Annotated in this window: 37 protein-coding genes and 2 pseudogenes; 25 read left to right on the plus strand and 14 right to left on the minus strand. The window is 41.7% G+C overall.

Features of this window, described 5'->3' with window-relative positions:
- The first annotated feature begins 47 nt into the window (after positions 1 to 47).
- Positions 48 to 722, plus strand: a complete 675-nt coding sequence (locus RM049_RS18855; RefSeq protein ID WP_322686180.1) for a response regulator transcription factor — start codon at positions 48 to 50, stop codon at positions 720 to 722.
- 81 nt (positions 723 to 803) lie between these two features.
- On the opposite strand, the gene RM049_RS18860 is transcribed toward RM049_RS18855, so the two are convergent.
- The 5 genes from RM049_RS18860 to lepB all read right to left on the minus strand — a co-directional run bounded on the left by RM049_RS18860 (position 804) and on the right by lepB (position 10443).
- The gene (locus tag RM049_RS18860) at positions 804 to 2261 is read right to left on the minus strand and encodes a response regulator (RefSeq protein ID WP_322705246.1); all 1458 of its coding nucleotides are present in this window, start codon (positions 2259 to 2261) and stop codon (positions 804 to 806) included.
- 266 nt (positions 2262 to 2527) lie between these two features.
- Entirely contained in the window at positions 2528 to 4363 is a 1836-nt protein-coding gene (locus tag RM049_RS18865; protein WP_322686182.1) for an EAL domain-containing protein, read from the minus strand.
- Positions 4360 to 8046: an ATP-binding protein gene (locus RM049_RS18870; RefSeq protein ID WP_322705247.1), complete on the minus strand. Its 3687-nt coding sequence runs from the start codon at positions 8044 to 8046 to the stop codon at positions 4360 to 4362. The genes RM049_RS18865 and RM049_RS18870 overlap by 4 nt, the downstream gene beginning before the upstream one ends.
- A 534-nt stretch (positions 8047 to 8580) precedes the next feature.
- A complete protein-coding gene (locus tag RM049_RS18875; RefSeq protein WP_322705248.1) occupies positions 8581 to 9366 on the minus strand; it encodes an MOSC domain-containing protein in 786 nt (261 codons plus the stop codon).
- A gap of 435 nt (positions 9367 to 9801) precedes the next feature.
- Positions 9802 to 10443: a signal peptidase I gene (gene lepB, locus RM049_RS18880; protein ID WP_322671642.1), complete on the minus strand. Its 642-nt coding sequence runs from the start codon at positions 10441 to 10443 to the stop codon at positions 9802 to 9804.
- A 417-nt stretch (positions 10444 to 10860) separates the two neighbouring features.
- On the opposite strand from lepB, the pseudogene RM049_RS18885 reads away from it, so the two are divergent.
- The 3 genes and pseudogenes from RM049_RS18885 to RM049_RS18895 all read left to right on the plus strand — a co-directional run bounded on the left by RM049_RS18885 (position 10861) and on the right by RM049_RS18895 (position 14361).
- A pseudogene (locus RM049_RS18885) lies at positions 10861 to 11596 on the plus strand (amidohydrolase family protein).
- Between the two features lie 551 nt (positions 11597 to 12147).
- Complete coding sequence (locus RM049_RS18890; protein ID WP_322705249.1) at positions 12148 to 13323, plus strand: patatin-like phospholipase family protein; 1176 nt, start codon at positions 12148 to 12150, stop codon at positions 13321 to 13323.
- A gap of 477 nt (positions 13324 to 13800) precedes the next feature.
- A complete protein-coding gene (locus RM049_RS18895; RefSeq protein WP_322705250.1) occupies positions 13801 to 14361 on the plus strand; it encodes a nitrate transporter in 561 nt (186 codons plus the stop codon).
- A gap of 389 nt (positions 14362 to 14750) precedes the next feature.
- On the opposite strand, the gene RM049_RS18900 is transcribed toward RM049_RS18895, so the two are convergent.
- Together RM049_RS18900 and RM049_RS18905 are read right to left on the minus strand one after the other, a co-directional pair.
- Positions 14751 to 16157: a collagen-like protein gene (locus tag RM049_RS18900; RefSeq protein ID WP_322705251.1), complete on the minus strand. Its 1407-nt coding sequence runs from the start codon at positions 16155 to 16157 to the stop codon at positions 14751 to 14753.
- 335 nt (positions 16158 to 16492) lie between these two features.
- Positions 16493 to 17380 (minus strand): pirin family protein, encoded by an 888-nt coding sequence (locus RM049_RS18905; RefSeq protein ID WP_322705252.1) that lies wholly within the window; start codon positions 17378 to 17380, stop codon positions 16493 to 16495.
- A gap of 169 nt (positions 17381 to 17549) precedes the next feature.
- Between RM049_RS18905 and RM049_RS18910 the strand changes: the two genes are divergently transcribed.
- Entirely contained in the window at positions 17550 to 18041 is a 492-nt protein-coding gene (locus RM049_RS18910) for a rhodanese-like domain-containing protein (protein WP_322705253.1), read from the plus strand.
- 264 nt (positions 18042 to 18305) lie between these two features.
- Positions 18306 to 19061, plus strand: coding sequence for a TIGR04283 family arsenosugar biosynthesis glycosyltransferase (locus tag RM049_RS18915; RefSeq protein ID WP_322705254.1), 756 nt, complete (start codon positions 18306 to 18308; stop codon positions 19059 to 19061).
- Here RM049_RS18915 and RM049_RS18920 read toward each other — a convergent pair.
- Positions 19046 to 19747, minus strand: coding sequence for a DUF547 domain-containing protein (locus tag RM049_RS18920; protein ID WP_322671634.1), 702 nt, complete (start codon positions 19745 to 19747; stop codon positions 19046 to 19048). The two genes, RM049_RS18915 and RM049_RS18920, sit on opposite strands and share 16 nt — an antisense overlap.
- A 166-nt stretch (positions 19748 to 19913) precedes the next feature.
- Here RM049_RS18920 and RM049_RS18925 point away from each other — a divergent pair, with 166 nt between their 5' ends.
- Together RM049_RS18925 and RM049_RS18930 are read left to right on the plus strand one after the other, a co-directional pair.
- Positions 19914 to 20303, plus strand: coding sequence for a hypothetical protein (locus RM049_RS18925; RefSeq protein ID WP_322671633.1), 390 nt, complete (start codon positions 19914 to 19916; stop codon positions 20301 to 20303).
- A gap of 282 nt (positions 20304 to 20585) precedes the next feature.
- Entirely contained in the window at positions 20586 to 21695 is a 1110-nt protein-coding gene (locus tag RM049_RS18930) for a DNA-methyltransferase (protein ID WP_322705255.1), read from the plus strand.
- An 11-nt stretch (positions 21696 to 21706) separates the two neighbouring features.
- Here the strand turns inward: RM049_RS18930 and RM049_RS18935 are convergent, their stop codons facing one another.
- Entirely contained in the window at positions 21707 to 22396 is a 690-nt protein-coding gene (locus RM049_RS18935) for a BglII/BstYI family type II restriction endonuclease (protein ID WP_416212649.1), read from the minus strand.
- Positions 22378 to 22626 carry a helix-turn-helix domain-containing protein gene (locus RM049_RS18940; protein ID WP_099103407.1) on the minus strand — a complete coding sequence of 83 codons (249 nt, stop codon included), beginning with the start codon at positions 22624 to 22626 and terminating at the stop codon, positions 22378 to 22380. Before RM049_RS18940 ends, RM049_RS18935 begins: the two co-directional genes overlap by 19 nt.
- Positions 22627 to 22894: 268 nt before the next feature.
- Here RM049_RS18940 and RM049_RS18945 point away from each other — a divergent pair, with 268 nt between their 5' ends.
- A complete protein-coding gene (locus RM049_RS18945; RefSeq protein ID WP_094351377.1) occupies positions 22895 to 23116 on the plus strand; it encodes a type II toxin-antitoxin system HicB family antitoxin in 222 nt (73 codons plus the stop codon).
- On the opposite strand, the gene RM049_RS18950 is transcribed toward RM049_RS18945, so the two are convergent.
- Positions 23113 to 23574 (minus strand): PH domain-containing protein, encoded by a 462-nt coding sequence (locus RM049_RS18950; RefSeq protein ID WP_322671631.1) that lies wholly within the window; start codon positions 23572 to 23574, stop codon positions 23113 to 23115. The two genes, RM049_RS18945 and RM049_RS18950, sit on opposite strands and share 4 nt — an antisense overlap.
- Before the next feature lie 73 nt (positions 23575 to 23647).
- Here RM049_RS18950 and cobJ point away from each other — a divergent pair, with 73 nt between their 5' ends.
- From cobJ to RM049_RS18970, 4 genes and pseudogenes are all read left to right on the plus strand, one after another.
- Positions 23648 to 25366, plus strand: coding sequence for a precorrin-3B C(17)-methyltransferase (gene cobJ / locus RM049_RS18955; protein ID WP_322705257.1), 1719 nt, complete (start codon positions 23648 to 23650; stop codon positions 25364 to 25366).
- A gap of 99 nt (positions 25367 to 25465) precedes the next feature.
- Positions 25466 to 25771, plus strand: coding sequence for a hypothetical protein (locus RM049_RS18960; protein WP_322705258.1), 306 nt, complete (start codon positions 25466 to 25468; stop codon positions 25769 to 25771).
- Between the two features lie 406 nt (positions 25772 to 26177).
- The gene (locus tag RM049_RS18965) at positions 26178 to 27224 is read left to right on the plus strand and encodes a glycosyltransferase family 2 protein (protein ID WP_322671629.1); all 1047 of its coding nucleotides are present in this window, start codon (positions 26178 to 26180) and stop codon (positions 27222 to 27224) included.
- 129 nt (positions 27225 to 27353) lie between these two features.
- Positions 27354 to 27459: pseudogene (locus tag RM049_RS18970) on the plus strand (ISKra4 family transposase); the annotation flags it as partial.
- A 61-nt stretch (positions 27460 to 27520) separates the two neighbouring features.
- On the opposite strand, the gene RM049_RS18975 reads toward RM049_RS18970, so the two are convergent.
- Positions 27521 to 27883, minus strand: a complete 363-nt coding sequence (locus RM049_RS18975; protein ID WP_322671628.1) for a DUF2809 domain-containing protein — start codon at positions 27881 to 27883, stop codon at positions 27521 to 27523.
- Between the two features lie 541 nt (positions 27884 to 28424).
- Here RM049_RS18975 and RM049_RS18985 point away from each other — a divergent pair.
- Together RM049_RS18985 and RM049_RS18990 are read left to right on the plus strand one after the other, a co-directional pair.
- On the plus strand, positions 28425 to 29222 hold the full coding sequence (locus tag RM049_RS18985) for a peroxiredoxin-like family protein (protein ID WP_322705259.1): 798 nt from the start codon (positions 28425 to 28427) through the stop codon (positions 29220 to 29222).
- A gap of 764 nt (positions 29223 to 29986) precedes the next feature.
- On the plus strand, positions 29987 to 30403 hold the full coding sequence (locus RM049_RS18990) for a response regulator (protein ID WP_322671626.1): 417 nt from the start codon (positions 29987 to 29989) through the stop codon (positions 30401 to 30403).
- Here the strand turns inward: RM049_RS18990 and RM049_RS18995 are convergent, their stop codons facing one another.
- Entirely contained in the window at positions 30404 to 30802 is a 399-nt protein-coding gene (locus RM049_RS18995) for a DUF6335 family protein (RefSeq protein WP_322671625.1), read from the minus strand. It lies immediately after the preceding gene.
- A gap of 476 nt (positions 30803 to 31278) precedes the next feature.
- On the opposite strand from RM049_RS18995, the gene RM049_RS19000 reads away from it, so the two are divergent.
- The 10 genes from RM049_RS19000 to RM049_RS19045 all read left to right on the plus strand — a co-directional run bounded on the left by RM049_RS19000 (position 31279) and on the right by RM049_RS19045 (position 42038).
- Positions 31279 to 32376: a DJ-1/PfpI/YhbO family deglycase/protease gene (locus RM049_RS19000; protein WP_322705260.1), complete on the plus strand. Its 1098-nt coding sequence runs from the start codon at positions 31279 to 31281 to the stop codon at positions 32374 to 32376.
- 105 nt (positions 32377 to 32481) lie between these two features.
- Positions 32482 to 33180 carry an SRPBCC family protein gene (locus RM049_RS19005; protein WP_322705261.1) on the plus strand — a complete coding sequence of 233 codons (699 nt, stop codon included), beginning with the start codon at positions 32482 to 32484 and terminating at the stop codon, positions 33178 to 33180.
- Between the two features lie 52 nt (positions 33181 to 33232).
- Complete coding sequence (locus RM049_RS19010; RefSeq protein WP_322671622.1) at positions 33233 to 34402, plus strand: zinc-dependent alcohol dehydrogenase; 1170 nt, start codon at positions 33233 to 33235, stop codon at positions 34400 to 34402.
- Positions 34403 to 34465: 63 nt separating this feature from the next.
- On the plus strand, positions 34466 to 34855 hold the full coding sequence (locus RM049_RS19015; RefSeq protein WP_322705262.1) for a hypothetical protein: 390 nt from the start codon (positions 34466 to 34468) through the stop codon (positions 34853 to 34855).
- Positions 34856 to 35019: 164 nt separating this feature from the next.
- On the plus strand, positions 35020 to 36189 hold the full coding sequence (locus RM049_RS19020) for a zinc-dependent alcohol dehydrogenase (protein WP_322705263.1): 1170 nt from the start codon (positions 35020 to 35022) through the stop codon (positions 36187 to 36189).
- Positions 36190 to 36355: 166 nt separating this feature from the next.
- Positions 36356 to 36697, plus strand: coding sequence for a cupin domain-containing protein (locus tag RM049_RS19025; RefSeq protein ID WP_322705264.1), 342 nt, complete (start codon positions 36356 to 36358; stop codon positions 36695 to 36697).
- Between the two features lie 441 nt (positions 36698 to 37138).
- The gene (locus RM049_RS19030; protein ID WP_322671617.1) at positions 37139 to 37762 is read left to right on the plus strand and encodes a (2Fe-2S)-binding protein; all 624 of its coding nucleotides are present in this window, start codon (positions 37139 to 37141) and stop codon (positions 37760 to 37762) included.
- Positions 37749 to 38732, plus strand: coding sequence for a xanthine dehydrogenase family protein subunit M (locus tag RM049_RS19035; protein ID WP_322705265.1), 984 nt, complete (start codon positions 37749 to 37751; stop codon positions 38730 to 38732). Before RM049_RS19030 ends, RM049_RS19035 begins: the two co-directional genes overlap by 14 nt.
- On the plus strand, positions 38729 to 40942 hold the full coding sequence (locus RM049_RS19040; protein ID WP_322705266.1) for a xanthine dehydrogenase family protein molybdopterin-binding subunit: 2214 nt from the start codon (positions 38729 to 38731) through the stop codon (positions 40940 to 40942). Before RM049_RS19035 ends, RM049_RS19040 begins: the two co-directional genes overlap by 4 nt.
- A gap of 157 nt (positions 40943 to 41099) precedes the next feature.
- Complete coding sequence (locus tag RM049_RS19045; RefSeq protein ID WP_322705267.1) at positions 41100 to 42038, plus strand: cation diffusion facilitator family transporter; 939 nt, start codon at positions 41100 to 41102, stop codon at positions 42036 to 42038.
- A gap of 48 nt (positions 42039 to 42086) precedes the next feature.
- On the opposite strand, the gene RM049_RS19050 is transcribed toward RM049_RS19045, so the two are convergent.
- Positions 42087 to 42458: a hypothetical protein gene (locus RM049_RS19050; protein WP_322671613.1), complete on the minus strand. Its 372-nt coding sequence runs from the start codon at positions 42456 to 42458 to the stop codon at positions 42087 to 42089.
- Between the last annotated feature and the right edge of the window lie 224 nt (positions 42459 to 42682).

A 42682-nucleotide genomic window follows, 5' to 3' on the forward strand; every position in this document is an offset into this window, starting at 1 on the left:
GACAAATGACAAATGACAAATGACAAATGACAAATGACAAATGACAAATGACAAAAATCTTACTAGTTGAAGATGATGAATTATTTCGCCTTGGTTTGCGGATGCGGTTGCAACAAGAAACCAGTTTGGAGATTGTCGCAGAAGCAGAAGATGGGGAACAAGCTGTAGAATTAGCCAATCACTATCCTCTGGATTTGGTCTTGCTGGATATAGGTTTACCAGGGATTGGCGGGATTGAGGCTTGTCGCCAAATCAAGCAGAAGCACCCAAATTTACCAATTCTCGTTTTAACGTCTCGTTCTGAAAAACCCCTGATTTCGCGGTTAATTGCCGCCGGAGCGCAAGGTTACTGCCTTAAAGGTATTCCGGCTGAGTCTTTGATATTAGCAGTGCGCTCGGTTGCTGCGGGCGCTTCTTGGTGGGATCAAACGGCAACAACTGAAATTAGAGCCGCTTTTGAGGGCAATTCGATAGCGGTGCAGTCTGCAAAAACTGAGGAATCTTTAGAAAATCCTTTAACGAAGCGGGAGCAAGAAATTTTGGCACTGGTAGCAGCTGGCAAAAGCAATCAAGAAATTGCTGAAATTCTCTACATTGCCCCTGGTACAGTGCGGGTTCATGTCCATGCTATTTTACAAAAACTAGAAGTACGCGATCGCACTCAAGCCGCAGTCTTAGCTATTCAAAAAGGATTGGTAGCACCAGAATTGTTGATTAATTAGATTTATTGGGCATTTGTCATTTGTCATTGGTCATTGGGCATTGGGCATTGGGCATTGGGCATTGGTATTAATTAATCTCCCCTACCTCCCCTGCTCCCCCTGCTTCCCCTGCTTCCCCTGCTTCCCCTGCTCCCCTGCTCCCCTGCTCCCTAATCCCTTTTCCGATTTTGAAAATTGCGATGAGATATCAGGTTGCTGCTCTATGGGAATTTCGATTGCAAACTCCGCTCCTTTGCCCACAGATGAGTTACAGCTTATATTTCCTCGATGTTTTTGGACGATAATTTGATAGCTAATGGATAATCCTAGTCCACTACCTTTGCCCACAGGTTTTGTGGTAAAAAATGGATCAAATAAACGCGATCGCAACGACTCTTCAATACCAAGACCATTATCAGCGATCGCAATTTTGACTAGGTTCAAGTCTGTTACCTCTGTATGAATCCAAATTTGGGGAGGAGAAGATTGATTCCCTATTCCCCATGCTTCATTTCCCATTGCTTCATCTGGAAATTGATTACCTGCTCCCCACTTTCCGTTCTCTACTCCCTCCTCTATTGCATCAATAGCATTATTCAACAAATGCATAAATACTTGATTTAGTTCACTTGCATAACAAGTGACTAGGGGCAAGTTACCATAATCTTTCACTACAACAATTGCCGGACGATTGGCTGTTTCCCTGAGCCGATGTTGTAACATCACTAAAGTGTTTTCGATGTCTTCATGGATATTGACTCGTTTCATCTCTGCTTCATCATGCCGAGAAAAATGTTGTAGCGCCAGTACAATTTCCTGAATGCGATCGGAGCCTCTATACATTGCACCTATCAGATTTTGCAGATCCTTAATGATAAAATTCAAGTCTATATCTTTGGCTATCTGCTGAATTTTTGGTGTGGGTTTGGGATATTCTTGCTGATAGACTTCAATCATTTTCACTAGGTCTTCCACATATTGACCAGCATATTGGAGATTTCCATAAATAAAACTGATCGGGTTATTAATCTCATGAGCTAGTCCAGCTACTAACTGTCCCAGCGCCACCATCTTTTCGTTCTGAATTTGTTGAACTTGAGAGGCTTTCAAGTTGTCAAGAGCCTGTTGGAGTAAAAAGTTTTGTTCTTGCAGTTTAACTTGGAGCAAGCGTAAATTAATCTGATTTTCAATTCGCAATACCACTTCTGCACCATGAAAAGGTTTGGCAATATAATCTACACCACCAACATCAAATGCCTTTACCTTATCGACAACATCATCCAGAGCGCTAATAAAAATTACTGGGACTTCACTAGTTTTATCGTCAGCTTTTAGTTGTTGACAAACTTGGTAGCCATCCATACCTGGCATATTGATATCCAGCAAAATCACATCGGGCAAAACCATTTGACATGCAGTCAGTGCCATTTTACCGTTTAAGGCTTTGCGAACTTCAAAACCTTGTGCAGTCAACATCGCTGATAAAAGCCGCAGATTATCTGGGGTATCATCGACCACCAAAATATTTCTTTTCTGATGGTTAGTTTGATTAAAATGCATTATTGATCAAAGTTACGCGTATAATTATTGAGGATAGTAAATCCTTGTTTGAAATCACCCTAAAATTTGTTGACCGATTTCACCGAAATATTTATATTTATAGTTTAACTCTCACGTGGCTGGAGAGTTTTGCAGATTATCGAAGCTATTAGCCACTTATCACCTTTGGCAACACGATGAATTGTTGTCACGATTGTAATAAATAGCACTCACAGATTATCTAGCCAAGGATCGAAATGAAATTTTTTCCAGGTGCTACTTGATAGCTACCATTGAGGTGCTGAAGCGAGCAACTCAACAGCCAGTCGTTGTTCTACGGGTTTAGAAAATAAATATCCTTGAGCAAAATTACAGTTTAAACTTCTCAATTGGGCTAACTGTTCTTGTGTTTCGACGCCTTCAGCGATCGCACTCATCCCCATTGAGTTGGCAATGCCAATCATTGCTGGTACTAACCCCATATTCTCTTTATTCTCCTGCATCCGCTTGACGAAAGATTTATCAATTTTGAGTGCATTCAAAGGGAAGCTATGCAGGTAACTTAAAGAGGAATATCCTGTACCAAAGTCATCCATAATCAACTTAATTTTTCGCTGCTTTAGTTGTTCAAGAATTCCTTTGATTGCATCAGTATTTTCCATAATTACACTTTCGGTAATTTCTAATTCTAAATATGCGGGGTTTATTTGATTTTCATAAATTATTCGGTCAATTTGCTCTACCAAATTTGGCTGTAAAAATAACCTTGCACTCAAATTGACGCTTATAGTTAGAGGTTCTGGTGTGACTGGATTATGTTGCCAGATGCTTAATTGATGACAAGCTGACTGTAATACCCAAGTATTGATCGCATTAATTAAACCCGTTTCTTCGGCCACAGGAATAAATTCTATAGGAGAAACCAAACCACGGATCGGATGTTGCCAGCGTACCAAGGCTTCAAATCCAGAAATTCTACCTGTAACCAGGGAAATAATTGGCTGATAGTAAACGAGGAATTCTCGCCTTTCCACAGCCCTCCGCAGGTCATTTTCTAACTCTAAAAGCTGAATAGCTTCCTGATGCATCGCTGGATTAAAAACGTGATAGTTGGCTCTTCCTTGAGCCTTAGCCCGATACATTGCCGTATCAGCATCTCGCAGCAAATACTCTGGGCGATCGTAATCTTTATTGCCCCAACTAATGCCAATACTGGCATTCATAAATACTTCATATCTTGACAGTTGAAAAGCAAGTGATAACTGTTGCAAAATCCTTTCTGCAACTTGGATTGCTATATTGACATCTGTGATATTTTCTAGGAGAATTCCAAATTCGTCCCCGCCCAATCGTGCTAAAGTATCAACAGGTATGATACATCCTTGTAAGCGGTGAGCAATGGCTATCAGCAATTCATCTCCTACCAGATGACCAAGAGAATCATTAACAACTTTGAAGCGATCGCAGTCCAAAAAAAGTACTGCAAATTGATAACTAGATTCTTGTTTGGCCCGATTTAGAGCATTTTCTAGTCGCCTAATAAACAAAACTCGGTTTGATAATCCAGTCAGGGAATCATGCAGTGCTATATCTAGCAGTTGACTTTGCAATTTCTGGCGGGAATCGATTTCTTGTTGAAGTTTTTGGAGAGTTTTTTCTAGCTCTCCAGTCCGTTGTTTTACCCGATCTTCAAGCTCAACATTTAGTTTCAGTATTTCTAATCGCGCCGATCTCAATGCCAGTTGATTTTGCACGCGCACTAAAACTTCTTGAAACTCAAAAGGTTTGGTGATGTAGTCTACACCACCCACTTTAAAGGCTTTAACTTTGTCAAAAACATCATCTAAAGCGCTAATAAAAATTACTGGAATATCGGCTGTTAAATCCCAAGCTTTAAAGGTCTGGCAAATTTCATACCCATCTACTTCTGGCATCATGATATCGAGTAGAATCAAATCAGGTAATAATGTTTGAGTCGCTGTCAGTGCCATTTGCCAGTTCAAAGCTTTACGAACGTTATACCCTTCCCTTGTCAATATGGAGGATAAAACCCGGAGGTTATCCGCCATATCATCAACGATCAAAATATCTTTTTTATTAGGGTCTAAATGCTCGTAATTCATTCTAAGTTTGTTGTAGTCAATTCCATGATTTTCTCAAACTGGTAGTTATTTGCTAAATCCCTGAGAACTTGGAAAACTTGAGCATTATCTGATGGAATTTCTTTGAGTAACTCTAAAATCAGTTCATCGCTACAGCTAGCTGCGGCATAGTGAATCTGTTGGAGCCACTCAGGTGACATTTGTGATAAATGACCCAGGAGTTCGGCAACACTTACAAAAATCTGTGTACCTCGATCGGCAACTACTGTGTTTGTGGTTTCTACTTGATTGGTATATTTTAAACCCAGATGTTTGCTCAGTTTTTCCAATAATACTTCCTGTTTGAATGGCTTGCGAATAAAATCATCACAGCCAATGGACAAAATTTTCTGGCGTTCTTCCTCAAAGGCGCTAGCAGTTAGGGCAATAATGATTGTATTGGTATTGGAGCGATCTGGCATTGTTCTAGAGAAGTCGTCAGGAGGAGCCAAGGCTGTTGGCATCCGCGATCGCCAAGTGGACGCACCAGAAGCATCATTTTCAATCGCACCAGCTGTTTCGGGTGTAGAAGATTTGCATACAACTTTCAGAACCTCACCCTCGCCGGAATCGGTTAACTCCTCTGCAAGGTACTGGCTCCCCGATGATACCAGTTGTTTCAATTTTGGAAACCTCCGCGACGTATTGGCTGTTCCATGCCCGATTTCTCTAGCTTTAATAATTCTTGTGGCTTCGTAACCGTCCATAACTGGCATTCGCATATCCATAAAAATCAGGTGTGGTTGCCAAGATTCCCAATTAGCGATCGCTTCACTACCATCTGTAGCTTCATTAACTTCAAAGCCAAGAGATGTGAGAATTTTAACTAGCAATATACGACTTTCTTTGGAATCGTCAACTACTAGGATACGGTATACTTTTTCACTAGGTGCTAAAGCTCTAATTTGTGATTTTATTTGGTCGATCGGGATTTCTCTGGGGCAAGTTAGAGCAATCTGAACATCAAAGGCAAATGTACTACCGACACCAGGCATCGTGCTGACAGTAATATCTCCTCCCATCAGTTGCACGTATTTACGGCTAATCGCTAAACCCAGTCCCGTCCCTTGTTGGAATTTTCTGCCGATTTCAGTTTGCTCAAAAGCCTCAAACAGCAAGTCAAGTTCTTGTGGGGCAATACCACAGCCAGTATCTTGTACCTCGAAGATGAGGGATTGGGGATTAGGAATTGGGGATTGGGCTGAAGAAGCAGACGGGTAGGAAGCATGAGGTAAGGGTGAAAACGAAAAATTCAATTTTTCCTCGCTCTCTCTAGTCCCCAGTCCCCAGTCCCCAGCCCCCAGTCCCCAATCCCCAGCCCCTAGTCTCACCCGTAGCGTCACACTCCCTTTCTCGGTAAATTTAATCGCATTTCCCAAGAGGTTGAGCAATACTTGACACAATTTATTTTCGTCAGTTTCTATGTATTTAGGAATATCTGGCGCATATTCAAACAGTAATTCTAAATTTTTAGATGCAGCACGCAAGTGCAACATCTCTTCTAAATTCTTCAACAAATGAATTAAGTCAAAGCTGCTGGAATTTAAAGTGATTTTGCCAGCTTCGATTTTAGACATTTCGAGAATGTCATTAATCAATTTGAGTAGATGTTCGCCAGCACGATTAATTATTGCCAAGTTTTCTTGATGTTCGCTAGATAGCGAATAATCTCGACTCATGACTTGGGTAAAACCAAGAATGGCATTGAGTGGGGTACGCAGTTCGTGGCTCATGTTAGCCAGGAATTCACTTTTGGCGAGGTTGGCGGCAGCACTTCGCGCGGCTTCTCGAACGGCTGCTTGTTGTTCCTGTGCAGCGATTTTTTGCGATTGAATCAGTTCTTCTTGGGTGGTTTGCAGTTGCTCAATAACTTGCTGGAACTCTTGGGTACGTTTTTTTACTTGAGCCTCTAAGGTGCGATTGTATTCTGCTAATAACTTTTCTGTTTGTTTGCGTTGGGTGATATCAAAAAATGTGGCGATCGCAAAAGCCACGTTCCCTGATTCATCATAAATTGGCTTTCCTAAAACCTCAATGCAAGTAATATTGCCACAATAGCGAATTTCCATATCATCAACCCTGATGCTTTCCCCAAGCAATGCTCTCAAAATCGGCAAGCGATCGCTGGGGTAAAGTCGATCTGTCCCGGCAAGGTAAGCTTGATATATCTCTGGCAATTCTTCGACTGTGACTTCTGCGATCGCTCCTTGACCGAGAATTTGCTGCCCAATCTGATTTGTATAATAAGGTTTACCTTCAGCATCGATGATAAATACACCGACCGGTATGGCTTCTAAAAATTGAGTTAGCTGACTCTGATTATGAGATAGTGCCTCATTTAAAACTTGCATTTGGGCATTCTTTGCTTCTAAAGCACTAAAGGATGCTTGGAGTTGCTTTGCCATAGTTTCAAATGATTTAGCTAGTTCTCCCAGTTCATCGGAACGCTGAATGTTTGGTGTTTCCTCCCATTCACCTTCAGCAATTTTCTTTGCCGTTCTGTTTAATTGTGAAATCGGTTTAATTATCCAACGAGCAGTCAAAATCCCAATTCTTGTAGCCACTAAAAAAGCAACTATGCACAGCAAAATAGTGATGCGGGTGTTGGCATTAATTTGCTCCATAAATTCGCCTTCGGGAATCACCGCCACGATTAGCCAATCTAAACCCAGTTCGTCCCTCCAGCTTTTTACCTGTACAAAATAACGCATTCCATCGGCGGTAAAACTTAGCTGTTGCTTCCCCACAATCAACTTCAGACTACCAAAGCGTTCGATCAAAGACTGTGTAGTGAGTTTAATTAAAGGATTTTGACTATCTAATGCTGATAGACGTTTTCCTTTACCATTAACGATCCGGTATGGTGGCTCGCTAGTAGAAGAAGCTACTATATACCCAGAACGCTCTAAAATAAAAGTTTTACCCGACTCTTTGATTTTTAACTTAGCTAAAAACTTGCTAATTTGTGATAAGAGCAAATCAACACTAATCACCCCAACAAATTTGCGATTTTTATCGTAAACAGGATAGCTGGAAGATATGGATAAAACTTCTGGTTTATCTTCCCATGGATAAATTTGACTCCAAACTCGTTTGCTTCTCTTAACTGGATCTGTATACCAAGCTTCTAGGCGAGGATCGTAATTTTTGACTTGCTGTAAATGGCGGCGATTTCCTTGCTTGTCTGTAGGATAAACATAGAGTTTGCCTACACCATGCTTGGCGCTAACTTCATTAATTAAGAGCTGGCCATTATCTAGACGCTCAACACCAATAAACTCACCTTTGAAATTGGCAAAGCTGTTGTAGCCAACATTGAAAACCTGCATTTGTTTCCAAAAGTAATTGCCGGTGGTTTGAAAGTCCGAAAGGTTGAGCAAACCTAGCTCAATCGCATCTAAGTTGATTTGATTGATTTGCTTTGGAGTTGTTAAATAGCGATCGAGATGCTGTTCAATGCGATCGCAGATTTCATTTTCTAATTGATTAGCAAGCTCACTTACCGCTTTTTGCCCGTTTTGATACGAAAGATAGCCCACAAGTCCCACCGCACCACAAATTTGCAAGATAAAGGGCACAATCAGAACATATCTCAGGGGCATCTTGGCATAAACTTTGCCAACTAAGCGATTAAATGATTTGACGGGCTGAAGTTTGGATAACATTGTAGTTTTATTCTTCCCCAGCATCTACTAGGTGCATTTTGCCGTGCTAGCTACATTCTATATAAGTATAATTACGGCAGACATCGCTCTTTATGAAAATTTTATATTTTTAGTATAAAATCGTACGAAATACTTATAATTGTTTGACTGGCTAACTTCCTCCAACGCCTAATTTTCAAACTTTGCACAGGAGTAGTCCACTATAGAAATCGTCTATGTGGATACGCCATCGCACTTGAATTTGCTCAATTTTATCTGGCAATTATTTCCACAAATTTTCTCAGATGAACTGAAATTTAACCAATAAGCTCCAGTATGCCATTCTAAAATTCAGGTCGCCATTAGCACCCAATCCTAAATTTAATTTTTAATTGCTGATGTGTTGATTTTCTGGTCTGGAAACCTCTGGATTTGCACAAGAACTTATATTTAATTACAGCAATTTTAGAATTGTTATGCAAATACACAGCAGAAACAAAAAAAAATAGAAAAAATTTACTTTGTATTTTTTATATTGACAAAATGTTAATTTTCTTATATATCAATTTCGACTCGATCGCCAATTTGTAAAATTTTTTCGGCTGATGATGGCGGCAGTTGAGTATTGATACTCAATCGATAAAAGTGATTAAAAGGCGATGAAGCAACCCAATTTGGCAAAGTTGCTTGTCGCTGGGTTGTAAAGATTTTTTGAAAGTTTGGGTAAGCTTCCCCTAAATAAGAATTGCGTGTTGGGACTATACAACGCTGACATGGGTTAACGCCAAAAAAGTCTACATCTCCCACTCGAAAAGAGACTAAATCACCTTGTTCGCTAAATAGCCGATCTTCCCAAAATGCTGGTACACCACCAATCTCGATGTTGGCACGCATCCGACGGCGCATTTCATCTACACTTAAACCAGGAAACCAAGAAGCTACCTCTGCCAATGTGGCCGTACTAATTACCGTTGGGCCAAGTGAGTGTGTATCGTCAGGAAAACCCATCAAAGAGTTTTGTCTTAATGTGACAGCAAACTCAAAATAATCACTCAAAGTTGCTTCTAATGCTTGCCGTTCCTCATCCAGATGAAAAATCTGTTGTAAGTTGCGATCGGGAATTTGCAACGAGATAGTTCTATTTAAGAGTGCAAATTGTGCCCTTATTAAATGGATTTTAGCATGACGCTTACCATTGACAAATCTACCTTGTTCGTCAAAAAGGGCAAACTCGCGGTCATACTGTAGTGCGCCACTGGCAAGAACTCTAGCGTTCTCAACTTCAACACCATCCAGTGATTTAACTGGATACAGTAAAATCTTAGCTAGGTAAGGCGTCACGTCGCTTCGCTCCGAATTCAAAATTCAAAATTCAAAATTCAAAATTCACGCATTCAAACATTTTAGACACCCGTCAAAAGAGGCAGGGGAGCAGGGAGCAGGGAGCAGGGAGCAAGGGGGAGGATTGGACGGAGCTTGATACTCCGACCAATCAAGAACGTCCTTTATGACGGGGCTTGATACCCATGTTCCGCTTTGCTTCACGGCTTCGGGGCAGGGGGAGCAATCCCTGCCCCCTGCCCCTTTGCCCCTTTCCCTCTTCGGTCATAGAAATATTTGGATTTGAGATTTGGCGAAAAGTCGCAGTATCTCGCAAAGAGCGAACTGAACTTTTCAACACGGATTTTGGATTTTAGATTGGTGATTTAGTAGTCCCCAATCTAAAATCTAAAATTCTTTTGTTAATGAGCTATTTGAGCAATATTGTTTGTTAATTTATGGATATACTGGCGATTTATCGATTCCGCCAACATGATTTAAAGGCCAGAAGCGAACTACAGCACGTCCAATGATATTCTGGCGAGGGACAACACCCCAGCAGCGGCTATCATAACTACTGTTACGATTATCACCCAGTACTAAATATGAATCGGTTGGTATAGTCTGGGGTTTGGCCAAAAAAGGTGGCTGTGGCCCTGATTGGCAAACATCAATAACTGTAGTCTGCCCAGAACTGAGGTAATTAGATTCTGGCAGAGGTTTGTCGTTGATATAGACTTTGCCATCCTTAAGTTGTATTTTCTCTCCAGGTAAGCCAATTATACGTTTAATAAAAGCATCTTGATATTGTTCTTTTTGTAGCTCTTTCGTAGGTGAAAATACTACTATATCTCCCCGCTGTGGGTCAGCAAATTTATACTTCAACTTATCGACAATAATTTTGTCTGCCTCCCACTGGTTTGGCGTACCATGCAGAGTTGGTTCCATTGAGCCAGAAGGAATCCAGCGTGCTTCAGCAACAAAGGTACGAATTCCCAGAGCTAGAACGATGCTCAATACAATTGTTCTACCTAGCTCTGCGATCCAGGAATTATCGGGTTGTTGACTAGAGTTGTTATCAGACACTTGATTATGCATGAAATTACTTAACTTAACGAAAGACGTAGGTAATTAACTCGCCTAGTGAGACTTTATCTGTTAATCTTAACGGGAAAATTTTAATTTCCTAATTATGTTTGCATCTTGACTACCAATTTGAGATTGTGGATTGGGAAGGAGATAGGAGGCAGGGGGCAGGGGGCAGGGGGCAGGAGTAGGTTTCAATTTAGATGAGGCTTCTATATAAGACAGACGCTTTCGCGTTCAACCTTATCTAATTGCAGTCCACCAAATCGGAGATTTTGTGGCGGAATTAAACTCCTGCTGCCTCTCTTGTTAAAAATAAACTTTTTTTTAAGGTGCGGCAAAAATTGGTTACTCCGATCGCGAATAAGTTTAACCTAAAAGCATGGTTCTCTGTAATACATAGCTCGCTGTTTAAACTTGGTTATCCCTATGTCATCGCCAAAAATGTTACTGATTCGCCAAGCTCGCATAATCTTACCCGATGGTGAACTGATGGTTGGGGATGTGTTGACGCGCGATCGCCAAATAGTCGAAGTTGCGCCAGAAATCTCCCAAACAGCACTAGCCACTGAAATTGACGCAGAAGGCTTAACTTTGTTGCCAGGAGTTATCGATCCGCAGGTGCATTTCCGGGAACCTGGACTAGAACACAAGGAAGATTTATTCACCGCTAGTTGTGCCTGTGCTAAAGGGGGAGTCACTTCTTTTTTAGAAATGCCCAATACGCGCCCCCTAACTACGACACAACAGGCTTTAGACGACAAGCTAGAACGGGCCTCACACAAATCCTTAGTTAATTATGGCTTTTTTATTGGGGCAACAGCAGAGAGTTTACCAGATTTGCTCTTAGCAAAGCCAACACCGGGAATTAAGATTTTCATGGGGTCGATGCATGGTCAGTTGCTAGTTGATGGCGAAACAGCATTGGAGGCGATATTTGCCAAAGGCGATCGCCCCTGGTTATGATGCCGATTTGGTGCTTGTAGATTTAAACACATACCGTCCAGTCCAGCGCGAAGAACTTTTAACCAAATGCCATTGGAGTCCTTTTGAAGGCTGGAACCTCACCGGCTGGGCTAAAACCACCATTGTCGGCGGTGAAATAGTTTATGACAAAGGCCAGGTAAATACGCAAGTGCGGGGTCAAGCTTTAACTTTCTTGTAGCAAATATTTATTTAACTTTACTGAAACCTTGAATTTACAGCAACTACATAAGATATATTCCTCCCCAACCTTCATGCCAGATTGTGCAGGTGGGGTATTTCTATAACTCAGAACGTAGAATTTTGCTGTATTTCTAAGTGTTTCAAGTTAAACGATCGCAAAGACGCGATAAATCGCCGTCTCTACGAAAGATTGACTATTGTAGAGACGGCGATTCATCGCGTCTCTTGCCTTAACCGAACAGTATTGCGCAAGGCGGAGCCTCTACGACGGCATTCCCAGTCTTCGACTGGGAACGAGATAATATTTAAAAGCTGGTTTTGAGGCTGGCTTTCACGTTAAGTTGACACCAATACTACGCATACCCGTTTTACAGATAAGCAAGCTATAGGTAGTGTCTCGTAGAGAAGGGAATTCGTTAAAAAAAAACTTAGGTATTCTTCCAGTCGGATAAATCGGATAAGTCGGATAAGAGTAAACAAGCTAATGGAATTGTATTGTGGTTCATCTCACGATCCTTGTCCACAAAAAAATAATCAAAGAGAATTACTATGGCCTTCAAAATTTTGGCTTTAGACGGTGGCGGTATTCGTGGAATTGTTGCAGCACGAATACTTCAACAAGTAGAACAAGAAATTAGAAATCAGGGAAAAGGAGAGTTTTTACACGAATATTTTGACATGGTTGCTGGTACTTCTACTGGTTCGATATTAGCAGGAGGGATTGCTACCGGAAAGGAAAGTGATGAACTTATTAAAATGTATAAAAATAGAGGTAAAGATATATTCCCTCTGGAAATAAAAGAGCGCTACAAAAACTTTCCGTCCATCATCAAATCAATTATTGATGTATTTTCCCCATCTAAATATTCTCATGATGGAATTACTAGCGTACTCAAAGATGCTTATAAATCTACAAGAATCAAGGATATCGAAAAACCCATTCTTTTGATTCTTGCTTACGATACGCTATATCGCAACACCACCTTTTTTACAAATTGTCATCCCGATTTAGGAGACAGATGGTACGATGACTGTTATTTATGGGAAATATGTACCGCTTCTGCCTCAGCACCTACTTTTTTTCCACCATATAAATTAGAACCTGTAGATAAACAAAAATTTGGTGACTGGGAATTCCCCCACATTGATGGAGGAGTTTCTGCTAATAACCCTGCTCTGGCAGCTTTGAGTTTAGCGATGAGGATTAGCCAGTCTTCAGTATCTCCAGAAATCAAGCAACAATATAAACTAAATAATCTGCGATTAGAAGATATTTCTATCCTTTCTATTGGCACAGGTCAAACTGGTCAACCATATCAATATAAGCAAATAAGCAAATGGAGAGGTTTAGACTGGATCAAAAATCTTACTAACATATTCATGGAACCTACATCTGAGATTGATAGTACGATTTGCCGACAAATTATGGGTGGATATGAGTCTAAACGTTACTTACGTCTTCAGTTTGACTTAAATGAAACATTTAAACCCAAACCAAAAGAGACTTATAAAGATCCTCGCATTGTCTTACCTCCAGAAGAGCGGAAAAATAAATTTACAGGGGAAAAAGTCACTGAAGAAATAGATAATACTAATTCCGTGATTCTTCAGCAGTTAATAGATACTACTTCTGCATTCATTGAGGAAGGTCTTACGTACTATACCAGAGACGATTCCGGTTCTCCAATAAAAAAGGCGATCGCGTCTTTTATTAAAGATAACTAGCGAACTGTGTCATTATTTACAACTGTCTACAATTGGTTGGGGTTTGAATACCCATCCAATTGATTTTTACATGCCGTTCAAGACTTTTTCTGGCTGGTTGCATCAGCTTAGATAGTCAAGGAGCGATGCCTACGGTGGTCACTGAGCCTTGCCGAAGTGCGGTAAACTACGCACGTCACATATAACAATAACTGCCTTCTTTGATAAATTCTCGAAATTGTATTTAATTTACTAATTAAAATTTGCTTTTCTGATAAAGTTTAGTCAAGTCAAGCTTTACCTCTTCTTTGTACTACTCCTATCACATCGTAATAATACCTAAGTTTTTTAATTAATAATTAACAGGAGAAGATATAAAAAATCTTTTAGTAACAAAATAGAATGTGTAATCAAATACATTTTTCTCAGCCCTGTTTTGTGTTGTTGCCGCAGTATTTCCCGAATGTTTTCCATGAGAACTGAGGCAGAGAAAATAATATGTTTTTAGACATTTTAGCTAGCCTACAACGGTTATTTGTTGGTTATATTCCAGCCGCTGTCTTGGGTAGTTTTATCGGATATTTCATCGGCAGAAATAGCATGGTTTATCAGCTATTTCGGCTGATATTCCAGATACCTCATAGTATCCCTCCTATCGCTTTGCTACCTATTGCTCTCATCGCTTTTCAAGAGAGCGACTCGGCTGCTATTGTAGTAGTTTTTGTGGGAACTCTTTGGACAATGATTATTAACACAGCAATAGGGATGCGGCATTTCAAGAGACAGAATAATAACTTTCGAGTAGCTATTTTTCATATATTTCATGCCTTGAAAGTTAGCATTTGGGTAGCCTGGTTTATCGTTATTGCCACAGAAATGTTAACAGGCCCAAGAGGACTTGGCTTTACCCTCTGGGATGCTTATAAAGCTGGCAATACTGATTATATAATCCAGGAAATATTATACATCGGCATCATTGGCTTTTTGCTGGATCAGTTACTAGATTTCGCAGCCTATATTCTCTCGCAAATGGTTTCAGATGGAAAAAAATCTTCTTAAACTTTATCGAGCAGAATTCAGGAGTCATACCATTTTAGATTTTGGATTTTAGATTTTGGATTGGAAATTGCCTTGTGCGTCTGGCTTGGTGTGAATCCATCTGTCGCAATCATTTTTCAAAATGGTGTCAGGAGTCAGAATGAATTGTGTACGAGTGGCAGGTAGCGCAGCGTAATACCATTTCACGAAAAATCTGATACAGATGTAACCTCTGAAAGCTTTGCTGCATCTAAATTTCTCAATTGCGAATTGCGTTAGCGAGGAACGAGCGTCATTGCGAATTGCGAATTGGTATAAAGCCTAGCCTTCTCTTCTCCCAAAGGTAGACGCTACGCGCAGCTTTTTGTAGAGAGCGTTTTGATTCAGAATTCTGAATTCTGAATTCTTCTTTATCTAGGCTTGCGGATTGCACCCTGCCAGCTAATAGTTTGCTTGGCAGAACGTATTCCTAAAGAACGAGTTGCTACGACTTCAATATCAACGTTGACACCAGGGCGTAAAGCGTCGTCAGGAATTTTGAGCTTGCCCAAAGCTAGAGTAAAACGGTTGTAGTCACGAGTCACAAGTTCTGTGGGAATATCCCCTTCAAATTCAGTTTTGTAGCCAGAAAAACCGTGCAAGCTATCCTGGGCGCGGAATTTCACGCGAAATTGAGTATTAATAGCATCAGACTTGGCTGCCAAATCAACTATTTTTAAGTTGAGATTTTGTCCGGCATCGGCAAACTCTGCCACAGCTAACCGGGTGACATCTTTTTTGGGAATGGCATGGTTAACAGTAAATGTTGTTAAGTTAGCCTCACTTTTGCTGTTACCTTCAACCCATAATTCCTCAGAAAAAGTAATTTCTACTTGTTTGTTATCAGTTAAATTTAGTGTTACGGCTTGATTGCCAAAGCTGGTAATGGGTTGTCTTTCTTGCCAAACTATTTGAAAAGCCTCTTCTAGACGCTGTTCAAACTCTCGATAATCATCGGCGATCGCAGAACCAGGCGCAAGTAAAGAAGCCGCCCCTATGCGTTGATTCCACTTATTCTTCGAGAGTTTGAACTGTTTATTTAGCAGTTCCGACATTGCTAGCCGCACAGTTGGAGTATCAGCTGCCAAAGGTTCCTTGCTATTGACAATACTCAAAGTTCCTAAGCGTCCTTGGCTACCATCGCTACCATCACTGCCATCTCGCCCATCGCTACCATCGCTACATCGATAAACCTTTTCAGTACACTTATAATCAGGACTACCAGGAGTTCCCTGGCAGGTTTTTACTTCCCATCTTCGTCTGTGACAGTTACAGCCTTCCGTACCCCTACCACCTCTACCACCGCGCCCGCCTTCGCCACTAGTTGCCCGAACAGAAATATTCCGTAAGTCTGCTAAATTGCTGTAATACACTGTCAAAGAACCACCATTTCCCCCATCTCCTCCTTTGCCACCATTACCGCCACTACCACCATCTGGTGCGTTTATATCATGGCTGACGCGATCGCCGCGTTGGGAACCACAGTCAGGTTGATAACCATCTTCCCCGTCTTCCCCGTCTTCACCATCTTTACCCGACAAGTCAAGATTTACAGGTGAACCATTGACAAAAATATTTTGGTTTTCACCGCTGCTACCATCTCTACCCGATCGCCCATCGGTTCCGGCGCGTCCATCTCTGCCATAATTTCTAGCTATTTTATAGTATTCATCAGAGGCAACGGCTGGACATAAAACTGAACCAGAGGCAGGCAAAAAGCTAGTAAATAAGCAGAATGTCAGCAGTAGTGGCAGTTTACTCCTAAAACCATTGTGCATCTATTTACACCTAAAACTTTAGTTGAATTATCTACTCCTGACGCTGAGTTTCAACAATTTGCTCCCTCTTGTCCAGTGAGATCGTGTTTGGTTAAAGACTTATCATTAAGACCGCTCTAGGGGCAGAGGAGCAGAGGGGCAGAGGGGAATTGTCCCAAAGCGATCGCCCATAAGAGTAACTAGCAACTTGGGTTAATAGTGATTTTTTTCTGACTCTATTGGTTAGAACATGGTAGCCACTGGGTCAGTTTACGCCAAAGACTCACTTTATATTCAAATACCTCTTAAACTTGGGCATCCTAAAGCAAGGTAGTGACTGTCGAAGTGTGACACACTTATGAAAAAGGATTAGCTTCTGTTACCACTTCTGGCAGTGGAATAAACTCTGTTTCATCTGGCACGCTAGCAAAGCGATAGTCGCGCCAATCAGCTTTAGCTTGCTCTATTCGCTCTGGTCGGCTAGAGACAAAATTCCACCATTTGTAGCGTGTACCTAACGGCTCACCGCCAATAATAATACATCGAGCAGCAGATGTAGCAGAAACCTCAACCCGATCGTCTGGCTCTAGAATAGCGAGACGATATTGCTCCATCGGTTCACCATTAATCCTCAATCCCTCTGTGACACTGTATACTGCCCTTTGTGAATAATCTGTAGGGATAGTGAAGTGGGTGTTAGCAGACAACACTGCATCTAAATAGAGGATAGGTGAGAGAACTTTTACAGGTGAGGTATAGCCAAATGCTTGCCCAGCAATAAGTTTGATCGTAACGCCATTCTCTTCCCAGGAGGGAAGGATTTCAGCAGGATAGTGAATGAATGTTGGTTCGGTTTCTTCGTGTTCAACAGGTAAGGCAACCCAGGTTTGAATGCCATGAATAGTAGTTTCTTGCTGACGGTCAAAGTCAGGTGAGCGTTCTGAATGGACAATCCCCTTTCCTGCTGTCATCCAGTTAACTGCACCTGGTTGGATTTCCTGCACAGTACCCAAACTATCGCGATGCATCAAAGCACCATCAAATAAATAAGTTACCGTTGCCAGATTAATATGAGGATGTGGTCGGACATCGATGCCTTGATTGGGGGGCATAACGGACGGCCCAAGATGATCGAAAAAGATAAACGGCCCAACCGTTTGGCGATTAGGATATGGCAAACTGCGGCGGGCAGAAAAACCACCCAGATTTTTAACTTCGGGTTCAATCAGTTGAAGAATTGCCATAAATAATCGCAGGTGATTAGTAAATGCTGTAATTATTATAAGTATATTTACTTGCAAATAAGCTAATCTTGATGAGTTATCTGTTTATTTTGGAGAGTTGATGCCAATGCGATCGCCTGTTTTTGACTAGTTTTTTCCGATTAAATATGAAACACAGCCCCAGTCAGTATTGTTTCTCAACCAGAGAGTTTTTTCACAAGTGCGATCGCTCACCTTTAACTTTATTAAACTTCTGATTGGATCTCAGTTTCCTACTGTTAAGGAAATTAATTGTAACCAATTAACTCAATTACTATTAGATTCTGCAAAGCCCCGTCCATTATTACTAGATGCACGAAGTCAAGCTGAGTATGCAGTTAGTCATATCGAAACAGCAGTACGCATAGATCCTCTCACAGAGGACTTAACAGCAGTTGCAACAGCTTTAAAAGATAGACCAATTGTTGTGTACTGTGCTGTTGGCTACCGAAGCGCAAAATTAGCCCAAAAACTGGATGAAGCCAGGATTAAGTGCATTTATAACTTGAGTGGTGGAATTTTTCAGTGGGCAAACGAAGACAGGCCGATTTTTCAAAATGGTCATCCGACAAAGGTTGTACATCCTTACAATGCAATCTGGGGAAAACTGCTAAAAACTACTTACCATGCTCAGGAGTATTGACCTTTGGACTAATATCATATTCGCTTCATTACTTATTAAACCCAAAGAACCCCACCCCGCCAAAGCTACGCTTCGTCTCCCCTCCCGAAGAGCGGGGAGGGGATTAAGGGGAGCCAGTGCGGTCTTGGGGTCTCCCCAAGTGGAGCATCTGGCGTGTGGGGTGCAATGACTGTGGAAATCATAACTAATTATGCGAACATGATATAAGAGCTTGTCAACATTGAGCAAGTAGAATAAAAGCAACGATAAAACTACTTAAGCTGCATGTCTCAAGTTTCGATTGTCATTCCTACTTTAAACGAAGCAGTTAGCTTAGAGCGGACATTGCGCCAATTGACTTTACTTAATCCGCCTGCTTTTGAAGTGATAGTAGTAGATGGTGGCAGCGATGATGAGACAGTGGCAGTTGCAAAGCAATGCTTTGGGTCATTCAATCAATCGCTATGCGTACAAGTTCTTTCATCTGAACAGCGTGGGCGTTCTATCCAGATGAATTATGGAGCATCGGCTGCAACTGGAGATATTCTTTGCTTTCTTCATGCAGATACTTGGGTGCCGGATGACCTAATCACTGTAATCGAGCAAACCCTAGCAGAGTCAACCATTGCCTGTGGGGGGTTCATTTCTCTAATGAGTGGATCTCAAACGACTCGCTGGGGCATCTCTCTACATAATTATTTAAAAACCTACTATGCACCACTGCTATTTAAACCTCACCTGTTTTTTCGAGGATTGCGCCTGTTGTTCGGAGATCAGGTAATGTTTTGTCGTCGCACTGACTTTTGGGATTGCGACGGATTTGATGAGGCATTACCGATTATGGAAGATGGAGATTTATGCCTGAAATTGGTTAAAAAAGGACGTATTTATCTAGTCAACCGCATTGTTCACTCTTCAGATCGTCGCGTCGCAAAATGGGGTAGCTGGAAAGCAAACGCAATCTACCTTTATATCGGTTTTTTGTGGGGAATTGGCGTTGATGCAAATTATCTCAAACAATTTTATCAAGATATTCGCTGATTCAGGCTCCAATCATAGTAAAGATAGGAAATCGGCGTTGAGGCATTGATTGGCAGGTCTGTTTCTAGGTAGGAGCGGATATATTCTGGAATAGAGGATTTGACCTTAAGAAAATCTTGACGATACCATTTAAAGATTTTGCTACAGTAGAGCGTTTTACTATTTGAGTCATAACGGACTTTTTCAGGATTGTTAATGAAGCGACGGGTATCTTCATCTAACTGCTGAGTAACTTGTTGAGGAAAATAAGCTCCAGCACGCAGTAACGGGCAACCAACCGAAGCGCAGACAATTGCAAAATGAATTCGTGGCTCCTGTAATTGATTCCGTAGAATTTGGTTCTCTATTTGGGCTAAACTGTAATGTTCGTCAAATATATAATAAGCACGACGTTGGAAGAACCACAAAAAAGCCAGCCAGTTGGGAATGCCTAAGATTCGCGGACGAATTGACTCAAGTGGGTATCTTTCTAAAATTGCCGAAATGGTGAACGCATTGTAAAGGTTGATCCACAATGCCAATTGCTCAGAAGTGTTGCTATTAGATGTAAAAGCCAGATTTTTTTGACTGGACAACCAATCAGCTAGCGCTTGAGGTTGCTCAGTTTTCCAAGCAATATAGTTTACACGACCCTCTCGATCGACATATTGACGCAACAACTTGTCCCAAGGTTCAAAATCAATCATTATTGCTGTGTTTATATGTTGGCTGTAGCTAAAAGAATTCTTTGCTTTCGCGATCGCAACGTAGACTTGAATTTATACAAGTATTTATTTAACGAATTATAACAATACTATCTTTGGCAACTTCAAATCAGCGATACACTGAGGAAAATTCCTTGAGGAAGCGTTGATGGCACGGTCAAATGGGGTTACAAGTGAAACGTCTGTAGAGGAATTGCCTACGGTTTCAGATAAAAATGCGATCGCAATTGAAAATCCACCTGAGCCAGTGGAGGATGCCCAAGATATTGACGACATATTGAACTCACTAAAAACCTTACTGAGTTCTCTAGAAAAGCTCCAAAAAGTCCGGCAGGAAGTAGGCGATATTAAACCGTTAATTGGGCGGATGCTTGATGGCGAACTAGTTGCTGGTGAAGAATTGGAGCAACTCAAGACAGGTGTGAGCAGTCTTTCTCGGCTTGTTCGTGCTTATAATGACCATCAAGTAGCGTTGGCTAAAGCACAACCTGCTAGAGACTTGCTAGATCAAGTGCTGAAAGAGCGTAAAGCTAATTGAGTTGAGACTGGAGATTGGGCACAAGAGGCAGAGGGGAAAGAGGTAATTTTTTATTCTCCCCCTTTCGCCCTGCTCCCTAGTGTCCAATTTAATAAGCGATCGCACTTTTTTGAGAGAATGCGATCGCTTCTCCATCGCCTTTAGGTATATATGTCTACGGCGGCAAGGTATATTGTTAAAGTAAGTATGGTATTATACTCAATCTACTATTTAAATTTGCTAATAACCTAAAATAGGTTATGATGACGAAAGCCTAGTATTACTTGCAAGGTAGGTATCGTAATGATGATTAATAGAGAGAATCTACCCTTAGACCAGATTCTCTTAGAGGATAGCTTACAACTGCTGAGTAATCTGCCAGATGAATGTGTTGATTTAGTTGTATCTTCTCCACCTTATAATCTAGGCAAAGAATACGAATCAAGGCAAGCTCTTGAGATTTATTTGGCAGAACAAACAGCCGTTCTGCTTGAATGTAGCCGGATTCTCAAAAATACAGGTTCGCTATTTTGGCAAGTTGGTGCTTTTTCTAACCGAGGAATGCTGATTCCTTTGGATATTCGCTTTTTTCCGATTTTAGAGTCATGCAGACTAATTCCTCGCAACCGAATTATATGGGCTAGGCAACATGGTCTTCATGCCCAGAAAAAGTTTTCTTGTAGACATGAAACTATTCTTTGGTTTACTAAATCAGATAACTATAAATTTAATCTAGATGCTATTAGAGTTCCCCAAAAATATCAAAATAAGAAACATTATCGAGGAAATCGAAAGGGGGAACTTTCATGCAATCCAGAAGGTAAAAATCCTGGTGATATTTGGCTGTTTCGGAATGTTAAGCACAATCATGAAGAACAAACTATACATCCCTGCCAATTTCCAGAAGACTTGGTAGCTAGAATTATATTAGCTACAACTAACGAAAATGATATTGTTTTAGATCCATTTATGGGATCAGGTACTACGGCAGTGGTTGCGAGAGATTGTGAACGGCATTTTATCGGGTCAGAAATTGAACCGAAATATCATCAAGTTGCGTTGCGTCGTCTCAGTGGCAATCCGGATAAAAATGGTTGTTTTCCAAATTTAAAAACATTGCGTGATTATGTTGAAAAAACTGGTCAATCTATTGATAAATTTAAGTTTGATGTGCAAGTAGGAAATAAAGCTTCAGAACGCAGCAAAGCAAAAATTTATTCAGAAGAGTATCACTTGCAAGCAATGGAAGATAGATTAATTTATGAAGAATCTGCTTTTGCAGCTAATCTAAGAGGTGAAGAGATTCCAGTAGATGCAAAGCTTAATGGTAATGGGAAAAAGACCTCTTTACAAAATAAAATAGCAAAACAAGTAGAAGAAGTAGAACAAATTGAATTGAGATTATGGACTTAATAGATTAATTTTTACAATAAGTTAATTAGACAACAACTACGGGCTGAACGTCCCGCAATAATTTGGCATTGGCGATTAACTCTAGTATTTACAGTTCTCGAATATCTTTTAGATAAATACTCAGTCCAAATAATAGGAACTATTGTATTTTGTTGTTCAAATAATCCAACCAGTCTGATTGGTACATCAAAAACTTGGTTTTTAGCCAAAGCTGTTAACTGATTAACAGCTTGCTCGTAATAAAGAGTGCTATTGGAGGCAGGAAACATCAGAGCCTTTGTTACTATAATTACCAAATTAGTCGGGTATCCAACAAATTCAGTTTTAGCTTTGAAGAACAATTCTGAGCGCAAAGTGTTATTGAGTAGAAAGGGATAGTTAGAAAATTGAATTTCAATGATAATGCCAGTTTTAGCAAAATCAACATCTGTACCTAAAAATCTATAAGGTGCCGGAATAGGAATATTTGATTGCCAAGCATCATGAATAAAAGCAGCTTTAATATATTCGTTCGTACCTACTGGATCGAATATTGCATTACCTTGAATTCCAGCTTGATCTGAAGCCTTGATATGCAAAGGCATTCTAGTGAGAGTAGTACTAATCTCATGCCATTCGTTTTGGTATTGGGTATTAATTATTGTATCTGCTGCGTTAAAGTCAACATATTGAATAATGATTATTATGTCTCCTTTTGGTATTTCAACAGTTCTTTGATAAAAGCAAGCGGATCGATTTCAAGAACTTGGGCAACTTGTAAAAATTCAATCACGTCAAGACGACGCTCTCCACGTTCATACTTTGATACATAAGATTGTGGAAGCTCTAGCTTTGCTGACAACTCTGTTTGAGTGAGCTTTGCAGCTTTCCGCGCTTCTATAAGTAACTGGCGAAACCGATTGTAATCTTCGCTGAAAACTGATTTAGGCACTTTAGCTTGCCTTTTTTCTGGCGATGGTTTATTCGATCTCGATGAGAGTTATTACATATTGCTAAACTCAGTTAAATTCTAAAACCTAATATAGGATAAACCCAAAATAGGTTTTTAGAAGCTACTATGAAGAAACCATGAGTGTAAGCGTAGCTTCTCTAAGAGTTGCTCGTCTAGACATCGTATCCCTACCCAAAGGCGTAGACACACAGCGGTAGTCAGATATCGCTGTAAACTGAAGATATAACTCAAACTTGCGGCTATACCCATGAATTCTTTACAAGACTACACTACTGTTATCCGTCCCGATAACAATGGTACATTTGTCGCATATATACCAGCGATTTCCGGTTGTCATGCTTGGGGACAAACACCAGATGAAGCTCGTGCTGAACTTGTCTATGTTTTTGAAATGATTCAGGAAGAATACAAAGAACAAGGACGTTCTCTACCCGAAGACGTTGAATTGGTAATTGCAAATGCCAGCTAAAGCCAGTGTTTTTTCTTAGCAACAGCCCAGCCTAGAACACTTAATAAAGCAAAGACACTTCCACCTGCTTCGCCTATATTAACAATAAAGTTTTTTCCTGATTCTGTTTTTATATTTATTTCTTGATTCTGCCTTTTAAAGGATGCTCCTAAACGTAATAAATTTTCTTTATTTATATCTACAGTTTCAATAGTCTCATAATGCAGAATATTAAATTCCTGATAATTTGTCCAAATTAATCTTTCATTAGTAATTAAGCACCAATGGTTCAAATTTACAAAGCTCAAAATACATGGTTTTTCATCTGATGCTAAAGCTACTCCTTCTAATACATAAGCTTTCGTTTCCTCAGAAAAGCTGTTAAAAGACATAATAACTTTACTATTGATTTTATATCGACGAAAAATAGAAGCTATTATGTCAGGGCTTATTGTTTTTTTTGGGATCGCATCTCGCATAAAGTCGCTGTATGTCTAAATCTATGGTTTCATTTGAAGGATATCAAATTTTGCAAGATATCTACTTACGATCATGAATGTTGCACCTGCCATTGTAGTACTAGGTCAAAATAGCGTGACAGTAGCACGCAAGATAATCAGCGTCTTACCAGGGGCGACGCTATACGGTCTAGAGGGTCGCACATCTGGAGTTGATGTCAGCTTCACGAACTTTGGTGAGACGCTGCGCGAGTTATTTACCCAAGGAACACCGCTAATTGGCATTTGTGCCGCCGGTATTTTAATTAGGACTCTAGCTCCGGTAATTTCGGATAAACGACAGGAACCACCAGTGCTAGCTGTGGCTGAAGATGGTAGTGCTGTTGTCCCCCTGTTGGGCGGACTTGGTGGAGTGAACGATTTGGCTCGTCGCATTGCTGAAGCGCTGGATGTCAAAGCTGCAATTACGACCACAGGCGATTTACGTTTGGGCACAACGCTGTTATCTCCTCCCCCTGGATACCATTTAGCAAACCCAGACGATGCGAAGAAATTTATCTCAGATTTGCTAGCTGGGGCGCAAGTCAAGCTAGAAGGAATAGCGCCTTGGTTGAGCAATAGTAAACTGCCTATAGACTCAAAGGGAGATTTGACCATCCAAGTTACGGAACGCTTGGTGACTCCTACAGCCAACAGGCTTGTCTACCACCCAGCAACGATCGCGATCGCAATGAGTGGCATGATTGATGATGCAGTAGCTTTAGTACACCAGCTACTAGCTGATGCCAAACTAGAAAAAGCATCAGTCGCCGGGATATTTGCACCCATCGCCGCCGCCGCCGATCCCGCAATCCACGCGGTAGCTAGCGCCTTAAAAGTGCCCACTCGCTTTTTTACCCCAAATCAGTTAGAAAGTCTACTTTCACAAGGTTATAGCCCCGTCCAAGCCGCAGCGATCGCCGCCACTGGGACATCCCCCTTATCTCCATCTCCCGATATTGCGATCGCTATTGCTCCTCAAGCAATCGACCCCAACACCATCGGTCAACCACGCGGAAAATTAGCGATTATTGGCACGGGCCCTGGTGGTTCGCAATGGATGTCTCCCGAAGTCAAGGAGATACTCAAGTCGGCAACTGACTTAGTGGGTTATAAAACGTATTTAGATTTAGTTGGTTCTCTGGCTGATGGCAAGCAACGGCATGAGTCTGATAACCGCGAAGAAGAAGCACGGGCAAAGATGGCCCTTGATTTGGCTGCATCTGGACGATATGTAGCTGTAGTTTCATCTGGCGACCCCGGTATCTATGCAATGGCAACAGCAGTTTTTGAGGTATGCGATCGCTATGCTAAACCAGAATGGGACAGTATCGACATTCATGTGGCCCCAGGCATCTCTGCAATGCAGGCAGCAGCAGCAGCCATTGGTGCGCCCCTTGGGCATGATTTCTGTGCTATTTCCCTCTCCGATATCTTGAAACCTTGGTCTGCGATCGAGCAACGAATTGCGGCTGCTGCTGAGGCTGATTTCGTTATTGCTTTCTACAATCCTGTTTCTAAAGAGCGTACTTGGCAACTGGCAGAAGCGAGAAATATTTTGCTGCAACATCGAACACCAGATACACCAGTAGTATTGGCCCGGAATCTCGGCCGCCCAGGACAAACGGTAAAAGCGATCGCACTTGAGCAGTTAACACCAGCAAGCGCTGATATGCGGACAATTATTCTCGTTGGTTCCACAAAAACCCGAACTATCAAGCGCCGCGATGGTAATATCTGGGTTTATACGCCGCGTCGCTATACCGAATATTAGGCACGATTGGCGCTGTCACCCAAAAAAGGCAAAATAAACACTTTTTTAAAGGCACTCAAAGATGAAGAGATGGGATTTTGCATTTTTTGGAATGCCGCGATGTCTAGCGACAAGCCGCAAAGCGTCTACGCTACCCTTTATGCTTTAGAAATAGGACAAATCAAGCGAGTTAAAATTCTTGAATGGTATGTACATCAAGGGAACGAAACACAAGCAGCCGTGGAAAATGTGCCCAACATTACTTTTGTTCAATTCATCAATTATCAGGCTATTAACACACATAAAAATCTGAAAAACATGCATAAAAGTTCCCAAAAGTGTGCAACAGCAACTGGTACATCATCAAAATTTTTAATTTTCACAACAGCAGTCATAGTTGTGCTACTATACAACTCGTGTATGTAGTTCATTCAAACGAAAATCCCAATAAGTCTCACCTATCTGCAATATAAATGAGTAAAAACCATTGATGATTACGCTATGAAAAAATAAATTATTATTAAACAGAATACATTTGTCAAAAGTCAAAATTTATTCTGAATTCTGTACAAATAGCGGAGGAATCATCGGGTTCAAAATCTCACAAAACAAGAAAATTTGGTGATGCAAGAATTCATTAATGGGTCTAAATCCCCGATTGATAACGAAGCTCTTTCTCTACGAAAGGCTTCTCTTTCAGAGACGCTAAGGCAACGCCAAGGAATCCTTAAGTGTTTTGATTTTGACTTCTGAATTTTGACTTCAACAAATTTTCATTGGAATTTTAACATTGTAATCTAAGCATATAGCGATTAGTCAGGAGTTTAGTTTGATGAATCCTAAAGTCTCTGTAATTATCCCTGCCTACAATACTGAAGTTTATATTAAGAAGGCAATAGAGTCAGTCTTAAATCAAACACTCACTGAGCTTGAAGTTATCGTTGTCGATGATGGGTCAACTGATAAAACTGTAGAAGTTGCAAAGAGTTTTACCGATGAACGTCTCAAAGTGATAGTTAATCCACAAAACCTTGGGGTTTCTGCTGCACGTAATCTTGCTATCAAAGCAGCCCAAGGAGAATGGATTGCTGTTCTTGATTCAGATGACTGGTATGCTCATGAAAGATTAGAAAAGCTTGTGTTGCTGGCAGAACAAGCAAATGCAGATATGATTGCAGATGATGTTTATTTTATCAAAGATGGTGCAACATCTCCTTGGAGTACATTGATTCAAGAAAGTGGAGAACATATAGATAAAATTCTCCAAATTGATATCGTTTATTTTGTAAAAACTGATGTTTATGGAAAAGCAGGACTACATCTTGGTTTAAGCAAGCCCCTGTTCAAACGAGAATTTTTGGTTAAACACAGCATTGAGTACGATGAAAGCCTAAGCATAGCTGAGGACTTTTGGCTTGATATGAAATGTTTAATTAATGGCGCTCGCTTTTTTCTAGTGCCAGAAGCCTATTATTTCTACCGTTCACGCTCTTCTTCTCTTGTACGTGAAAGCCGATTAAAACGTCTAAATCAATCTTGCATATCTACTGATTCTTTCATGCAGCAAAAAGTTGTGGAAAAAAATCCAGCTTTAATGCGTGCTCTGTCTTATAATCTTGCAGTTTACAACAGAACTTTAGCTTACTATCAAGTTTTATTGCCTCTCAAGCAAGGAAATTGGTTATTAGCATTGAAAGAACTCACAAAAAAACCGAGCGTTTTTTATGATTTTATTTCTAGATGTAACAATATTATTAAACGTCGATTTCAATACTATGTGATGGGTAATAAATTAGTTTTTGAAATGCCTTATAATCTCCAAATAAAACGAAGAAAATCAACGCATCCCAATTTTTATTCTTCCAAAAATAATAAATAAGTAAGACCAAAAGATTGTTACAAAAATATGAGGTAAGGGAGTAATCGGACAACCCTGTGACTAGAAAGATTATAAAGATTATAAAGCTGTACGTCTTCTAACTTGGTTGCGATGCCTACGGCGGGCTGCGCCTACGCAGCCTCATTCCAAGAAAATAATCTTGTAGTCTAATTGGGTTAACAGCCAAATCATAGCTCCTATACTGACCTGTATTGGAGATGGACATGATGGAATTTAGAATATTATTCGTGAATTTACTCTCCCTATTGAACGCCGCGAAATACTCGATCGAGTAATCATGTCCTATTTTCCAACCATAGAACTATTATGATACCTATTGCATAAGCAATAATATCTTTCCAATCAAATACACTTCCCAAAGCAACAGCCAGAATCTTGTATTTTTGTAATCCTAAATTATTTACAAAATTAAAATATTGCAGAATCTCAATTGCACAAGAAAAGGCAAAAACTGATAAAGCGACTATCGATGAGTGTATATTCCAAAAAGCTTTGACAAAGCAATAAATTAATATAACTACTAAAACATCACCGATAAAAGGACGAATAAAACTATCATTTATAAAAACTGCAATACATACCTCTATTAAAAATAGTAAAAGTGTCAGGTAAAAATATTTTTTATTGAAGATAAACATGGCAATTAATAGCGCTCAAAAAATACCTACTTTGACTATCAACCTCTTTAATTTTTGATAGACTCTGTTAAAAATTTTATTATTACTAATCCCTCTTTTGTTACTACGGGGAGAGTATAATCAGGAAGAAAAACCAAAACAGTAAGTAACTCTGATGGTTACGTAGCGCAGGGAAGCAGTAAATACAGTCGGCTTCATAGATAACTATTGTCAACACTATTATTCAATATTTGAGGATGTGAGACATTTTGAGGCATTCAAGTATTTACACTTGAGAATGTTATCAGAAATCCGAGCCAAATCGCTACCAGAGATAGCGAAAATAGCAGGATTAAAAGATGGTCAATTCCCGTCATCATTTTTACCAGAGATGCACTGTGGAATATCAAAAAATTAAAAGAAATACTTAGCGGTATCAAACTAAATATGAACTTATGTTAACTAGTATAACAAAATGTTCACAAACCTGAGATGATGGCATATTAATGCTTTAGTACATCCTGTGTCACTGATACCCCAAATATCCGAGTAATCATTTGTCATGAATCCTTACACTATCCTCGATCGGACAGGACTTCAGCGTGTTAGTGATGGCATGACCCGCCCCCTACTAGAAAATTGCGAGCCTGCCTCATATACCCTGGTTTTAGTCTGGCCCCAACTTGGGGATTTTGATAGTCTTGAATATGCGTGGTGGTTACAGCGCGAAGCTAAAAAATTGTCAGATGAAAAACTCGCTATTCGTGCAGTGGGAATTGGTAATCGCGCCTCTGGAATAAGATTTTGTGAATATACAGGATTTCCACCGGAAAATTTATTTGTTGAACCTAATGGAGAACTACATCACCAACTCAAACTTTATTCAGGTCTCAATTTTCCTCTCCCTGGACTTTCCCCTGCTCAGAAAGCTTGGCTAAATCTAGTGTTAATGTGTGCAGGCTTTGGAAGTCCTGGAACGCTAAAAGAAGTTTTTCGGGGATACAGGGGAGATCGTCAAGCCCCTCAACTTATTGAAGATGATGAAGTTATTCAAGGTACTCCTTTACCTGCTTTTAAAGGCTCGTTTTTCCAATTAGCTGGCGGAAGTGGGTTTCAACGTCCCTTTGAATTGGCTACTCTACGGCTACGGAATATGGTTGAAGTTCTCAGCAATTGGCATACTTATGTACCTAATTCTGCCTACTTAACTCAGCGTGGTGGAACTTTTCTGTTTGATACCAAAGGCCAGTTACTTTACGAACATCGAGATCCAGGAATTTTAGGCTTTGCTGCTAATATGAGTCAGCCCTTATCATTTTTATCCTCGATTGAAACGGATAGCTTTACTTCAACTCACTAATTCCTAAACCTTGTCTACCTTGAGAACCATAGTTTTGTAGGTTGGATGCAGCGATAGCGTAACCCAACATATAAATAAGGTGGTAATGTTGGGTTGCGTTTCACTCTACCCAACCTACATAAACATAAATATATCTTTTAAGGGACTTCCAAGAAATAAATTATCCAATCTTGTAGGGTGGGCATCTTGCCCGCCTTTGACTATGGGCGCGCTACGAGTGGGGCATACCCTGCGGGATCTCGCTACAAACCCGCCGTTGATTGAAAACCACTAAATCTTCTCTTTTAGAGACGCTGTTCGCGTTTGATTTAATAAGGGTTTTAAACCCTCTTGTTCAGACGCTCCGCGAACAGCAGACTCAGGGCATCGCTCCTGACTCTTGAATTTTGAATTATGCTGAAAATCAAGAGAAGTGAGGACTTTTCTAACGACACTTGAATTTCATTTGTGCGAAGTGGTCTTCCAGTAGGAAAATAGATAAAGGAGTAGTAACCATCAAGCTATATGTTTGAAATTATGGTATTAAATCATTTTTTGTTAAAAGAGCCTGCTTCGGTATCTCATCAATATTCTGAACACATCAATCTACTTTTGTAAATCTAAAATCTGCTCTAAAAGAAGCTCTAATGGGTATAAAAGTCATAATAATTCGTAATTGATAATGACGCTTGCGGACTCGCTAACGTAATTTGTAGTTGTAATCACTGCTTGCTCTGTACTCTCTTAATTACGAATTACGAATATAGCAAGTAAGGATAAATAAAATGTCATTTATTATGCAAACTTCTGGAACTCTTACTGGTTTAGATATCTTGGTAGTTGAGGATGATGATGATACTCGCTTTTTTATCACTACTGTCTTGGAAATGGATGGAGCAACAGTTATAGCAGTGATATCAGCAGCAGATGCACGCAATGTATTGTCTGAATTGCAACCCGATGTTTTAATTAGTGATATCGGGTTGCCTGGGGAGGATGGCTACACTTTCATTTCCAAATTCCGTGCGCTGAAAGCAAATAATTGTGGACGAGTCCCGGCTATCGCTTTAACAGCCTTTGCTGATAGTGAGGCTCGTATCCGTGCTTTGGAAGCTGGCTTTGACACTCATATATCTAAACCGATCGCTCCAGAAGAACTAGTTGAGATAGTGGCTAATTTGGTTGCTTCTTGTAATTGGTAGTTATTCTCTTCGGTCTTGATAATCTTCAGAAGATTTTGGATCTAACTCCCAGCGATCGCCATCACGATCCTCTAAAATATCGTTGGTATGCAGAAATTCAGAATCAGCCATTTCTAGCCCCACTGCTGCTTCTAAGTCCTCTGTGACATTTTGATCGGGAGTGGAAGTACTACCACCAACTGCTTCATCTCCAACTGCATCTGCATCTTGCCAATAAGCATCAACATCCCCACCAGTCAGTTCAGGACTAGTTTCTGTGTACTCGTCTCTTTCTGCTTTTATTGAGCGTCCGCCAATGTTGTATCCCGGCAAGTCTTTTACACCAGTACCGTAGGATTCGGTAATCTCTTGTGGCAAATCATTACTTTTAATTTTGTCATTATGATTTTTTTCTGCCATGATCCTAGCTCTTTTCTGCATTCTCACAATAACGTTTTCTTGTCAGCAATTTGTCTAACTAGAGGTGTATAGCTAAGAAAATAATCTATCCCCTGGGTACGAAGCTAAACTAGCGATCGCGCCATAAGATTGTAGCTATGAATTCATGGTCAAGGAACTTGTAGTTGAAGTTATGAGTTATAAGTTATCAAACCAAAATTATTCATTGGCGAACTTTTCACTCATAACTATTTCTTGTTTGGCAAAAATAGGCAACCAAAATAAAATTTTGATGATAAGTTTAGCATTTTAACTCGTTTTCATACTTTTTAAATATCTGAATGCTAAATAACCAATTGAATACTCAAACTTATTTGAGTAGTGAAGGCAGATAATATGATAAGTAATTCAAGATTATTTATTCAAAAAATAATCTGTTTATTTAACTTTTGTTGTAGTTAGTTAAAGACTAGAGAATACAAACGTAATACCATTTTATGACTGAACATAACAATAACTCCGGTAAGAAAAAAGTTGCTATCCTCATTGAACAAGCAGTAGAGGATGCAGAATTTACAGTTCCATATAATGGATTGAAACAAGCAGGAATAGAGGTAGTAGTCCTTGGTTCCCGAATGAATGAAAAATATAAGGGGAAACGCGGCAAACTTAGCATACAAGCCGATGGTACCACAACGGAAGCGATCGCAGCCCAATTCGATGCAGTGGTGATTCCCGGTGGTATGGCTCCCGATCAAATGCGGCGAAACATCAACACAGTCCGCTTTGTCCAAGAAGCTATACAACAAGGAAAATTAGTCGCTGCTGTTTGTCACGGCCCACAAGTTTTGATTGAAGGTGACTTGCTCAAAGGTAAGCAAGCCACCGGTTTTAGCGCTATTGCCAAGGACATGATTAACGCTGGTGCAAATTATCTAGATGAGCCAGTGGTAGTTGACGGAAATTTGATTACATCTCGTGAACCCGGAGACTTGCCAATTTTCACTACAGCGATATTAAGCCGTTTGGGTTATGGTGGCAAAGATGCTGCATTGCCAAATGAAAAAGACACAAGTGCTGAATGGTGGAAGTTGGCTGATGCTTGGGGTGGCTCAACTAAAGGTGATATTGCCAAAGGTTTAAATACTGCTCTTGCTGGTGAACGTTATTCTTTAGAAGCATTTGAGAACTACTTTGAAAAGGAATCAGATAACGAAGTAAAATCAGTTTTCCAAGAAATAATTGCTCATAAACAGCGCCACATTGAAAAACTAGAAACTTATCTTGACCGATTGGGTGAAAAACCCTCTTTAGGGGCAAATATTGCCAATCAGTATGCCAAAGTGAAAACTGCCATGACAGGAAGTGATGATATATATCAGTTACGTTCTGCTCTAGGTGATGTGCAAACCGGTATCGGCGATATTGGCAATTTGTGTGCAATGTACACTGACCCTGTAGCAACAGCTATTTTCAAACAAATTTACCAAAATTCATCGAAATATGAGCAACGATTGGTAGAACTATATCGAGCGCGGATAGGCGCTCAGATTCAGCCTCCTAAGCCGACAACAGGGGCTGCTGTGTCAATGTAAGGTTTTTTGAACGTAGATGGCTACCGAAAAGGCGCAAATAACACACAAGAAAGAAGAGGGTATTTGCACCTCTATGGTGAATTTACAGTAATGGAGATATAAAAAGTGACTTCAACATCAGGGGATAAATCAAGTACAAACCAGCCAGAGGCTAGTGAAGTAGAGCGTTGGGCTTCCCTTATCGGTGGCGGTGCGATGGTGCTGATGGGTTTAAGACAAGGTTCATTGCGAGGAGCGCTGACGGCTTTAGCTGGTGGTGGTTTGGTTTATCAAGGTGCAACCAAGCAAAGCACAATCCAGAAAGCACAGGAAGCAATAGGTCTAAACCAGCCGATCAAAGTTGAAAAGACGGTAACTATCAATAAATCGGCAGAAGAATTGTATCGCTTTTGGCACGACTTTGAGAATTTGCCCACCTTTATGAAGCATCTCAAATCTGTCAAGGTGTACAACGAAAAACGTTCTCATTGGATTGCCAATGCACCTTTGGATAATACCGTAGAATGGGATGCAGATATTCTCGAAGACCGGGAAAATGAATTTATTTCTTGGGCTTCAGTAGAAGGTGCAGACATTGAGAATTCTGGTTTTGTCCGTTTCAAAAAAGCACCAGGCGATCGCGGCACGGAAGTCAAGGTTGTTTTGGAGTATAACCCACCAGGCGGAGCATTGGCAGCTACCGTAGCTAAACTTTTTGGTGAAGAACCAGAACAACAAATTGGTGATGAATTGCGCCGCTTCAAAATGCTAATGGAAGCAGGCGAAATCGCCACAACTGAAGGTCAACCTTCTGGACGTAAGTAGTTCTTTGTCCTTTGCCCAATGCCCAATGCCCAATGCCCAATGATTAATAATTATGAAAGCAGTCTGCTGGAACGGTGCTAATGATGTGCGGGTAGAGACAGTACCAGATCCGACAATTCTTAACCCGCGTGATGCAATTATTAAAATTACTTCCACGGCGATTTGTGGCTCCGATCTACATATTTATGGCGGCTATATTCCCACAGTGCAACAGGGTGACATTATTGGTCACGAATTCATGGGGGAAGTCGTGGAAGTTGGCAGAGGAGTCAACAATTTAAAAATAGGCGATCGCGTTGTTGTTCCTTCCACAATTGGCTGTGGTAATTGCAATTATTGCCAACGTGATATGTGGTCATTGTGCGATAACTCCAATCCGAAAGGTTGGATTCAAGAAAAATTGTTTGGCAATATCACCTCAGCTATTTATGGCTACTCCCATATGTTGGGTGGTTATGCAGGCGCACAAGCCGAATATATCCGTGTACCCTTTGCTGATGTGGGTGTCGTCAAAGTTCCGCCAGATTTGCCGGATGAGATGTTGTTATTCATCTCCGACGCTATCCCCACAGGTTATATGGGTGCAGAATTATGCGATATCCAACCGGGTGATACTGTAGCCGTTTGGGGTTGCGGTGCTGTTGGACAGTTTGCCATGATTAGCGCCTACATGATGGGAGCCGAAAAAGTGATCGCAATAGATCGCTTTCCCGAACGCCTGGAAATGGCGAAAAAGTTTGCCAAAGCAGAAGTGATTAACTACGAAGAAGTTAATGCTGGCGAAGCGTTGAAAGAGATGACTGGTGGTCGTGGCCCCGATGCTTGCATCGATGCTGTTGGTTTAGAAGCACACGGCGTTGGTTTAGAAGACTTCTACGACCAGACAAAACAAAAGCTCAGATTGGAAACCGACCGTCCCCACGTTCTGCGGGAAATGATGGTCGCCTGTCGTAAAGGCGGGACTCTTTCAATTATGGGCGTTTATGGTGGTTTTGTAGACAAAATACCATTGGGTGCAGCCTTTAATAAAGGCTTAACCTTCAGAATGGGACAAATGCATGGACAGAAATATATGCATTTGTTATTGCAGATGGTTTTGGATGGAAAACTCGATCCATCCTTCGTTGTCACCCATCAATTGCCTCTAGAACAAGCACCCCACGCCTACCACATCTTTCAACAAAAAAAAGATAACTGTATCAAAGTTGTTCTTAAACCCTAAATGGCAAATAGTCATTCAGTGTTTTGAATTTGTCCACCTTACATAATGCAATTGAGGTTTTTTATGAATCGACTAAGTTCTTGGTTACGAAATATTCGCATTTCTCAAGTCCTTGTAGTTTTCTTAGCAGGATTTATATTTTTACTGGGTCAGGCTTTTAGCTACGTTGATGTAGCACAAGCTGATGTTAAAAGTCCAGAGGGTACTTATTACCAAGGAGCACCAAATGGGCAAGGTGAAATTAGAAACGATACCCAAATTAATAATACCCAAAAATCACAAAATCCAATCAAAGGTGCTGTTGATAATATCCGCGAAAAATTAAACTTGGATGAAAAACCTCCTGAAGCTACAAAAGAGTTTTTTGATCCTAGTACAAACAGAAGTGCAGATAAAACTTCATCATATGAAGGAAGTAGAGAAGGTTATTATCGCACTCCTTCTAGTAACTAACTCAGAGATAGCAGCTAAAGGGTTAGTAAATCTTGAGTCGAATACTTGAATAACTTTTTAGCGGTTATTGAGACGCGATAGTTATCGCGTCTCAAAATTAAGACAAATCCAGGATTTATCTTGATACGAACGATCCAGGAATTATAACTAAGGACTAAATAATTATGAAAGCAGTTTGCTGGCATGGAGCAAACGACGTGCGGGTGGAAACAGTTCCCGACCCTAAAATTCTTAACCCACGTGATGCTATTGTTAAAATTACTTCCACAGCAATATGCGGTTCAGATTTGCATATTTACGACGGCTATATTCCCACCATGCAAAAGGGCGATATCCTTGGTCATGAATTTATGGGGGAAGTCGTAGAACTTGGAAGTGCAGTTAAAAATGTGAATGTAGGCGATCGCGTCGTTGTTCCCTTCACCATCTCTTGCGGTAGCTGCTTTTTCTGCAATCGGGATTTATGGTCGCTGTGCGATAACTCTAACCCCAATGCTTGGTTAGTAGAAAAGCAAATGGGACATTCGCCAGCAGGTCTATTTGGCTACTCTCATTTATTCGGCGGTTACGCTGGCGGTCAAGCAGAGTATGCAAGAGTACCTTTTGCCGATGTAGGCTTGTTCAAAATTCCCGATGGTTTAACGGATGAGCAAGTGCTATTTCTAACAGATATTTTTCCCACAGGCTACATGGCAGCCGAGAACTGCAACATCAAACCCGGTGATATTGTCGCCGTTTGGGGTTGTGGGCCAGTCGGACAATTTGCCATCAGAAGCGCATATATGCTAGGTGCGGAACGGGTGATCGCTTTTGACCGCGTTCCCGAACGTCTGCAAATGGCTAAAGAATACGGCAAAGCAGAAGTTCTCAACTACGAAGAAGTGAATATTGGCGAAGCACTCAAAGAAATGACTGGCGGTCGTGGCCCCGATGCTTGCATTGATGCAGTAGGAATGGAGGCACACGGCACAGATTTTATGGCGATGTACGACCAGGTAAAGCAAGCAGTACGTTTAGAAACAGACCGTCCGACGGCATTACGGCAAGTAATAGTATCTGCTGCTAAAGGTGGTCACGTATCACTTGCGGGTGTGTACGGTGGCTTTTTAGATAAAATCCCAATGGGTGCTGCCATGAACAAAGGATTAACCTTCAAAATGGGACAAACGAATGTCCACAAGTATCTAAAACCTTTGCTAGAACACATCCAAAACGGTGATATCGATCCAACGTTTATTATCACCCATACTTTACCTCTAGAACAAGCGCCGCACGGCTACGAAATTTTTAAACACAAGAAAGATAAATGCATCAAAGTTGTACTCAAACCGTAGTAGGGAATGGGGAATGGGAAATGGAAACAAGGAAAATAACTATGCCCAATGCCCAATACTTCGACTCCGCTCAGTACAAGTGCCCAATGCCCAATACTTCGACTCCGCTCAGTACAAGTGCCCAATACCCAATACCCAAAGTTAAAACTAGAAAGAGGTAGAAAATATGTCTGATACAACCGTTATCAAAGTAGACTCTAGCCATTCCCCTAAAGGCCAACTTGGTCAGAAATATCTTGCATCTGGCAAAACCATTTCCATGCGCCTATGGGAAAATGAGGAACCGAACGAACCTAAAGAGCCAACAGCACGGGAATATGAAACTGTTGGTTATGTAATTACTGGTCGTGCAGAATTGCATCTTGAAGGGCAAACGATTTTACTAGAACCTGGCAGTTCTTGGATAGTACCAAAAGGAGCCAGCCACACTTATAAAATTTTAGAATCATTTACTGCTGTTGAAGCAACCAGTCCACCTGCGCAAGTTCACGGGCGAGACGAAAACTGATTTGCGATCGCTCGTTAAAAACCTATAGCCGCTTTCAATAACATGGAATATAAAGCATTCGTAGGAGAACAAGAATATTGTTCTCCTTTTTACTGTGCTTTGCACTTTAGAGGTTGTTTTAAAGTGTTGGGCTATGATTTTATCACATTTTTATCCCCCTTAATCCCCCCTTAGAAAGGGGGAAAAAGAAATCTAGTTCCCTCCCCTTTCTAAGGGGAGGGTTAGGGTGGGGTAAAAAATATTTCATACATCAACTATGACTTTTCAAACAACCTCTTATGGCATAAATCTTCTGATAGAGAGACATAACAAGACGAAATTGTATTCTATTAACAATGTCTTTTTAGAGAAAATGCTTTTTAGTAACTCTGGTTTTCTATCAATAATTTCAGCATAGATAATTACTCAATATTTTTAACAAAAACAGAATGGAGCGAACAAATGAGGTTTGTCTTAAGACGCCGCAAGCTGGGTCAATTAATGGTCTTCAGCACAGTAGCGGCTACGATCGCTAATTTTGTAGAGAAAGCTGTAGCAGAAACTCAAGTAAAAAAAACTACCCCAATGCTGGCAACTTCCACTTCTGAAACTGTGAAGGTGACGCTACAAGTGAATGGAACACCTCATAGTTTGCAAATTGAACCGCGTGTTACCTTACTTGATGCACTTCGGGAATATCTAGGATTAATTGGTACTAAAAAAGGTTGCGATCATGGCCAGTGTGGTGCTTGCACGGTGCTGGTTGATGGGCAACGAATTAATTCCTGCCTGACATTTGCAATTATGCACACCGACGCAAAAATTACAACTATTGAAGGGTTGGAACAAGGAAATAATCTGCACCCGATGCAAGCCGCGTTTGTTGCCCGCGATGCGTTTCAGTGCGGCTACTGCACGCCAGGACAGATTTGTTCGGCGGTGGGTTTGGTGAACGAGGGACACGCCAAGTCAGATGCCGACATTCGCGAACTGATGAGCGGCAATATCTGCCGTTGCGGTGCTTATCCAAATATCGTGGCTGCTGTCCGCGATGTCTTAGAGGGAAAAAAAGATGCAGCCGTTTAGCTATAAGAAAGCAGGACAGGCAGAAAATGCCGTGGCGTTGGTTACTCCAGATGCCCAAGCTTCGTATCTCGCTGGTGGTACTAGCCTCATCGATTTGATGAAGCTGAATGTCCAGAATCCAAGAGAGTTGGTTGACATTAACCCACTCCCACTGAGCAAGATAGAAATGCAGGGTAACGGTGTGCGGATTGGAGCAATGGCAAGCAATAGCGAGGTTGCTTATAATCCGATAATTCAGGAGCGTTACCCAGTGTTGGCAGAGGCGTTGCTGTCTGGGGCATCACCGCAACTGCGAAATATGGCAAGTGTCGGCGGAAATTTGCTGCAACGTACTCGGTGTTACTACTTCCGCGATACCGCCTTCCCCTGCAATAAACGCGTTCCTGGTTCAGGTTGTCCGGCAATTGAGGGTTATAACCGCATCCATGCAATTCTTGGCGGTAGCGATCGCTGTATTGCCACCCATCCTTCTGATATGGCTGTGGCATTGGTGGCACTCGATGCCGTTGTGCAAACCTGCGGGCCGAGAGGAGAGCGCAGTATCCCGCTGGTAGATTTTCATCTTCTACCTGGCGAAACGCCAGAAAGGGAGACGGTTTTAGAACACGGAGAGTTAATTGTTGCCGTTGATTTACCTGCTTTAAACTTCGCAAGGCGATCGCACTATTTAAAAGTTCGCGATCGCGCCTCCTATGCCTTTGCGATGACATCGGTTGCAGCAGCATTAGATATTCAAAATGGAATTATTCGCTCGGCACGCATTGCCCTTGGTGGCGTTGGCACAAAGCCCTGGCGTGCCTTGGAAGCGGAAAAAGTGCTTCTGAACAAGCCGGCAAACCAAGCAACATTTCAAGCAGCAGCATTGGCTGCGATCGCCGGTGCTAAACCTCAAAAATACAACGGCTTTAAAGTCGAACTGGCTAAACGCACAATTGTTAAGGCGCTGACAACAGTGGGAGGGATGGCATGAATACTGGGGATAAAAATATAGTTGTCGGCAAACCGCTAAATCGAGTTGATGGATACCTGAAGGTGACTGGTGGCGCACGTTACGCGGCTGAGTTTCCGGTCGCCAAAATGACTTATGGCGTGACAATTCAAAGTGCGATCGCCAAAGGTAAAATAGCCCAAATCGATACCAAAACGGCGGAACAAGTACCGGGTGTATTAGCAGTAATTACCCACCTCAACGCGCCCAAAGCTTCTGGAGAAAAGGGCGGCGGTCGCAAGCTGCAAGTCCTGCAAGATAACATTGTGCTGTATAGCGGTCAGCATATTGGTGTTGTGGTTGCCGATACCTTTGAACGAGCGATGTATGCTGCCTCCCTGGTACAAGTTCGCTATGACGAAGAGAAACCAACCATTAATATGCGGGACAATCTCGCTAAGGCATACTTGCCTAAAGGCAAAATCCCTAGAGAGGAACCGCCCGATTTAGAGCATGGCAATCTCAGCCAGGGACTAGCGGCGGCAGCTGTCCGCGTCGAGCAAACCTATACCACGCCAGTCGAAAATCACAATCCGATGGAGCCTCATGCTACAACAGCAGTTTGGCAAGGCGATGAACTGCTGCTGTATGACGCAACTCAGGGAATCTTTCAGGCTCAACAAAAAGTTGCAGGGGTATTAGGAATTGAGCCTGAGAAAGTCCGCATTATGTCTTACTTTGTGGGCGGTGGCTTCGGTTGCAAAGGGTCGGCTTGGTCGCACGTCCCGCTAGCGGCGATGGCAGCACGACAGGTTAATCGCCCAGTGAAATTAGTTCTGGGACGGATACAAATGTATGGGCCTGTGGGCTTCCGACCGGAGACAATTCAACAAGTTTCTCTCGGTGCAACCCGCGATGGCAAATTGACTGCTTTGCGACACGTCGGCACTTCCCAGACTTCAACTTTCGATGAATTTATCGAACCTGTTGGTAAAAGCGCCCGAATGCTCTACGCTAGCCCGAATATCGAAACTAGCCACCATCTGGTTCAGGTCGATCAAGGAACACCAACCTATATGCGGGCCCCAGGCGAAGCTTCTGGGTCGTTTGCCTTAGAATCGGCAATGGACGAACTGGCTTATGCACTCAATATCGATCCGGTAGAGTTGCGTTTGCGTAACTATGCTGAAGTCGATCCTAGTAAAGGAATACCTTGGTCGAGCAAGTCACTGAGAGAGTGTTACAAATTGGGGGCAGAAAAGTTTGGCTGGCAAAAGCGCAATCCTCAGCCCCGTTCGATGCGAGATGGTAATTATTTGATTGGTTGGGGTATGGCGACAGCTACTTATCCTACCAACCGTTCCCCAGCATCAGCGATCGCTCAAATTATGGCAGATGGTACAGCCGTGGTGCGAAGCGGTTCGCAAGATATTGGTACGGGAACTTATACTGTGATGACTCAAGTTGCAGCTGAGGCACTCGGTTTACCAGTTGAGAAAGTGCGGTTTGAACTAGGTGATACCAAGATGCCACAAACCCCCATTTCTGGTGGTTCCCAAACTGCCGCCAGTGTCAGTTCAGCCGTGCATTTAGCGGGAAATCAAGCACGCAGTCAGCTTTTGCAACTAGCACTTGCCGATCGAAAATCGCCGCTTTATAGTTCAAAGGCTGAGGATGTGATTGCTCAAGATGGCAGCTTTTTCTTAAAAAATAAATCCTCCGCCAGCGAAACATATCAGGCAATCTTGGCACGACATGGGATGAAAATGCTCGAAGCGCGTGCAGATGCCAAACCTGGAGAGGAACAAAAGAAGTTCTCAATGCACTCATTTGGAGCGCAGTTTGCCGAAGTACGCGTTGAGCCTGATTTAGGCGAAGTGCGAATAACGCGCTGGGTGGGAACTTTTGGCGTAGGACGCATCCTCAACGCTAAAACAGCCAACAGTCAGCTGATCGGTGGGATTATTTATGGCATTGGCATGGCGTTAATGGAACATACGCTAACAGACCCCAACCGAGGACGCGTTGTCAACCATGATTTAGCTGAGTATCACGTACCAGTTAATGCAGATGTTCCTGATATTGAAGTGTTGTTTGTCGATGAACAAGATCCACATATCAACCCGCTTGGCGTCAAAGGAATTGGTGAAATTGGCATTACCGGCACTGCGGCGGCGATCGCTAATGCTGTCTATCATGCCACCGGTAAGCGCATCCGCGATTTGCCAATTACCTTAGACAAACTGCTGTAGATATGGCGATCGCAACACTTGTAGAGACGCGATTTATCGCGTCTTAAATTTATCGCGTCTTGAAATACCAATCAGTAGAAGACTCAAGATTGATGACCGCTCAAGTAAAATTTGGTACTCTTAGCTCGGAATCACTGTAATTACGTCCGCGACCGAGATGAGTAGTCCAACAGCCCGCTCCTACGCTTTCTTATCGATTGCAGCAGCAATCATCACTATTGCCTTGAAATTTGGCGCTTACCTGCTAACCGGATCAGTAGGTTTGCTTTCAGATGCTATTGAGTCAATTGTAAATCTCGTCGCAGCATTGGTTGCTCTATGGGCATTGACCTATGCTGATAAACCAGCCGATGCCGAACACGCCTTTGGGCATTCTAAAGCCGAATACTTCTCCAGTGGTGCAGAAGGTGCGTTGATTGTAATAGCCGCTATCAGCATTGCTGTTGAAGCTTGGGGACGCTTGCTGCATCCAGAACCGTTAACACAGTTGGGATTAGGGTTGGCACTTTCCCTCATTGCAACCGCAATCAACGGCGTTGTTGCCTTTATCTTGCTACGGGCAGGGCGGCGGTTGCGTTCCATCACACTCAGGGCTGATGCTCACCATCTGTTTACTGATGTGGTGACTTCGGGTGGTGTGGTAGTTGGAATCTTACTCGTCAAGCTAACAGGCGCTCTCGTATTCGATCCAATTATTGCACTGATAGTAGCAGCAAATATTACTTGGACAGGATTTCGTATACTGCGGGAAACCAGTAGCGCCTTACTGGATGCAGCTTTACCTAAAAAAGAAATTGACGCAATCAAGAGCATCCTTAACGAGTACAAAGGTCAAGACATCCAGTTTCATGCCTTGCGAACCCGCGCTGCTGGAACCCGTCGCTTTGTTTCCTTTCATGTTCTTGTACCTGGATCTTGGACAGTGCAACAAGGGCATGATTTATGCGAAGCAATTGAGCTTGCTATTGTTCGGGTGCTGCCTTCAACCCACGTTACAACTCACTTGGAACCTGTAGAAGATCCAGTTTCTTGGGAAGATTTGGAGTTAGAGCGTTCGAGCAATCAGCAAATGCAAGATATGAGCGCAAGAGATTAATTGCATACAACGCCGAATACTGCAAATGCGATCGCTTCCAGCAGGCGGTTACGCTATTGCAACTTGCTTTTTCCGAGAAGGACGCTTGCGGTCTGATTTTTTCTTCAATCCCACAGCTTGAGCTTGATCGCTATCTGAGCCATATTGCCCGCGCACAACTTCTTTCATCGCTAATACGGCATTATGAAATTCCCACTCTGCTAATCGCGCAGCATCAGCAGCAGCACGGTATAAAGCTAATTTCTCGGTTTCGGTTTGTTGAGAAATTAACATTGCCTGATAAGCTTCTTGTAAATTAGCAGATGAAGCATCAGCACGAGTTGTGTTGTAAGTGCTGACGGTTTGTAAACCGTGGAATGAGTCAATATCTTGACTAATCAGTTGAGGGCGCAAACGGTTTGTTGTATTTTGGGGAGGCATATATGCATACTTAGTAAGTTGTACATTTAACGTACCCATTACAACAAAAAAAGTTATCAGTAAGATGAAATTTTCAGATAGAGCAAGGTTATAAAGGATAGTTTAAGATAACAGGTCGATGTATTGGCATAACAGACCGATGTATTAACATAACAGACCGATGTATTGGCATAACAGACCGATGTATTGGCATAACAGACCGATGTATTGGCATAACAGACCGA

It is taken from the genome of Nostoc sp. DedQUE04 (assembly GCF_034530995.1).
In the GTDB taxonomy this organism is placed as follows: domain Bacteria; phylum Cyanobacteriota; class Cyanobacteriia; order Cyanobacteriales; family Nostocaceae; genus Nostoc.

Bases quoted from the DNA above. Each gene is read 5' to 3' on its own strand.
- RM049_RS18865 (WP_322686182.1), bottom strand. From the start codon at position 4,363: ATGAATTACGAGCATTTAGACCCTAATAAAAAAGATATTTTGATCGTT.
- RM049_RS18895 (WP_322705250.1), top strand. From the start codon at position 13,801: ATGTTTTTAGACATTTTAGCTAGCCTACAACGGTTATTTGTTGGTTAT.
- RM049_RS18945 (WP_094351377.1), top strand. From the start codon at position 22,895: ATGAATTCTTTACAAGACTACACTACTGTTATCCGTCCCGATAACAAT.
- RM049_RS18995 (WP_322671625.1), bottom strand. From the start codon at position 30,802: ATGGCAGAAAAAAATCATAATGACAAAATTAAAAGTAATGATTTGCCA.
- RM049_RS18925 (WP_322671633.1), top strand. From the start codon at position 19,914: ATGGCACGGTCAAATGGGGTTACAAGTGAAACGTCTGTAGAGGAATTG.
- RM049_RS19030 (WP_322671617.1), top strand. From the start codon at position 37,139: ATGAGGTTTGTCTTAAGACGCCGCAAGCTGGGTCAATTAATGGTCTTC.
- RM049_RS18870 (WP_322705247.1), bottom strand. From the start codon at position 8,046: ATGTTATCCAAACTTCAGCCCGTCAAATCATTTAATCGCTTAGTTGGC.
- RM049_RS18960 (WP_322705258.1), top strand. From the start codon at position 25,466: ATGTCTAGCGACAAGCCGCAAAGCGTCTACGCTACCCTTTATGCTTTA.
- RM049_RS18915 (WP_322705254.1), top strand. From the start codon at position 18,306: ATGTCTCAAGTTTCGATTGTCATTCCTACTTTAAACGAAGCAGTTAGC.
- RM049_RS18990 (WP_322671626.1), top strand. From the start codon at position 29,987: ATGTCATTTATTATGCAAACTTCTGGAACTCTTACTGGTTTAGATATC.
- RM049_RS19045 (WP_322705267.1), top strand. From the start codon at position 41,100: ATGAGTAGTCCAACAGCCCGCTCCTACGCTTTCTTATCGATTGCAGCA.
- RM049_RS18905 (WP_322705252.1), bottom strand. From the start codon at position 17,380: ATGGCAATTCTTCAACTGATTGAACCCGAAGTTAAAAATCTGGGTGGT.
- RM049_RS18975 (WP_322671628.1), bottom strand. From the start codon at position 27,883: ATGTTTATCTTCAATAAAAAATATTTTTACCTGACACTTTTACTATTT.
- RM049_RS18855 (WP_322686180.1), top strand. From the start codon at position 48: ATGACAAAAATCTTACTAGTTGAAGATGATGAATTATTTCGCCTTGGT.
- RM049_RS19050 (WP_322671613.1), bottom strand. From the start codon at position 42,458: ATGCCTCCCCAAAATACAACAAACCGTTTGCGCCCTCAACTGATTAGT.
- RM049_RS19000 (WP_322705260.1), top strand. From the start codon at position 31,279: ATGACTGAACATAACAATAACTCCGGTAAGAAAAAAGTTGCTATCCTC.
- RM049_RS18920 (WP_322671634.1), bottom strand. From the start codon at position 19,747: ATGATTGATTTTGAACCTTGGGACAAGTTGTTGCGTCAATATGTCGAT.
- RM049_RS18985 (WP_322705259.1), top strand. From the start codon at position 28,425: ATGAATCCTTACACTATCCTCGATCGGACAGGACTTCAGCGTGTTAGT.
- RM049_RS19010 (WP_322671622.1), top strand. From the start codon at position 33,233: ATGAAAGCAGTCTGCTGGAACGGTGCTAATGATGTGCGGGTAGAGACA.
- cobJ (WP_322705257.1), top strand. From the start codon at position 23,648: ATGAATGTTGCACCTGCCATTGTAGTACTAGGTCAAAATAGCGTGACA.
- RM049_RS19035 (WP_322705265.1), top strand. From the start codon at position 37,749: ATGCAGCCGTTTAGCTATAAGAAAGCAGGACAGGCAGAAAATGCCGTG.
- RM049_RS18950 (WP_322671631.1), bottom strand. From the start codon at position 23,574: ATGCGAGATGCGATCCCAAAAAAAACAATAAGCCCTGACATAATAGCT.
- lepB (WP_322671642.1), bottom strand. From the start codon at position 10,443: ATGCATAATCAAGTGTCTGATAACAACTCTAGTCAACAACCCGATAAT.
- RM049_RS19015 (WP_322705262.1), top strand. From the start codon at position 34,466: ATGAATCGACTAAGTTCTTGGTTACGAAATATTCGCATTTCTCAAGTC.
- RM049_RS18860 (WP_322705246.1), bottom strand. From the start codon at position 2,261: ATGCATTTTAATCAAACTAACCATCAGAAAAGAAATATTTTGGTGGTC.
- RM049_RS18930 (WP_322705255.1), top strand. From the start codon at position 20,586: ATGATGATTAATAGAGAGAATCTACCCTTAGACCAGATTCTCTTAGAG.
- RM049_RS18965 (WP_322671629.1), top strand. From the start codon at position 26,178: ATGAATCCTAAAGTCTCTGTAATTATCCCTGCCTACAATACTGAAGTT.
- RM049_RS19040 (WP_322705266.1), top strand. From the start codon at position 38,729: ATGAATACTGGGGATAAAAATATAGTTGTCGGCAAACCGCTAAATCGA.
- RM049_RS18890 (WP_322705249.1), top strand. From the start codon at position 12,148: ATGGCCTTCAAAATTTTGGCTTTAGACGGTGGCGGTATTCGTGGAATT.
- RM049_RS19020 (WP_322705263.1), top strand. From the start codon at position 35,020: ATGAAAGCAGTTTGCTGGCATGGAGCAAACGACGTGCGGGTGGAAACA.
- RM049_RS18900 (WP_322705251.1), bottom strand. From the start codon at position 16,157: ATGCACAATGGTTTTAGGAGTAAACTGCCACTACTGCTGACATTCTGC.
- RM049_RS19025 (WP_322705264.1), top strand. From the start codon at position 36,356: ATGTCTGATACAACCGTTATCAAAGTAGACTCTAGCCATTCCCCTAAA.